Here is a 57,671-nt window from a genome sequence, read left to right as displayed (position 1 = left end):
AATCTCGGCGGATGAGATGATCATTGCCCATACCAATGAGACCGAGTATAAATCCTTCATTTCCAATAAAAAGAATGAGGCTCTCCAGTCGCGCATGATCGTCATGCCGGTGCCTTATAATCTGCGGGTCTCGGAAGAGGAGAAAATCTACGCCAAGCTCATCGGCCAGAGTGATATGAAGCATGTGCATATTGCCCCGCATGCGCTGCGGGCGGCGGCGATCTTCTCAATCCTGACCCGGCTCAAGGAGAGCAAGAAGCAGGGCATGGACCTGATCAAGAAGCTGCGCATGTACGACGGCGAAGAGGTAGAGGGCTACAAGGAAGCCGATCTCAAGGAAATGCAGACCGAGTACCTGGACGAAGGCATGTCCGGCATCGACCCGCGTTACGTCATCAACCGCATCTCCAGCGCCTTGATCAAAGGCGACCTGCAGTGCATGAACGCACTGGATGTGCTGCGGGCGATCAAGGACGGCCTGGACCAGCATCCTTCGATTACGAAGGAGGAACGCGAGCGTTACCTGAACTTCATTTCCATTGCCCGCAAGGAATACGATATTCTCGCCAAAAGCGAAGTGCAGAAGGCGTTTGTGTACTCTTTTGAAGAATCCGCCAAAACCCTGTTCGAGAACTATCTCGACAATATTGAAGCCTTCTGCAACTGGTCCAAAATCCGTGACCCGCTCACGGACGAGGAGATGGAGCCGGATGAGCGGCTGATGCGCTCCATTGAGGAGCAGATCGGCATTTCCGAGAATGCCAAGAAGGCCTTCCGCGAGGAGATCCTGATCCGCATTTCCGCCTACTCCCGCAAGGGCAAGAAGTTCGAGTACAACAACCACGACCGGCTGCGCGAAGCCATCGAGAAGAAGCTGTTCACCGACCTGAAGGATATCGTCAAAATCACCACCTCCTCCAAAACGCCGGATGAGAGCCAGCTGAAACGCATCAACGAAGTCAGCCGCCGCCTGATCGACGAGCATAACTACTGCCCGATCTGCGCCAATGAGCTGCTGAAATATGTCGGAAGCCTGCTGAACCGCTGAAGCTATCAGAGAATAGGGTATGGACTGCCTGCTGGCGGTCCTTTTTTTAAGATATAAGATTCGCTATAAGTTATTCTTCTATTTCTCGCTGAAACGGATACCCTCCTCTTAAGGACGGTATCCGTTTCCACTTGAATATGCGCCAGAATTAAAATATAACAGATGGATTTTCTCCACTTGCTGATGAACAACAGAGCCTTGCTAAAGCAGCAGTTGGAAAAAGAGCACTTAAATAGTATCATATCACTCAAAGTCGCTGAAACCCCGAGCAATAGATGTTATTTTTCCAATTAATGGCCTATAAACCTCCGAAATCGAATAATTAAGACACCTTTTTCCACTTGCTTGTGGGAACAGCTGGTTTCCAGCCCTACAGCCAGCTCAGTGATCCTTCTGAAAGTCGCCGGCGGTTCTGCTAAAACTCAGCGGAACTTTCATATACAGATACTGTTACTGAACAGATGTTGAGCGGACGAGGTATAGTCTTGAAAAAGGGCGGTAAAGCCGTTTCTAATTGAAATATAATTTATATGCTTCACGCTTGTCCGTATGTATACCGGCGCACGGAGAATAGGGGCTGACCGCCCCCTCCTGCACTAAAAGTCAGGGGCGGATCAAACCTCCGGCCCGGTTACTCCTTGGACTCCTTATCCTTGCCGCCAATGGTAAAGCCTAATTGTCCGTTATATTTGCCTACCTGTCCGGTAACGTCTATGCCTGCGCCCTGACCTCCGCCGAGCTGCGCCTTGGCCTGGGCACCGAGCCCATTGTCACCGCCGAGCTGCAATTGGGTCTGGAGCCCTGCACCTTGACTTAAGCCCAGATGGCCGCCGGCCTCTGCACTCAGACCGTGTTCACCTCCGGCTTGTGCCCCCGTATGAAAGTTGGCTCCCTGGCCGCCGCCGAGCTGGGTAGCTGCCTGGGCCGCCAGCCCGTACTTGCCGAAGGCCTGGGCTTCTGCATTAAGCCCAAGACCCTGGCCGCTGTCCAGATGGGTGTTACCTTGTGCCTGGATTCCATAGGAAGTGTTGCCGATATGGCCGCCTGCATGCATACCAGCGCCGGTGTATTTTACATTCCCGCCGGCATTTACACCGATGCCGTGTTTACCGCCTACTTCGCCTCCGGCATCGACATGAATTCCCTGCCCGCTGCCCACATCTGCGTTCATATGCCCTTTTATTAATTCATTTTTTACATTTTGGTTTTCTGTTGCCGGAAGGATTTGACCGGGTTCTGAGCGGACCAGGTGGTAGTAATGCGAGTAAGGGAAGGAAGTGTTACGCGGAGAATAAGGATATGCGGATGGATAAGCCTGACTGCTAGGATATTCGTTATCAAAGGTCATAAGGGTACCTCCATTATTCAATTAATTACAACAGCCTATTCATCGCAGCATTGAAGTGATACGATTCAGAGTAGTTAAAAGTGTGTTGTAATGACAGCAGCGCTGTGCTACATTATGAATGAATTAAATATTATTCACTCAGGCACGGAGGGCTTACGGATGGAAGATAAGAAGGCTGAGATTTTCAGATGCGGCAAAGAGCTGTTCAGCTCTAAAGGCTTCAAGGACACCAATATTTCCGACATCACCAAAATGTGCGGGTTCGCTGTAGGCACGTTCTATAATTATTACGCCTCGAAGGAGAAGCTGTTCATCGATATTTATCTGCAGGAGAACGAGAAGCTGAAGCGGAGCATCCTGCAGTCTTCGGTCAACCTGGACGACGAGCCTGCCAAAGTGCTCAAAGAAATCATGGCGCTTAATTACAGCGGGATCAATACGAATCCAATCCTGAAGGAATGGTACAACAAAGCTCTTTTCAGCAAGCTGGAGAAGGAATTCTATGAGCATGGCGGTATAGAGGGCATTCATGAAATGATGAACAGCGGCACGCTGGAATTAATCCGGCACTGGAAGACCAAGGGGAAGATCAGAGAGGATCTGGAGGACGGCATGATTCTTGCCTTATTCAACTCCGTGCCGTATATCGACATTCACAAGGAAGAGATCGGGGTGAGCTATTTTCCGCAGATCCTGGACTATTTAGTCGAGTTTATCATGAAAGGCTTGACGGATACACAGCATTGACAAAGGTCTCCGGCTTCGTTTGGCCGGTGGCAGAATACACTATTAAATGTTCAGTGGATGTACTGGGCATTTTATTCCGGTTTGAAATGAATGAATTTAATTATGTTCATTCATATTTTAAATATAACGAATTGAGGCGCCATTATGAAGACTATCATTATTTACAGATCAGGCCGCAGCATGAACACACAGAAGATTGCAGCCGCTATGGCTGAAGTGCTGGGTGCAGATTTGGCCAAAGTGGAGGACGTTAAGCCTGAGATGCTGTCCGGATATGACCTGATTGGCTTGGGTTCAGGCATTTACGCCTCCAAAATCCACCGCAGGATGTTCAAATTCATCAAGAGGATGCCGCTCCGGGACAAGAATGTCTTTATTTTTTGCACATCCGGGTCGGGGGAATTCAAGAATAAAGCTTTGGTTGAGGCCAAGCTGGCGGCTAAAGGCTGCAACGTCATCGGTGAGTTCCACTGTCCCGGGGAATTCAGCCCGCTGGGCTTCAATCTGGATAAAAAGGGGCATCCGGATGAGCAGGATTTCGTGGCTGCCCGCAAGTTTGCAGCTGGATTATTAGATAAAGCTTCCTTAATCAGCTAGAGTAATGCAGCAAAACTGGAACAGACCGGCTGGCTGCCGGTTGTTATAATGGAATCAGCTTTGTGTTATGGAAAGGCTGGTGGAGCACCTGAATTACAGCAGGGAGATCGAGCGGAGTATTGATTATATTGAGGAGCATCTGCGGGAGAACCTGACGGCAGAGGAGATTGCCGCACAGGCGGGGTATTCGCTGTATCATTTTTGCCGGATGTTCAGCCAGTGCCGGGAGATGCCGGTCATGGAATATGTGCGCAGCCGGAGGCTGTCCCTGGCAGCAGTAGAGCTGTTTGGCGGGCGGCGGATTACGGATATTGCGCTGGAGTATGGTTTTGAGACTCCCGGCGGCTTCGCCAAAGCCTTCCGCAAGGCCTTCGGCTACAGTCCCTCGCAGTATGCGGCACGGATGGACGGTTATCTCCGGGACAGATCGGTGTACCAAATCGGAGATTATATCTGGGAGCCCGTGATGGTGAGCAAACCGGCGTTTAAGGTGGCTGGTTATGGTATAGAAACGAACGTGGAGGCCGGAAGTTATACGCAGGACGTCGCTTCCTTCTGGTATTACTATGACGGAGACAATCTGGAGGATAAAATGTACGCCAAGCTGAACCCGCCGAAGCACGGGGAGGTTGGCTTATGTATTCCGGCAGACGATGGCGGCAACGCCGTCTACCTGCTGGGGGTTATAGTGGAGGACTTCAGCCTTGTGGCTGAGGATATGCTTACCGCTGTTGTGCCTGCTGCGCAGTATGCGGTATTCACGACACCGCCGGTGGATAATAGCGATGAGGGGAACCCGGATACTTTTGCCCAAGTGGTGAAGTCTACGTGGCAATATATCTTCGAGGAATGGTTCCCGGAAAGCGGTTATGTACATGACGAGGGCAAGCTGAACTTTGAGTACTACGACGAGCGGTGCCATGCGCGGGCGGACACGGTGATGGAGATCTATGTTCCGGTGATTGAGCGGTGGGGAAAATAGGAGCTAAATACGGCGGAGGCAAAGGCTGTGCGGTGAAGGGCGTAACTGCGGGGATTTTGGGCTTCCGGTCGCTGTTAAGGTTGGATTTCTTCATTTAAACCGCTAGGCAGCGGTGGAAATCCAATCTTAGCTTATGCTTCCGAAGCGAGCTTTCCTATGGAAAGCTTTCAGGCGAACGCTATCGCTCCTACAGTTCCCAAATCCCCTCCGTTACTCCCACCGCCCAGCCTTTGCCTGCTTATTAGTCCTGTTGTTCCGGCCGCTTGGTGGTGGCGGCCGCAAGGAAGGCCCGCAGCGCACATTCCAATGTGCAGCGGGCCTGGATTTTGTAAACCGGTAAACCGCAGCTACACCCGCCGACACTTCGTACAGGGCCGGGTGTAGCAAAAACCACCAACCACTTTTACCATGGATTATTAGCCGGAACTGACTGAATGCCAGCAGTTATGTGTTAGCACAGGTCATCACGCGAGCAAATTCCCCGCTGGGATTCCACTTTTACAAGCTGGTTGTACTTCGTACATTAGAAACCCCAATATTTGTTACTGAATCGCATTCTGTTGTATTTCGTGCATTAGATTTCTGCGTTTAGAGTAAAAAACAGCCTATTCTCTAAATTCAATTGTACAAAGTACAATAGATGCTGTTTTTCAGAGGAATTAGCATTATTCTACTGTACAAAGTACAATTGCTAGTATTGTACTTTGCCCTTGAGTGCGCATCGGGCTGAGGTTAACCTGTGATAAGAGCACACGCTACATAAACTTCCGCTGCACCTTTTTGCCGTCATAGGTAAAAAGGGCTTTTTTGTCTTCCACAACAGTCTGCAGATGCACGGTGCGGCCCCACAATGAGTAGATATGCGGGAGGGTGCGTTCCAGGTACTTGAGATCCAGCTCGATGCTCTCGTAGCGGTGGGCGATCAGCAATTCGCCGTTGCGCTCATAGTCGGCATCCTGGACAACGAGGTACGGTGAGCCGCCGTTAACCCGGGCCAGCACAAGCTGGTCACGCACATTTTCCCAGGCTTTGTCGGTGATCTTCCATTCCGGGCCTTTTTTCTCGAAGACATAGAGGTCAAGGTCGTTAACCAATTGCTTCGACAGGTAGCTGCGGATAAAAGAAATGTCGGAATCCAGCTCGCGCACCTCGAACATTTTGTCCCGGTCCCAGCGGCGTTCGATATCCTCGAAGATCTTCAGGCCCAGGTAATAAGGGTTCAGGCTCTGGCGCGAAGGCTGCACCACAGATGAGTTGAGTTTGGCGTATTCCACCGTTTCCTCGGCCGTCAGATCCAGCTCGCGCATGATCCGCTGATGCCAGTAGGAAGCCCAGCCTTCGTTCATGATCTTGGTCTCCATCTGCGGCCAGAAATAGAGCATTTCGTCATGCAGCATGGTCATGATGTCGCGCTGCCAATCCTCCAGGGCGGTGGAATATTGCTGGATGAACCAGACGATGTCCTTTTCCGGCTCCGGAGGGAAGGTACGCTTGCCTGCAGTTTCCGGCGTTGGCGGGGCGACATCACTCTTCTCCAGATCCCACAGCTCACTGTAGGCATTTGCAGGACCGGGACCGCCGGGAGGGGAATCCTTGCGCTCCTTCATTTTGGCTTCGAGCAGGTGGGTCTTGCCCAGCTTGCGCGGCTGGATCAGGCTGGGATCGATATGCTCCTGGATCGCGAGCACGGAATCGATGAAGTTCTCCACCGTATCCGTTCCATAGGTGACGGAATAATCGGCGATCCGGTCGGCGGTGGCCGACATGCTCTCGACCATATCCCGGTTGGACATCGAGAAGCGCATATTGTTCTTGAAGAAGTCGCAGTGCGCCAGCACGTGGGCAACAATCAGCTTGTTCTGCACCAGCGTGTTGCCGTCGAGCAGAAAGGCGTAGCAGGGGTTCGAGTTAATGACGAGCTCGTAAATTTTGCTGAGGCCGAAATCGTATTGCGACTTCATTTTATGAAAAGTCTTACCGAAGCTCCAGTGTCCGAACCGGGTGGGCATCCCGTAGGCACCGAAGGTATAAATGATATCCGCAGGACATATCTCGTAACGCATCGGATAAAAATCGAGGCCGAAGCCGGTAGCAATCTCCGTAATCTCGGCAATCGCCCGTTCCAGCGCTTTAATCTCATCACCGGGCATGCATCCATCTCTCCTTCCAGCTTGTGAACCGTTCTTCTTATGTATATGGGCGGAGGGGAGGGAGTATGATGGGCATGCGCGCTGCATGAAGGGGATAGAAGAGTTATTGTACAAAAAATAGCCTAACCACAGCGAATACGCTAAGAGGTCAGGCTATTTATTCGTTCTGGATATTGTTCAGTAACTGATCAAACTCCTCTTCGCTGTCACTGTAAATGGAAATTCCATCTCTGCGATCCTTTTGAGCTTGTTGAAGTTGGGTGAGAACACCTTCATCTTTGAAGATAATCGAAGTCATTTGCTTCTTTTGTTCATCTGTAAGTATTCTGGTCATTCGAGCCACTCTCGGTCTACTAAAAACGCGAATCTCAACCTTCAATTCTTCATTTGCGGTATGTGACACAATCACGCCATCCTTAGATTGTAGCAACTCCTTAGTGGCTTCTTGTGGGTCTTGAATAGCACGGATCAGTGCGACTTCATCAACAAACTTAATGTTGCCTTCGGTATGTGATGCAAGGATTTGCAGCTTGACGTATTGATTGGGATAAATCCTCCGAACCTCTTCCCATTGCATGGCTGGCACCTCCAATTTGGTTTGTCCTTATATTGTATCAGAATATTTTCCATAAAAAAGCTCTCCAAAACGATCTATATCGTTCATGGAGAGCCTTTTTGCGTAAGCCTTGCCCAGCCTAAATATTCATTATTCTGCTTCGGTGTAGAATATTTTAAGCAGAATATTCTGCGAATAATTTCCAAAGTGCTCCCCGAATATGGTAAGTCCGCCTTTGTTTGTAGAATTCTCATCAATACCAATCTTCAACTTGATGAAGGGGGAATCTTCGATCTTTAAATGGGCCAGTGTAACCGATGATATTTTCTGACCGTCTATTCCCGTATCTTTCTTGGTGACTCTTAAATGCTTCAAAAGGCCGTACTGGCTTAGTTCATTATCCCACCAGGCTGGTGTTAATTTCCCGCGCACATCTGAAAAATTACCTGGAGCCGTCCAGGTGCCTAAAAAAACATCGTTGATATAAAAAGCGATATCACTGGGCCAATTATTGTTGGAACCAGGAAACTCTGAAGAAAGCTCTAAGGATAACTCTAATAATTCTGCAGTGAAATTTTGGTTGAAATCATTCGGAATCATATATTCAACGAAGCCCTCCGCAAACCAAAGTAATGAAGCATCGATCCGGTCATTGGATACGAAAGCCCGTTGATCATCTAACTTTCCGATTACTTTAGTTTGGCTGGCTAATCCACATGTAGGGGTAACTGAAAAGTTAGAATAGTATCCCAGCTTAATTTCATTAGTGATTACATTAAAAGGAAGGTGGAGTTTCTTCGGTAAGTTGATGGCAATATGATCAACAGCAAGAATGAAATTCTTCTTTCTGTTATCGGTAACCCCTAAGTTGTCCTGGAGCTTGATGATCTTGGCGTCCTCCAGTAACCGGATATGGCGTGAAACGATAGCTTTGCTTAAATTTAGCTTTTTGGCGAGCTCACTGACCGTAAGCGGTGTATGTAACAATAGTTTGAGAATGGAAGCTCTTGTGTCAGATGCCAGTGCTTTCAAAACAGAAATACCATTCTCATCGAGTTCTAAGAACATAAGTACCTCCTTACCCGGATCAATCTAGCTTCTATAAAGAACTTGAAAATATACAGACAGGGAAAAGTGACGGAGGAGAATTTTGGCACTGTAGGAGCGATAGCGTCCGCCTTTGTCCCCGGAGTTCTACCGCTAGGAGCGGTTCGAAATCAAGAAATCTGGGGACAACAGTGGCCGGAGGGCCAAACATTCTTTGGAGTCACGGCAATCCCATAACAGAAAAAATACAAGTACAGTCTATATAGCGGCTGCCTAACATTATAACATATTGTTAACTTTTTTGTTTACAATAATAGGTCCGGTTGGGCGGTAATTTATTATTGTATACCACAAAGTTGAAAATCACGAATAACGTTGATACAAGCTTGAAAGAACGCTTTCATCATGATAGTATTTGCTTGCTTGTGAGGAAGAGTTACTGTTGAACTCGCAAAAAAAGTTAACTATTATTGTTGCGGGACTAATAGGATAGGAGATGAAGCTAGATGTCACACCGGATGGAATATCCGCGTCCACAGTTAGTTAGAGACGCATGGCTTAACTTAAATGGGGCGTGGCAATTTGAATTTGACGATAAGAATGTTGGAGCTGCACAGCGATGGTATGATCCAAGTGAAAATTTCAGTCAGACCATTCAAGTTCCCTTTGCTTTTCAAACCCCTGCGAGTGGAATACACGACACCTCTTTTCATGACTATGTCTGGTATAAGCGTAATTTTACACTTGAGCCAGGTTGGTATAAGAAGCGTGTTGTCTTACATTTTGGAGCGGTAGATTATAGAGCCTGGGTGTATGTGAATGGTCATTATATCGGCATGCACGAGGGAGGACACACCCCATTTTCTTTTGATATTACACATGCATTAACCGGGCAGGAGGAACAGGTGACTGTTCACGTTGAGGACCCTTCACAGGATGAGACTATACCCCGGGGCAAACAGTTCTGGTTAGAGAAGCCGGACAGCATCTGGTATACCCGCACGACAGGGATTTGGCAGACCGTGTGGCTGGAGGCGGTAAACCCTGTTCATATTCATCAGGTGAAGTTCCAGCCCGATGTAGATCAAGGGAGCATTGGAATAGAAGTTAAATCTGAGGGATATGGATCAGAGGAATTAGATGTGGATATTCGTATTTCTTTTCAGGGAGTCCCTGTTATTCAGGATCGAGTACGATTGCTGCAGCCCATAACACGTAGAACGGTAGATCTGTTTGGTTTGAAAATCTTCAGGACAAACTTTCATAACGCCGGCTGGACCTGGACTCCGGAAAATCCTAATCTGTTCGATGTTGAAATGAAGCTGTACGATCATGGGGTTGAGGTGGATTGTATACAATCGTATTTCGGCATGCGGAAAGTTCATACAGAGAATGGTATGGTCTATCTGAATAACAAACCTTATTATCAAAAGCTTGTACTCGACCAAGGTTATTGGCAGGAAGGATTGCTTACTGCGCCAACGGATGAACACCTGAAGAAAGATATTGAATTAGCCAAAGAATTAGGGTTCAACGGTTGCCGTAAGCATCAAAAGGTAGAGGATCCGCGGTTTTTATACTGGGCAGATCGAATAGGGTTCCTTGTATGGGGAGAATGCGCGGCCAGCCCCTCTTACAATAATGATGCTGTAGCCCGGTTAACCAAAGAATGGATTGAAATTATTGACCGTGACTTCAATCATCCGTCTATTGTTGCCTGGGTTCCGCTTAACGAAAGCTGGGGAATTCCGATGGTGAAATCGAATAAGCAGCAGCAGTATCACAGCTTAGCCATGTATAGTCTTATTCATTCCTTGGATGATACCCGATTAGTGATCTCGAATGATGGATGGGAAATGACACGAACTGACCTTTGTGCGGTACACAATTATCAGCATGGCAGAACAGATGAGACCGATAAGTATGAAGAATTCAAGCGGATTCTGTCCACGAAGGAAACGATGCTTGCTTCCAAGCCATCCGCCCGCAGTGTATATGCAGATGGTTATGGGCATCGGGGAGAGCCAATCTTGTTAACTGAATTTGGTGGTATAAGCTATAAGGCTGGCGCTGACGATGGTTGGGGATATACCAGTGCACAATCTTCAGAGGATCTTGTTCTAGAATATGAAAGAATTATGAAGGCTGTATACGCTTCTAAGATTATTTATGGTTATTGTTATACGCAGTTGACAGATGTGGAGCAAGAAATTAACGGTCTATTGGCATATGATCGAACACCCAAATGCGATATGTCGTTAATTAAAGAAATTAATAGTCAATGGCATCTGCGGACCATTTAACCGGAACATATTGAATGACAAGGAGCTTAGGAATCCATGACAAATGAAAACCTGCTTCAAAAAATTGGGCTGGTAGTAGATAAGCTGATGAATCTGGGCGGCAGCGACTATGAAAAGGATAAAACCGTGGTTCAGGCCGATACAAGAGTAGGGATTGTGCAACGGGATTTCGGAATTGAAGAATGGGACTGGCCGCAGGGCGTCGGTCTGTATGGTCTGTACAAGCTGCAGAAGGTTTACGGCGATCAACGCTATAAGGAATTTTTTCAGAATTGGTATTCCCGTAATCTGGAGGTTGGACTGCCTTCAAAAAACATTAATACAACAGCTCCTTATCTGGCTCTGGTTCTGCTCCTAGATCAACTTGAGCCTTCCAGCCAACTGGAACAGCTATGCCGGGAACATGCGGATTGGCTCCTTCATGAGTTGCCCAAAACCAAAGAAGGAGGCTTTCAGCATACGGTCACTGCCATTGGCAACCGGGATGGAATTCACTTGCACAATGGACAGTTGTGGATTGATACGCTCTTTATGGCGGTTCTGTTTCTGAACCAGGCCGGGCGCAAGTTTAACCGGCCGGAGTGGCAGCATGAAGCTGAACACCAGATTCTGCTCCATATCAAGTATTTGTTCGACAAACATACCGGCCTGTTTTTCCACGGCTGGAGCTTCGAACGCAATGATAATTTCGGCAGTATCTTCTGGTGCCGCGGCAATTCCTGGTTCACCTATGGCATCGTCGATTACCTGGAAACTTGCCAGGATACGATTAGCCCGGGCATCCGGAAATTTCTGGTGGATACGTATAAAGCTCAGGTCAATGCCTTGGTTTCACTTCAGGCAGCTTCCGGTCTTTGGCATACAGTCCTGCAGGACCGGGCCAGCTATGAAGAGGTATCCGGGTCGGCCGCAATTGCCGCAGGTATCCTAAAAGGCATTAAAGCCGGTATTCTGGATTCCTCATATCAGGCTGCGGCAGGCAAGGCCATTCAGTCGGTATGTCAAAATATTAGCGGAGATGGAACCGTACTGAATGTGTCGGCCGGAACCGGGATGGGAATGGATAAGGATCATTACAAGAACATTACCCTCATGCCGATGGCATACGGACAGTCCCTGGTGCTTATTGCCTTGTATGAAGCTGTAAAATAAACCCTGCGTAAGCTCATTTATTCATCTTTTCTTGGATACAAATAGCCTAATCCTTGAGCATTTACGCCAAAGGATTAGGCTATTTTATCTTCTTTACTCAGTTACTCGTAAACCCGCACCTCAATAATCTCCGCATACTGGCTTCCGTTAGTCGCCCCGATCACAACGCGCAGGCGATCAGTTGTTACAGCTTCGGCAAGTGTGTGCACATGCTTGCGCTTGTGATTGTCACTTCCTGCGGCGACTGCCGTCCAGTTGCCGTCCATGTAAGCTTCAATACGATAATCCTTGACGAGCGTTGGCAGGATTTCGTAAGGCGTGATGTGATGATGCAGGTTGATCAGGTCCTCATTCACATCGTCATTGAAGGTGACTTGCACCTGGCGGAGGGTAACCGGGGCGGTCCAGGCCAGCTCCAGCCATTCCTCGCGGCCGGATTCCAGCTGCTCAGAGGACCAGAGATGTGGGCCTCCGTAAGGACGGAGGTATCCGTCCACCGCTTTGTCAGCGGCAAAGGCTAGGGTTGGCCCAGACAGGCGGATACACGGTGCGGTGTGGTCGAATTTCTTTTTGTCCCAGAGGACTACAGGCTGTGCGGGCTGATTCTGGAAATCCAAGGATACTACCGGTGTGTTGCTATGCCCATAGGCGAGTATCCCCGAAGTCGGCTGATCTGCCATATGCAGGGTGATTACCGCATTAGCCTTGATGATCAGAAAAGCATTGCGCGGCGTCTCCGGCTGCCAGCGCAGGTCAAGCTTCACCCATTGCTGCGTCCCGGAGTTGACAGAAGCCGATACGGATTGCAGGTGCGCATACGGAACATAATTCTCGGGCCGGCCGGTCTCCCATAGCTGAACGGTCAGCTCTGCTGCTTCGCTCGCATCAATCAGCAGCTCAATTCCGTCAAGCAGAGGATCGACCGGAAGGGTGATGCCGATGTCAGTCGTAAGAGGGACACTGAATGCCGGATGCTCTACTGCGAACCGGCTCCGTTCGCTGGAGGCACTGACGGCTGCCTGGAGCGCCAGATCGGATTCGTCTTCATTGCGCAGGCCGAGAACGGATGCATCCTGGCGCAGCATGGTCTGCTGCAGGTCTTGCAGGTGGTTCGCATGCAGTTCACGCGGCGTAATTCCCCTGGCCGCGCAAAGTGCAGCGCCGGTGCCTGCAGCTTCGCCGATGACCGCGCAGGTAGCCATAACGCGTGTCGTCCCGAACGCGACATGCGAGGCGCTGATGTCGCGGCCGGCCATCAGCAGATTGTTCACATTCACTGAATACAGTGAACGGAACGGAATGTGGTAGCTGCCGTCGGAATACATATGCTTCGAGCCTGATTCGGTAGCATACACACCCTGCGGCGGGTGCAGATCGATCGACCAGCCGCCGAAGCCAATGCGGTCCGCGAATTCACGCTGCGCAAGGATATCGTTCTGGTTCAAGATATAATCGCCTACGAAGCGGCGGTATTCCCGTTTGCCCGGAAGCGAACCGACCCATTCCAGCGTCATATTCCCGGCATCGAATTTACCGGAATTCTTAATATAGTCCCAAATCCCGTAAATGATGGACCATAGCTCGTCGCGGATGGCCTCGTTATCATGAACGGTATCCTGTTCGCCGCCAAACTCAATCCACCAGTATGCGCAGCCATTGTCGCCGCTGCGGATGATGCGGTTCTCGGTGATTGACGTTTGTGTAATATCGATGGCCATAGCCGGAGCTATATATTTGACCGGATGACCGGCATCCTTGGTATAGAAGAGCAGGGTGCTGCCAAGAGTGATATCATCTGCAACCAGCGGTGCCCATTCTTCGCCCAATTCATCGCGCGCTTCGCGGCCCATCCGGAATTCTGCACCAGCCAGGAAGCCGACCAGCCCGTCTCCGGTACAATCCAGATAGACCGGGCTCTCAAAACGGATGCTCCGCTCTGATCCCATCATCCATCCGGTAACCGACCGGATCTGCCGCCCGCCGTCCGCTTCCTCACCGGCCTCGGCTTCATGCACATCCGTGTTCAGAAACAGCTGGATATTCGGTTCAGCCTGTACGGCCTCAAGCACAACCATATCCCATAAATATGGATTACCGTCCTTGTTGCGGTACTGGTTCTCTACAAACAGCTCCCCCATTATCCCCGTCTCCCGGGCATACCGGTGAATGCCGTGTGAGGTGGCGCCGCACACCCATACCCGCACCTCACTGCTGGAGTTGCCGCCAAGCACTGGACGGTTGTTGACCAGTGCGACCGTCTGCCCCAGACGTGCGGCTGCAATCGCCGCACATACTCCTGCCAGACCGCCGCCTACAACGGTTACATCCGTTTTGACCGTTTCTTTCCGCATGGTTGAATCTCTCCTCTGAGTTATGATAATATATCCGTAATTTCATAATAAATCACCTGTATATCAAATAACATGCATATAATTTCTTTTGATATATACTTTATTTCATTTCATTTACTGGTTGGAGGGAGAGCAGTGCATGCGAATTAATTGGTCAGTTCATCCAGTAGCCTATACGTATTGGGAGAAGAAGGAACAGTTCCTGCTGGAGTATGACACGTATCCTGTGTGGACGATATTTGCGGTGGAACAAGGGCAATTCGCCTACCGGTTCGGAGATCATGAGGGAGAAGCCGGATGGGGGGATATGATCGTATGTCCGCCGGGTACGGCCTTTTACCGGAGAACGGTGACAACTTTAACCTTTCATTTCATCCAGTTCGAATGGGAGGAGAAGCCGGGGCTTGAAGAAGCAGCCGCAACGCTAGGCGGAAGGTGGACGGTCAGGGATATGGAGCGTCTGCTGTCGACTTACCGTTATATGAGGAACATCGGAAGAAGCATTCAGGAGGAGCCGGGCTTTGGACGAATGAAGCATATGCTGGAGGATTTGTGGAGACTCCTTGATATCGAGCGCAGCTTTGCGGCGGAGGAAATGCAATCCGAAGGGGAGAGTTCCGATCAGGACATGCAGAAGGCCAGGCAATGGTTGCTTGAGCATGCCTGCACCCCTATGACGATGCAGGAGCTGGCGGCCGCGCTTAGTATCACACCGGTGCAGTTAACACGTCGGTTCCGGGCAGCTTATCAGGCGACACCTTCAGAATTTGTGACCGGAATCAGGCTCCAAAAAGCCTGCCTGCTGCTTGAAGATTCCACACAGTCCATTGAAATCATCGCCCAGCAGTGCGGTTATGAGAATGGCTTCTACCTGAGTCGCGTGTTCAGCGCGAAGCTTGGTTTAACCCCATCCAGATACCGCAAGCTGCACCGGTTATAAGAATTCACCAAACAAACGCGACAAACGCGCCTCTCCGAATAAGGAGGGCGCGCTGCCGGTAGTTCATATTAAGGTTGTCCTAATCAGACAGCAGTAGAGCACAACTATACAACTCGAGCCGTATTCTATTGCTGCTTCGCATACCATTCAGAGAACTGCTTCTGGTATTCGGCGATGTATTTGTCGATACCGGCTGCTTTTAACCGCTCAAGTGCCTTTGGGAAAGCAGAATCATAATCACTGAAGCCGCTGCCGATCGGGGCCAGGTATTCGGTGAATACGCCGTTCAGCTTGGTTTCTTCATTCTTGACCGGAGTATTGTCGAAGTTGAAGCCTGCGCCCTTGGAGATAATTGCTCCGTCATCCCATGCTTTGTAATCGGCAATGAAATCATCCGGTACGGTGTTGTCAAAGCGCATGAAGTTTTTGTTCATCAGCAGCCAATCGGGAATCAGTGAATCGGTACTGATTTTGGTCAGACGGCCGTTAGCGTCCAGCGTATAATCGGTGCCTTCAATACCATAGGCGAACAGGTCGTACAGCTCCTGGTTTTTTTGCAGCATGTTGAAGAACATGACATAACGTTCCGGGTCCTTGGCTGCGGCAGAGACGAAGAAGGCGGTGCTGTAGGTGCCTCTGCTGATTTTTGGACGGCCGGTGCCCAGGAAATAATTGACCAGCTTGGCTTCAGGCACTGCCTGTGAGATGGTAGCTGCGCCTTCAAACGGTCGTGCTGCGGTTCCCGCCCAGAACATCGCTTTGCCGGAGTTCCAGTCTGACTGCAGCTGAGGCACATTCGTTGCGGCATATTTCGGAATGATCCCTTTCTCATACCAGCTGTGCATCAGCCCGGCATAGGTTTTGAATTCAGGAGATTCGAACCAGCTGATAATCTGATCATCCTTGGCCGATTCATCCAGGGCGATGAAATCATTTTGCCAGTACAGATTCTTGTCGGTGAAGTCATATTGCAGCATTCTGCGGGCATCCGTGTTGGCATATCCGATCAGCTCGGGGTGAAGCGCATGGACTTTATCATAGAACTGCTCAAGCTCGGCAAGCGAGGTGACCTGGGTCATTCCTGCCTCCTCCAGCAGATCCTGCCGGACCAGTACACTGTAAAATTCAGCGGAATTCGGCTTGTTGCCTACAGGAACCGCATATTGTTTCCCGTCCAGCTGGAAGGCCCGGAAGGAAGCCTCGTCCACCGCCGCACTCAAATCCGCTGCTGCTGCAGAGATATAGGGAGTGAGGTCGGTGTAGAGTCCTTTGGCGACAGATTTCACCATATAGTTGGCATCCGTATAGGTCGCGAAATCTTCGCCGGTCGACAGCATCAGGTCCGTTTTGCCGCCGCCGTATTCCGTCCAGGGCAGGAACTGAAATTCAACCTCGGCATTGATTTCTTTTTTGATCACATCATAGAACTCCGTCTTGGCCAGCTCCTTCATCCGGTTCGACTCGTCCCCGTATAGTACGATCTTCAGCTTGGCCGGCGCCAGAGCCGTGCCTTCAGTCCCGCTGCCCGCCGCCGTTGCCGGTGCTGTGCCTCCATTGCTGTTGTCCGTATTACCAGGGTTAGCGCTTTCATTATTGCCCTGCGAACAACCGCTTACCAGGAATACAGTTGCCAGGAGCAAACTTAACCAGCCTTTTTTCTTTGTCATGATGAACACCCTCCTGAATTAGAATTAATCTGTGAGGCTTATATTGCCAAGGCGGTGCTCCCGTAAGCTTATTGTACAACATGTCGGAGCATGGGAGCACACACCTGATGCAACCAATATTAGGTCAATGTGTCCGGAGGATCAGCCTTTCACCGAACCCACGATAATACCTTTAACGAAGAATCCCTGGAGAAAAGGATACAGAATCGCGATCGGCAAAACGGTCAGACAGGTCATCGCCATCTTCGCGGTCTCCAGCGGCGGGGCAATAATAGCGCCTCCCACCTGTGCGGCATTGCCGGAGGCCAGGAACTGAATGTTCGCCATCATGTTGTACATCAGGTATTGGATCGTATAGAGATCCTGATTGTTAACCAGCATCAGCGGCAGATAGAAGTCATTCCAGAACTGGAGCGCATAAAAGAGTGAAATCGTCACCAGCCCGACCCGGCCGAGCGGAATCATAATACTGAAGAAAATCCGCAGATGACCGGCACCGTCAATTTGCGCCGACTCGACAATCTCATGCGGGATACTGCGGAAGTAATTGGCCATCAGGAACATAAGGAACACACTCAGCACATAGGGAATGAACAGGCCGAGCAGCGTATCGCCAAGGTGATAGTATTTGGTGCTCAGCAGATACCAGGGCAGTGTGCCGCCGCTGAACAGCATCGTGAAGTAGGCAAAGAAGGCAAAAAAGTTCTTCAGCCGGAAATTCCGGACGGAGATGACGTAGGCATAAGCAGTTGTCACCAGTACAGCGGTCAGCGTGCCCAGTACTGTTACGACCAGCGACATGGAGTAGGCCCGCAGAATCTGCTCTGCTTTGGAGCCAAACAGGAATTGATAGGTTTCGAACGTGAACCCCCGGGGCCAGAAGGAATAGCCCTCCGCAGCAATTCTCGACTCTGTAGATAGAGAACCGGATACCGCCAGCACGAACGGCACCAGGCAAATGACCGAGAATACCGCAATACAGACATAGAAGAAAATAACCAGCCCTTTGTTTTCAGTAGTTTGCATCGTATCGGTCTCCTAGAATAGTTTGCTGTCTTTGTCATACCAGCCGGCCAGCTTGTTGGCTACCAGCACCAGGATGAATCCAAAGACGGATTGATAGAGCGTAATGGCGGAAGCGAAGCCGAACTCACCGGAACGGATGGCCGTGCGGTACACATAGACATCGATAATATCGGTAGTGGGCAGCAGCAGCGGATTGAGGAATGTTACGCCCATGATCATACTCAGATCGCCCTTCAGCATGCCTCCGATTCCGAGCAGCGTCATCAGGATGATTGAAGGAATCAGCATGGGTATCGTGATTTTGGTGATAATCTGCCAGCGGGAGGCACCGTCGATCCGGGCCGCTTCATAATAGGAGGTGTCCACTCCCTGCAGCACCGCATAGTAGATGATCGCGCCGTAGCCGGCACTTTTCCAGATATTCGCGAGCACCAGGATCACTACGAACAGCCACGGGCTCGAATACCAGTCCATTTGCGACAGGCCAAGCGATTGCAGCAGCTGGTTGAGAATCCCCTTGTCATAGTCGAGCAGGGAGAACAGGATGGCCCCGATAATGATCCAGGAGATGAAATACGGGAAGAACATGACACTCTGGGTGATTTTGATAAACCACTTGCTGCGCAGCTCGTTCAATATAATGGCGATAGCCACCGAGAAAAAAGTGCCGGTCAGCATGTACAGCGCATTCAGCATAACTGTGTTGCGGGTCGCCCTCAGGGCATCCTCCATACTGGAGAAGAAAAACTCGAAGTTGGAGAAGCCCGCCCACGGGCTGCCGAAAATTCCGTCGTTAAAGTTGTAGTTCTTAAAGACGAGAATCAGTCCGCTCATCGGCAGGTACGCAAATAAAATCAGAATAATGATGCCCGGCAGGGCCAGCAGATACAGCGAGCTGTCCTTCCTTAGGGATTTGCGGAAGCGCCTGGCGCTGGCAGTCCGTGTTCCCGGAATAAGCGGCTCCATTGTGCCGGGTGTTGCCTCTTGCGTCATATACAGTCCACTCCTTTATGCTAGCGTTATCATTTCATCCCGTGATTCAGGAGAACGCTTTACAAGGCAAATCATAATCCGGCGCAGAATGTAAACGCTATCATAATAAACGGGAAAAAGTTAAAATATGCGGAATGAATGAGCTTAAAAAAACAGGAAAAGCAGAAGTTTTGTGAATTGGGATGGTTAAATGCCTGATAAAAGCGGGGGAATGGCGTTGTGAATGGGAAGGGAGTTTTGGATTTGGGGGACAAGTACAACTTTAGAGCAAAAGAAGTGAGTTCGTTCAATGCAGCAATTTATGTATTCAGCGTTCCAACTGAAAATTCGGAGATAGTTGTATTCTGTACAATTAAAACCAGCGAAAAGGTAGGCTTGCAACGTATAACTGTATTCTGTACAACTAAATCTGCCCGAACGGGTGAAAACTATCGACAAGCACCAGTTTAATTGTACGAAATACAACTAAACGAAGAATTGGCGGGAAATCAGATGATTTAGTTGTACAAAGTGCAATTAAGTATATCGCATACCGGTAGCGGGTTACTTTAAACCACAAACGGCAAACCACAAACCGCAAACCGCAAACCGCAAACCGCAAACCTTACTAGGCAATTTGCCAAAGTGGTTTTCACCAGTTTATATCTGACGTTATAGTAGAGGCGAAGCTGTGGAGAATGAAATGGTGGATTGAAAAGTTAAGTGATAGACTTGAGGAAGAAAGCATGGGGCGGACGTGAAAATCCTGCATAAAATACAACATTTTCCTCAAAATCTCGGCTGTAAACCAAAATTGTTGTATAAAAGGCAGCATTTCTCCTCCTCCGGACGGTTTAGCAGGACAATTCTTGTATTTTATACAACAATCTGCCCCAACACCCGGGTATATAGGTCGCCGAGTTGTAATATGTACAACATTTAAGTCTTTACAGACCAATGCAGTGTAAAATTCGCTTAAGAGAGTTAGTTAGGATAAGCCGACAGATTTGGGTGAAATCCACAACCGTTCATAGGGAAATAATCCTTTTCCGCATAGAAAAAGATAAATAATTTCAATTGTTTTAAATTGAAGGGAGATAAAATAATGAGAGGTCGTGTGCATACAGAGTATCGGCGTTTAGGGGTTTTTGCTGTAGAGACTGAGGACCATGATTTCTCCATAATAGAGGTTCGGAGCGGGCTCCCATCCTTAGGTGACGAACTGGTTGGCGAGCTTAATTCACTTGGTGAAAAGCAGCTATACAATGATACAACTCTAGAAAAAATGGATGTGTCTATTAAATCTATACATTTAATCCGTGATGATGTGAAGAGAGCTATTATAGATGCTGTAAGAGGGAAGTAGGAAGAAGACTCACATAACTGAAGTGTTTGTAATAGAAAATTTGATCAAGAACGCAGCTTTGGATCTGGCTAAGAATGATTTGGAGTTTGGATAAGAAGATTATGTTGCAAACGGAGAATTTCCAATAGGTGATGAATATATGAAGAAAAAAACTAGGGAAATCAAGGTTCAAGATAAAAATTACGTTTATGTGATTAACCAAAAGTACCACCAAGGCGTAAGCAAAATCAATCTTTCTGTATCATTAAAAGGACAGAAGAATGCGGCATGCTCTTTCCAATTTTGTACATGGGATGACCCAATCTCAGGAAGTCCTCTGCTAGTTGGTGTTCACTTAAAGAAGACGGCCTCGGATGATATTGAAGATTTCAACTTAAATTACCCGGGAATAGTGAAGCAGTTTATAGTGTATGGTCTGGAAAATGGGTGGAGGGGATCAAACAGAATTGAGTTCAGTGATGGGTTAGAAATACTCGAGGATATGGGGTATGACGTGTTATGGCTTAAAGCTGGACCTAGTCCGCAATAATTAATGAGTACTCTTACGCAGGAGGGCTTTAGGATCGTCGGATATGCAGAGGTAACACAAATTTTCAATGAACTGTTGATAAAATCAGATTGATTCGGTGAGCAATTATCATAAAGAGGTGAGGATGATTAAAAAATCGGAAATTGAATTTAAAATGCGTCTAAGGGATGGTTACCCGGGACCCATACGTTTTGCGGATTTTATAGTTGACGGACAATCCTTATATGATAGTTATGCTAAGCATTATGACTTTGTATCATGTTTAGGGTGGGGCAGTGAGGATTTTCAGCAAAAACACATTTCAAGGTTGATATTATTGAGTCAGCCAGATTTCCCCAATGGAAAGAATTCAATATATATATGCCCTGCATGTGCTGATCTGGGGTGTGGGGCAGTATATTCATTTATTGAAATGAATAAAGACATTGTAACTTGGACTTTCATTGATGGCAGAGAACAGTTAATGAATAACTCAAAAACGTTTCACTTTGATAAACAAGATTATATTAAACAAATTAATAGTACATATGGATTAGGCGGGTTTAAATTCCCTTGGGTAGAGTAGACCTTATTCACAAGGAGTAAAAAACTTAGCTCAACAACCAGCGGCAGCCCAGGACCTCATCCGTCCTTGGCTGCCGCTGGTTGCATTTTCCCCTATCCGTCCCTGTATGTTCCCCTCCAGCCCCCACTACTCCTGCGACTGCAGAATGTGATTCATTCTCCATTTGGACGGTGTGACGCCATAACGCTTCTTGAACTGGGTTGTAAAATAAGTGCTGCTGTTATATCCGACCCGGCCGGCAATCTCGCGGATATCGAGCGTAAGATCCGTGACCAGCAGCAGTTCTGCCTGCTCCAGCCGCAGCTGGTTGACGAAGTCCGGGAAGCTGCTGTCCACCTCTTCGGCAATCAGCCTGCTGAGGTAGGCAGGGCTGACAGACAGCTTCTCGGCCAGCGCATTAAGCGACAGGGCGGGGTCGTTATAATGCTCCCTAATATAAGCGGCAGCCTCGGCGGCAATGCTGCGAGTCTGCACCGCACTCATGCTGGCAATCCGGCCCACGGCTGCGCTGCAGCTGTGTTCAATCCACTCGCGCAGCTTGTCATAGCTCTGAATCTGCCACACCTGCTGATAATCATCCAGAAAGCCGGAATGGCGGTTGCCCCCGCTGCTCAGATCTGCCGTACGGTTCAGCTCAAAGGCAAGCCTTGATACAGCAACGGTAGCAGACTCTGCACGGTAGCTGCAGGCTACCGCCAGCAGTCTTTCCACAGCCTGCGGGATGTGGCTGGCCAGCTCCGGCTGTTTTACCGCCTGCAGTACCGGCTCAAGCGCACTTTCTGGAACCGGGCTGCTGTTCAGATGGACGGTATCGTCGGCGAATATGATATTCTGCTGTGCATGGAATTTAAGATATTGCATGCAGTCTGCCGCTTCAGCGTATTTGGACTTCAGCAGGCCCAGATCACTTTCCAGCCCGCTGATGCCGAACGCGCAGCGGCCGCCGGACTTAAGGCATAGTGCAGCGAGTTCCTCCCATTTACTGCGGTAATGGGCATAATCCCCGAAGCTTCCGCTATAGAGCTCACTCAGAATAAGGACGGCCGACCCTTGATGGGGGCGGAAGATTTGAACCTCGGCCAGCTCCGAGAATGCAGTTTGAATCCGGTGAATGACTTCCTGGACAGGTTCCGGAGCATCCCCGGTCTGTCCCGGTTCCAGCACGGCCAGTACACAGACACAATAAGCACCTTCCGTTGCGCCGATGCCCATCATCGGGAGGCCGCCGGAAGGGTCCGCCGCACCGCGCGGGGAGAGCAGCCAGCGCATCAGGGCACTGCCGTCGCTCTCCTTCTTGAGCTGTGCCAGCTTCACACCTATAGATTCCAGCTCCAGATTCACGGTATCCAGGTCACTGCCTGCCTTCAAGGCTTCTTCATTGCCGGAGATATTAGAGATACTGCCAAACAGCCTGCCGATCGGCTTATAGATCTGCCGGGAAATCAGGTTGGCCGTTACCGCGGCAGCCAATATAAGGGCAAGGCAGAGACCCATCATCAGGTTACGTGCATTGGCAAGCTCACGGATGCTGTCTGTATAGTACATCTCGGATACAAACCACAGCTTATCCTGCGCGGAATATACATAAGTAATCAGCTGCTTGTCTCCGTTGCCCTTATAGACGAAGGAGCCTCTCTCAGAGGTGGAGGCAGCGACCTGCTTCAGCATCTCCGGATGTAAGGTGCTGCCGGAGAGTGTGCTGTGCATGAGAATTTCGCCATTCCGGTCAATGACGGCATAACGTGTAGTCCCGCCTTCTTTTTGAGTGAACAGATTGTTCTGGAGCTTGGCGAGATTGACGGTCAGCGCAACTGCGCCGTAATATTCGCTGTCTGCAAAGGCCCGGTCGTTATAGAAGACAGTCAGCAGGGTGACCGGCGTACCGTTGTTCTGGGTGGTCTTCCACACAAAGGGAGATTCAATAATACGGCTGCTCCGCATCCTCCGGGCCAGCTCCAGCTTGGCTTCCGGGCTGAGCGGCATGTTCTCATAGATGACAGCAGGTTCCTTCTCCCCGAAGATATAGGCGTTCTCCAGATACTGGTTAACGACCAGCGCACCGCGAATCTGGCTTAAGACACTGTAGAGCTGGTCACTCCAGTCCGTCTCTCCGCTCCGCATCAGGGCACTGATGTTCGGGTTGGCATAGAAGTCCATCGTATAGTTCTGAACAATTTCCTTATAGTTCGTGAATACGGTTTCAGTATTTAGCAGCACATTCTGGTTAGCCTTGTCGACATTATCAATCGATATGTTCCGGTACCAGTAGAAGATCACCATAGCCAGTACCAGAATGCAGCAGACAGAGATCAGGGTCAGGCTCATAAAAAAGCGGGTATACAGTTTCTTTCTCTTTCCCAAGATGATCGCCCCTTTATGTAAATCCTACTACACCTATTCTAGTGGGACAAGCTATTCATTGACAAGAAGGGAGATAGACCCAAATAGCATGAAAGTATAAAAAACGGGAAAAAGAGCATAGAAAGAGCAAGAAAGTTAAACATTTACGAACTATAATTGGTTATGCTTACATTTTGCTCGTTTGAAGGAGGATTTCTGTATTGAGAACTTTCCGCAATCCGGTGCTGCCGGGCTTTTACCCTGACCCTTCCGCTATCCGCGTAGGTGAGGACTATTATCTTGTCACGTCCAGTTTTGAATTTTTCCCCGGTGTTCCTATCTTCCACAGCAAGGACCTGGTGAACTGGCGCCAGCTTGGCCATGTGCTCGACCGTCCGTCCCAGCTTAATCTGGACCACACGATTCCGTCGATGGGCATTTGGGCCCCTACCATCCGTTATCATCAAGGTCTCTTCTATATGATTACAACCTACGTGGACAATAATAAGGATCAGCATAATTTCTATGTGACTGCCGCCGATCCGGCCGGAGACTGGTCAGATCCGGTCTGGCTGGAGGATGCACCGGGTATCGATTCCTCCCTGTTCTTCGATGAAGACGGCAAGGTATATTACACCGGCAACCGTGTTCCTCCCGAAGGCCAGGATTATCCGAAGCATATGGACATTTGGCTGCAGGAGATTGACCTGGAGCAAGGCAAGCTGATAGGTCCGAAGCTCAGCATCTGGCAAGGTGCCCTTAAGGTGGGGCATGCGCAGGAGGGACCCCATGTCTACAAAATCGGCGGCTGGTATTATGTGCTGATTGCCGAAGGCGGCACTGGCCATACCCACGCTATCACGATTGCCAGAAGCCGGAACGTGACCGGCCCTTATGAAGGCCATAAAGCGAATCCTATTCTGACCCACCGCCATCTCGGCAGAGAATATCCAATCGTGAATGTCGGCCATGGAGAACTGGTGGAGACGCAGCACGGAGACTGGTGGATGTTCTGTCTTGCTTCCCGGACCTGCGGCGGCTATTACCGCAACCTCGGGCGTGAAACGTTCCTGACCCCGGTGAAATGGGAGAATGAATGGCCTGTAGTGAATCCGGGCAAAGGCGTGCTGGAGCTGGAAGCGGCAGCGCCTGATCTGCCGGAAACGAAGTGGCCGCAGCTGCCTGTACGTGATGATTTTGAGTCCGCAGAGCTCAGCCTGATCTGGAACTTCCTGCGGACACCGCGCGGGGAATTCTGGAGCCTCACCGAACGCCCGGGACATCTGCGGCTGCGGCTCAAGCCGGAGCAGCTGACAGAGATCAGCAATCCGTCTTTCATTGGAAGACGCCAGCAGCACTTAAGCTTCAGAGCGGCAGCTGAAATGGTCTTCAAGCCGGGGGCACCAGGCGAAACCGCCGGACTTGTCCTGATCCAGAATGCGGACAACCACTTCCGCTATGAATTGAAGCTGGAGGACGGGAAGCAGGTGCTGCAGCTGATTGTGCGCAGCAGAGGGGACGAGCGGCTGCTGGCATCCTCGCCTTATCCGCAGGACAAGGTGCAGCTTAAGGCAGAGGCCAGAGGACAGGACTACAGCTTCTATTATAGAGCCGACGAATTCGGCTCATGGACGGCATTACATGAACGGGCTGACGGAAGAGTGCTCAGCACGGACTTGGCCGGCGGATTCACAGGGGCGTACATTGGCATGTATGCCAGTTCTCAGGGGGCGCCAAGCACCAATTATGCCGATTTCGACTGGTTCAGCTATGAAGAAATTGAATAGCCGGGAAGGAAGAAGCCTATGAACAGCCTACAGGATTCCAATCATTATCCTGTACCTGAACTGCCGCGAATTCCGGAGCGGACGTTCAGGATTACAGATTATGGCGCAGCAGGCGGAGAGCTGCTGCGCACTGCTGCCATACAGGATACGCTTGATGCCTGCGCTGCTGCAGGAGGCGGAACGGTCATAATCCCGCCGGGAATATGGCGTACGGGACCGCTGACGCTGCACAGCCGGATTAATCTGCATGCCGAGCGCGGGGCACTCGTATGTTTCGAGCCGGACTTCGCGCTGTATCCGCTGCTCTTCTCCCATTATGAGGGGAATGCCGGCTGGCGCTGTCAGGCTCCGCTGGATGGGGAAGGTCTGAGTGATGTAGCCATTACCGGCGAGGGGATATTCGATGGAAGCGGCGAGGCCTGGCGCCCGGTGAAACGCTTCAAGATGACGGAACTCCAGTGGCAGAGCCTGATTGCCTCCGGGGGAGTAGTGGATGAGGAGAATGAGATTTGGTGGCCTTCTGGAGAAGCATTGGAGGGAGAGGCCTACTACCGGCGGCTGCTGGAGGAAGGGCAGACTGAAATGGAAGCTTATCTGCCTGCCCGGGCCTATCTGCGTCCTGCACTGCTAAGCCTGCGGAACTGCCGGCGGGTACTGCTGGAGGGAGCCACCTTCCAGAATTCTCCTGCCTGGTGTCTTCATCCTATGGGCTGTGAGCAGGTTACCGTCAGGCACATTCAGGTGCGTAATCCATGGTACTCACAGAATGGGGACGGGCTGGATCTGGAGTCCTGCACACATGCCCTGGTGGAGCATTGCCGGTTCGATGTAGGGGATGATGCCATCTGCCTGAAGTCGGGCAAAGACGAGGAAGGACGCAGAGCAGGGATGCCCTGCCAGTATATTACCATCCGGCATTGTACGGTATATCACGGACATGGCGGAGTGGTGATCGGCAGTGAAATGTCGGGTGGAGTGCATGCGGTCAGAGTCAGCGATTGCCTGTTCATCGGCACGGACATCGGGCTGCGCTTCAAAAGCGCCAGGGGAAGAGGCGGCGTAGTACAGGATATCCGGATGGAGAATATCCGGATGACAGGCATTATCCATGAGGCGGTTTCTTTCCATATGTTCTATGCGGGAGTTGAGGGCTCTGAAGGCCATGATGAGCAGTCCTTCCCCGTTACGGAGGAGACTCCGCAGTTCCGGAATATCACACTCCGGAATATCACCTGCCATGGTGCGGCAACTGCGCTGCTGGTGAACGGATTGCCCGAGATGCCGCTTGCAGAGCTGACGGTGGAGAATTTCAGCGCCGTAAGCAAGCGGGGAATGGTTCTGCGGTACGCCAGCAATCTGAAGCTGGACCGGATCCGGCTGAGGACAGAGGAAGCACAGCCCGTGAAGATGCATAAATGCAGCCATGTAGAGCTCATCCGGTCCGGAGAGCTCCTGATCACAGAGAGCTCAGGCTGATGTCCGGGAGAGGAGCGCTATTCTTCAATTATTCCTTCAGACTTGGACGACGCCCGCGACCTGGATGCCTTGCGGTATTGGAGCGGAGTCAGCCCGGTTGATCTTTTGAAAGTCTTATTGAAGTGGGACAGATGCTCGAAGCCGACAGTGGAGGCGATCTCCTGAATCTTGGCGGAGGTTCCGGCCAGCAGGCGCTGGGCTTCACGGACTCTGACATGGACAATGTATTCACGGAAATGAAACCCGGTCAGGCGGTGAAACACGCGGCTCAGGTAAGAAGGACTGATGAAGAAGTGTCCGGCAGTCTCTTCCAGCGTAAGCGCTTCGCGGTGATGGCTCCGGATGTACGTGGCGACATCGGTTACCAGATGATGCAGCGGGTGCTTCGTTCCCCCGGCCTGTGTCGTACTCTCCGAGCGCTGGAGCAGAATCATCAGCTCGGTGAACATCGCCACGATGGAGGCTTCATACAAAGGCCGCTGGATACGTGCTTCCTCCAGGATACGGCTTAGCAGCGTCTCCGCCTCATTCTGTTCGCGCAGGGTCAGTCTGAACAGACGGTAGCGGTGATTCTGAAACCACAAGGCCTCACCTTGCAGCACTAGGGGCAGCAGCTCAGGATCGTAATTGATCAGAATCCGTTCGAATTCGGCCATTTCAGAGCTTGCGGTAGCATGCAGCTCCCGGCCGGGAATCAGAATCAGCTCGCCCTTGTGAACCGTAACGACCCGGTCATCGACAAAGTATACGCGCTCACCTTCTGTCAGATAGTACAGCTCGGTGAGTTCATGGCTGTGGGGGCGCGGCATCGCCGTGATGCCTTTGCGCTTCATATGCTGAATGCTGAACCGTCCTTCTTCTATATGATATTTCGGATTAGGGCTAGTCACGCTGGTCATAAATCTCCTCTTCTCATCTGAACCGTTACGGTTATTATAGAATAAATAGAGGTCGCCATGAAAGGAGCCGCACATGTTAATTACAGTATCGAAGAGTCCCGGGGAAGGATTCAGCAGTCTGCAGGAGGCGCTGGATTCCATTCCGCCGCAGCAGAAGCAGGCCGTAACCATCCGGATCAAGCCCGGCATTTATGAGGAAAAGATTACAATCGTCCGCGAAGCCCCGCCCATTCTGCTGCTGGGGGAGGACCCGCATTCCACCGTAATCTCCTGGAATGATAATGCCCACACTCTGGGAGCGGACGGTGAACCGCTCGGTACCTTCCGCAGCGGCACCCTGAATGTGTTCGCGGAAGGCTTCACAGCCGAGAATCTGACCATCCGGAACGCTTCCGGTCCGGGAACCGGACAGGCGGTGGCGGCTTTCGTTGATGCCGGACAGGCGGTGTTCCGGCGCGTTCGTCTGCTGGGTGACCAGGATACACTCTATACGGGGCAGGGCAAGCAATATTACAACGACTGCTACATTGAAGGCGATGTCGATTATATTTTCGGAGCCGCCACGGCGTTGTTTGAGGGCTGCCATCTGCACAATAAGCGGTCCAGAGGTTACATTACAGCCGCTTCAACACCGGAGGAAGCTGCATTCGGCTATGTGTTCCTGAATTGCCTGATTACCGGCGGCGAAGGGGTCAGTGAGGTGTATCTCGGACGGCCCTGGCGGCCTTATGCACATGTAGCCTTCATCCGTACGGTTATGGACGAATCGGTTACCGGCGAAGGCTGGCATAATTGGGGGCAGCCGGACAGGGAGCAGACCAGCCGTTATGAAGAATACGGCAGCAGCGGGCCAGGGGCCTGTCCCGAGAGCCGCGCTGCATGGTCGCGCCAGTTAACTGCTGAGGAAGCTGCGGAGTACCGGGTTCTGACCGTACTGGACGGCTGGCATCCTGAAGGATATTAAGAACCAGGAGGAACCCCCGATGGAATCATTGGAACAATATATGAAGCAAATGACGGCTTCCGCAGCGCAGGACGCTGCCTTCCGTGGGGATATCCCTTACGGAGAGTGGCGGGCAAAGCTAACTGCAGGCTTTACCGGGCGGCTTGGCGGATTTCCGGAGGAACGGGCGGCACTTGCACCTGTGCGGCTTGAGCGGGTAGCCTGTAACGGATATATACGTGAGCGTGTAGAGATCACTACTTATGAAGGACTTAGAATGGCTATGTATCTTCTGATTCCCGGGCAGCCGATATCCTCCCCCTGTCCGGCTGTTCTGGCTATCCATGGGCATGGCTACGGCAGCCGTGAGATTACCGGCCTCAATCCGGACGGCTCGCAGCGGCAGGGTGACCCGGGGCTGCATAAGGATTTTGCCGTCTCGCTGGTGAAGCAGGGCTTCGTGGTCGCTGCTCCCGAGGTGCTCGGATTCGGCGACAGACGGCTGGCAGAGGATCTGGAGAGCGGTGAGCCCGCGCGTAATTCCTGCTTCCGCCTATCCTCCGCGCTGCTGATGGCGGGGCAGACGATGGCAGGCTACCGGATCTATGAAAGCATGCGGGCGCTCGATTATTTGCAGTTGCGGGAAGAGGTTAACGGTGAACGATTAGGCATTATGGGTATTTCCGGCGGCGGGCTGGTCGCCGGCTTCACGGCTGCACTGGATCAGCGGATCAGCTGTGCTGTCGTCAGCGGGTATGCCAATACGTTTGCGGACAGCATCCTTACCCGAAATCATTGTCTGGATAACTACATTCCGGGCATTCTGCTCGAAGCGGAAATGCCGGATCTGCTTGGGTTAATTGCCCCGCGCGGCCTGTTCCTGGAGTCGGGAGATGCCGATCCTTTGTTTGGTCCGGCTGGCGCGAAGCAAGCCCTGGACCGGCTGGAGGCGATCTTTAACGCAGCGGGGCATGGCGGACAGGTAGAGGCGGATTTTTTTGCCGGAGGGCATGAAATACACGGGGAACCGGCGTACGCCTGGCTGCGGAAGCAGCTTGCCGGTGCCTGAGCTCAGACTTAGGCTTGGAACATAAGCGACAGGAGGAATAATGATGTCTATCACAGAAACAACTATGTCAGGTTTGTCCCGCAGAATCGCGGATACCTTCATCAGTCAATGCAATGAACACGGGGAACACGAGTATGTCCTGGAGCGCTGGGCCTATGTGCCCGGTATGCTGCTGATGGCAGTGGCCCGCGCCGGTGTGCAGCATGGGGAGTCCGAATATCTCTCCTTCATGCAGCGGCATATGAATAGCTTCATCGGGGAGGACGGCTCGATCCGCTCCTATTCGCTGGAGGAATATAACCTGGATCAGATCAACCAGGGCAAGAATCTCTTCTACCTGTACAGGCAGACCGGGGAAGCGCGTTACGCTGAAGCGGCTCATCTGCTGGCGGCGCAGCTCATTGGGCAACCCCGTACTTCAGAGGGGGGATTCTGGCATAAGAAGGTGTATCCTTTCCAAATGTGGCTGGACGGACTATATATGGCTTCGCCGTTTCTTGCCGAATACGGCGCCGTATTCCAGCGTCCCGAGCTGATAGATGAAGCTGCCCATCAGCTGCTATTGATCGAGCGCCGGACCCGTGATCCGCGGACCGGCCTGCTCTATCACGGCTGGGATGAATCCAAAGAGCAGGAATGGGCGGACTCGTCCACCGGACTCTCTTCCCACTTCTGGAGCCGGGCGATGGGCTGGTACGCCATGGCCGCCGTGGACTGCCTGGAGCATTTCCCGGTCACCCATCCGCAGCGGGGAACGATCATCGGGATTTTCCAGCGGATGTGCGGTGCACTGCTTGAGGTGCAGGACCAGGAGACCGGCCTGTGGTATCAGGTGCTTGATCAGGCAGGGCGCAAAGGCAATTACCTCGAGGCCACCGGCTCCTGCATGTTCGTCTATGCGATGGCCAAAGCCCTGCGGCTGCGTTACCTGGAGCCTTCCTTCAAGGAAGCGATGCTGAAAGGCTACGAGGGCATCCTCGCGCATCTGGTTACCGAAGATGAACAAGGTGTTCATCTGCATCAGATCTGCCACGGGGCAGGTCTCAGCAAGGACCGGAATGGTTCCTATGATTACTACATTTCCGAAGCGGTTGTCTCTGACGCGCCGATGGGTGTTGCGCCGTTATTGCTGGCTGCCCTTGAGGTGGAGAAGTACCTTGACGGGCAATAGGCTGCTGCTGCCGGAGCAGACGAATACTTGAATACCGGTGATTGAGCGTTAACATCGTTATAATCGCAGCCGATCCGGGTCCGCTTTTTGTGATAGTATAGGATATTGGATACTTCTAACAAGGATAGCGGAGGAAATTATGGATCAGGAATTACACAGAATAGCCAAGTGGATTGGCGGTCAGGCTGCGAGGGTCATCGTGGGGATTTCAGGTCATGGGGCATCGGGAAAGACGACGTTTGCTCATCATCTGATTAGTCTTTTGGGGCAAGAGAATGTGAATGTTCTGAATACTGACCCCTACATTATCGGATCTGATCTTAGGCGGTACGCAAGGATTGACTACGAATATAACAATGAACAATATCGTGATAAAATGACCGCCTGTCACCCTGCCGCCCATAACGTGGCTGCTTTGGAACGAGACATCCGTATGCTGCGGGACGGCTTGGACCTGTATACCATCGGCACGCATTATAGCAAGAGTACGCTGTTATCTTCTGACAACAAGATTAATATTGTAGAAGGCATGAGCGTGGCTTTTACGGACCCAAGTCTGTATGATCTCAAAGTCTACTTATATACGGATGGGGAGACCGAGCTTAGGCGAAGGGGAATCCGTGATGTGGCTGAGCGGGGGACGGATATTCAGTATTTAATGAAGTCCCATGAGCAGCGCAGAATTCAGTATGATTTATTCATGCATCCGTATCATGAGAAGTTCGATATTGTAATCAGGAATCAAGATTAAGCTTAGTTTCGGCGAAAAGAAAGTCATACACAGCTACGGCCCCAGCCTTCCGGTGAAATGGAGAGTTGGGGCCGTTTGTGCTTCATGGAACTGACACAATAAAATCTGATAAATTTATGCAAATTATTGACCGGAATCATGCTATAATTTTAACGGATTAATAGGTCTTAAGTAATAGATGAGGGAATGTAACTTATAATTTGTGCGCTTTTATAACTACATAGTCGGGGGTATTAGCTTGTTCATTCAAAAAAGGGTAAGGAAAAAAGTAATCGCAGGAGTACTAGCTGTATGTCTATCCATACTGCCGGCTGGCGCAGCTTTTGCGGGTAATGTATCGGATCTCAGCGGAAATTGGGCGAAGGAGCACATCAGTAAGTGGATGGATCAAGGTCTGATCTCCGGCTACCCGGATGGTGAATTTAAGCCGGATCATCCGGTCACGCGGGCTGAATTAACGGTTTTGATTAATAGGGCTTTTGGTTTCACTGAGACTAAGAAAGTTAATTTCAGCGATATCTCAAGCAGTAAGTGGTATTATTCAAGTATTTTGCAGGCCAATGCCGCGGGTTACGTTCAGGGCTATGCGGATGGGACCTTTAAGCCGGACCAGAAGATTAACCGTCAAGAAATGGCTGTTATCATCAGCAAGTTGCTCAAGCTGACAGCATCGGCTGCGGCTCCTGAGTTTAAGGATATTGCCGGAAGTCCGGGTTGGAGCAAAAGTGCTATCCGGGCTGTAAGCGAGCAGGGGATAATGACAGGCTCCGGCGATGGGAATTTTCGCCCGCTTGCTTATGCAACCCGTGCGGAAACGGTAGTCATCCTGGATAGAGCTTTATCCTTGCTCGATGAAGATTCCGGGGAATATGTAATCATCTATGATTCGCCGGGTACATACGGTCCGATGTCGGGAATGTCCGAAGTAGACAGTGATGTAGTAATTAATGTGCCAGGTATCACACTCCGTAATATGAACATTACTGGGGATCTGCTGCTGGGAGAAGGCATAGCTGAAGGCGATGTGCATCTCCTGAATGTAACGGTAGGAGGCAACACCGCGATTGAAGGCGGCGGGGCGAATAGTATTCATCTTGCGGATTCTACACTGGGTTCTGTGCGTATTGACAAGAAGGATGGCAGTGTAAGACTGGTTGCTGAAGGAAAGACCCAAATCAATGATCTTCAGATCAAGTCCGCTGCAGCCGTTGAAACACTCACCGGAGCTGCAATCAGCACCCTCACGTTATCCCGTGAAATTCCATCGGATGCCCGTATCCTTTTGACAGGTAACTTCAAGGCTGTGAATATTCTTGCATCACGTCTTAACATTGACATCAGCGGGGGCACTGTGGAGGCAGTCAATGTTGATAAAACAGCGGGCAGTAATAAATTGAGCAATAGCAGCAGTATTAAGTCCATGACCATGAATGCCGGTATACAAATTTCAGGTAAAGGCAACATCGGGAATGCAGTCGTCAACGCTTCGGGCATTACAATAGAGAATGCGCCAGAGAAAATTACCGTGGGCAGCGACGTTCCGGCAGATGTGAAAATCAATATAGCCGGTTCTGATAAAACGGCTGCTGCGTCTTCTGCAACTCCAACAGCGGCCGTATTAGTTGGCGGCGGGGGTGGAGGCGGAGGCAGTGCGGCAGAAACGCCGGCGCCAACAGCAGTACCAACGCCTGAACCAACGGCGATACCAACGGCGGAACCAACCGAAGAGCCAACGCCGGTACCAACGGTGAAGCCAACGCCGGTACCAACAGCGAAACCAACGCCGGTACCAACAGCAAAGCCAACGCCGGTACCAACAGCAAAGCCAACGCCGATAGCGACAGCGGCAGCAACGCCGGTTTCATCACCAACACCAACAGCAGCTACTTCGCCGTCACCCTCGCCATCGGCAATACCGACAGCGGCAGCTACACCGACGCCATCACCAACACCAACAGCGGTGACCTCACCGTCACCGTCGCCATTACCATCATTCCCGGGGCCGATACCTACACCTGGGTCAACGGTGGCACCCACACCGCCCATTGTAAATCATGGGGTTGTAAAAGGGATCATTGAGCGTGCAGACGGGAAGGCTGCCGATTCCGGTACCTTGTATTTGGAACGGGACAGCGATCATATGATTTACAGTACTGCACTAACGAATGGTGAATTCTCTATAGATTTGCCGGACGGGCCCTACAAGATTTACTCCATGCGTTCCACAACTACACAGGAGATTATTTCACTCTACTATATGTTTTACGTTATGAATGGCAAGGCAGATAGAGAGGTGCATATTCTCATTCCTGAGCAGCAGGCGGGCACGATGCAGTATTCGGACGGGACCGCAGTTGAGAATGGAGAAATTATTGTAAAGCGCTTAGACAGCGGACCGCTTGCCTGGTATAGTGCCGAAATCCATGACGGTAAGTTTAACTTATATTTGCCGGACGGTCATTACAATGTAGAGGTCTTAATCTATGGCGAAACTAACAAACAATTAACCATTAATCATTCATTTGAGGTCATTGACGGGAAAAGCAATTTGAATATAACATTGCCACCCAAAATTGAAGGAAGCATTAGCTTCGTGGATGGTTCCCCTATGTACGATGGCTGGCTGGAAATAAGTAATATGGGTGCAGTGAATACCGGGCTTTATAAGTTTGATGTGGTTGACGGTAAGTTTAATCTTTATTTGCCTGATGGCGACTATAGCATACAGACGCTGAACACTAAGGATTCAGAAAGTATACCCTTACGTACACAGATAAAGATTGTTAATGGTGAACCTGCCGCCGGACTGATTAATATCAAAGTACCTTTAGCAATATCAGGCAAGATCTATAATGAGGACGGAACTCCATATGCTAATGGTATATTAGTGATCACAGAGGTTGGCACTGCTTCACCGCTTCTGTATGCAGCAACGATTAAGAATGGCTTGTATAATTTCTATCTGCCTGATGGCTCATACCGGGTACTTATTTTAGCGGAAAAAATGTACTCCATCTACGATGCCAAATTCCCGTATTATAGTTTCTCGGTGCTGGACGGGAAGTCTGATCCGCCTGAGCTTGTAATTCATTTACCCGCTAATAATGTTACCGGCACTCTGAAATATGATGATGGGACCCCGCTGCCGGACGGCTATATTGAATTAGGCAGTGGTCTTGGCGGTAAGGATTATCTCAAAACAGTTGAGCTGAAAAACGGGGCTTTCGGTGCTGATTTTCCGGATGGGGAATACGATGTATTCATCTATTGGGATGCCGAGCATCTTAATAGAATCGAAATAAATTGTAAATTTAAAGTTGAAGAGGGCCTGCTTGTGGATCCTCTGGACGTTACTTTGGCTAAGGAATAATAAACGAATACAGCAGTCTATGACAAAAAACAGAGCAGCGCTTCCCGTCACAGGAGATCCGCTGCTCTGTTGCGTGTAGCATTAATTCAGTATACAAACCTCCGCTGTGCCCAATAGCTGAATACGAAGATCGAGATTTCCGTCAGAATCTTGGCTGCAACCAGCGGGATAATCAGCTTCTCATTATAGAAGTAGAGCAGCCCGTAATTGAACATCAGCACAAGGACTACGAGTGAGAAATACTTCGGCAGCGACTGGAGCCGCGATTTTTTACCGCCGGCAAATACATACTTCCGGTTTACCGAGTAGTTGAAGATTGAACTGCATAATCTTGCGGCCGCGACTGCCAGGAACAGGTTGTGGGTCAGGCTCTGGAACAGGAACAGCAGTACAAAGTCCAGCAGGCCTGAGATCAGCGAGGAGGTGCTGAACATCAGAATCGGCAGATAGATCCGGAAGGAGTCGATCAGCGGCCGGAAGTGGGAGGATTTATTATCCTCCAGATAAACGGTATCGATATACTCCTCAGTAATGGTATAGCCCTCTTTGTGGGCGGTCAGCAGCATGTTCATCTCATATTCGAACCGTTCGCCGGGAATCCGGCACAGCCAGTCCAGCATCTGGAACGGGAAGCCGCGCAGGCCCGTCTGGGTATCATAGATTTTGGTGCCGGTCGTGAGTGCGAAGACTGACCGTGTCACCGAGTTTCCGAAGCGGCTGCGCAGCGGAATGGTTCCGCTGAACCGGCGGCTCCCGAGCACAATCCCCGGCTTGCTCTGAAGCAGCAGCGTCTCGGCAATCCGCTTGATGTCATGGGGCAGATGCTGTCCGTCACTATCAGCGCAGATCACATTACCGTGCAGGCCGGCTTCCTGAATATGACGGAAGCCTGTTTTGAGGGCGGCACCTTTGCCGAGATTGGTCTTATGGGTCAGGAGGGTGCAGCCGAATGCCGCAGCCCGCTCGAAGATTGCGCGGTAAGCCGGGCCGCTGCCATCATCGACCAGTACGATGGGACCCAGCGGGTATTCCTTAAGCTGTATAATTAAATCCAGCAGCCGTTCATCTGGCTCATAGGCGGGTATTAGTATAGTCATCCGGGTTCACTCCTTAATATAAAGTATGTCGCTGACGCCGCGTTCCTGGTTTTTGCCCAGCGGATTATTCACTACCCGGCCCATAAAGTACATGGTGGAGGAACCGCCGCCGTCCAGATTGTAGGCTTCTGCAGCTCCGAGGCCTTCCATCACATCAGCAAGCTCGGCAAGGGTCATTCCGCGGCTATAGCCTTCCTTGCGTCCGTCAACTACAACGAACACGTAGTGGTTCGGGGCGATCATGCCAATGGCGGTCCGGGGATTCGCATCCTGAATCGAACGGTTGCCGAAATTGTTATCGATTTTGACACTGCTGAAATCACTGACGATCTTGCCGTCCTGAATCAGAATCGGTCCGAAGGACAAGGTGTTCGTAACCCCTTCAGCCAGCAGCTCAGACGAAGAGATTTCCTCCTCGTCATAGGTCTGCATCGTTCCGTCTCCGAACAGAGCCATCGCATCCCGCACCGGATCATCCCGGTACACGGTTCCATTGCGGATAATCACGCCGTCTTCACGGAAGCCGTAGTAATCGCCGTTAATGGCGAAGATTGCATTATTGGCGGAGGCAATCACCGAGGTGTCCTCCGTAATATTCGTACCGAAGCTGTTATCGGCAAAAGCGGACCGCAGGCTGCCGGCATCCTTCAGGACCACATCTGCGACAAAATAAGTGATCTGGTCTGACCCGCTTCCCGTCTGGACCTGATCAATCTTTACCTGGATATCGTCACTGCTGTAGCTCCAGTCATCCGATGTTGCATTCACGTCAGCTGTTGCTGCTGCTGCTGCTGTTGTGCCTGTGCTGCCGGTACCAGCGGTTCCGGCGGTATCGTCTGCGACGACGACCTCAACATGCTCAATCAGATAACGGTCTGCCAGACGATATACCACTGCGCCAATGCCCAGGAGGATTACGAGGATAATAATCAATAATTTTCGTTTGCCGGAACGGGTTGCAGTGTTGCCTGTATTGCTTGTGTTGCGTGACTTCATATCGAAGCACCACCTCTTCAATTAAGTTCTTAAGGCTCATGATAAGTGCCATTCCTTAAATGAATCTTAACTGGCTGTATCCGCGGGGAATGTGCAAGTAACCAAGGGTTAATTTGTTGATGATGTGTTGATCTGTTGAGCTGTATTTGGATAAATGTTGTACGTAGTGCAACCTTGATTCATGAAATCCCGGGGGTCCGGGAGGATTGTTGTACGAAATGCAAGAATTTTTCCGTTAACCCGTCCGGCTGATGGGAAATGCTGCATTCCATACAACAATTCCGGATTACGGCCGCTTTTATGAGCAAAATGTTGTATTACGGGCATGATTTTATAAAAAAGTAATGTAGTAGAATCGCGCCCGCAGCATTGGTATACTTTAACAAAAGCTCCATCCGATCATGATTTCAGGGAGGTCATCAGCCGTGAAAGTAACGCCTGTCTCAAAACTGCTGTGCGAGCTGAGAATAACGGTTATGCTGTTCAGAAGGCTGGCCAGGGCAGCTCTTCCGCTTCTACTGCTGCTGGTTCTGGTTACTGGCTGCTCGTTATTAGATGGTGGCGGCTCATCCGCCAGCAGTCACAAGATCGACCAGGAGGAGGATGTCATATCCTCTAACGGCGGCGTAATCAGCAATTTGGACAAGCTGGACAGTTTCATGGAACGGGGAAGCGGAAGCCAGCGGGTAGTTCATTACACGATAGAGGGTGATCCCGTCTTTACGGAATTAAGGTATGAGGGCGGACGGCTGGAGCTGAGCTATGATACCACTGAGGATGCCTTTGGTTCCCGTGAAGTGAAGACTTACAGCTGTAATGAGCTTGTACGGACGGAGGAGAAGCATCAGTTGAAGTACTCCCTGAAGGGCTGTGAGGGGGCTATGGGGGATGGAGATTTACTCACCGTCAGCTTCGATCTGGGCTCGCAGGATAAATTTGAATTTATCCTCAAATACGGGTTTAATCTCAGGAATGAGATCAATACGGTGAATCAGAACCTGGTAAAAGATATGCTGAACGGTACTGTCATCGAAATCAGCGATTATGGCTTGCCGGTTGAAGACCGACAGAGCATTTACCGGAAGCTGGTGCTGTCCAATTATCTTGGGGAGAAGCAGCTTAGTACAAGCTGCAACCTCAAGCCGTATGAGAGCTATGATCTGACGGTGCTGATCAATAGTGCCGAGCGGCATTATGCCTGGAGCGAATGTGATACCGGGAGGGATGGCAAGACCATGACGGAGGCCGCAGATTACATTATCGGGCTTGTAGAATCCGGCGATACTTTCTTACAGCTGCCTGCTGCTACAGGCGGCGTCAAATAGGATTACAGGAGGTTCATTATGCTGCAGCGGGTGCTGCTGATTGAGGACGATGAGGCAATCAGCGAAATGGTAGGTTCATATTTGACTAAAGAGGGCTACGAGGTGGAGACGGCATTTGACGGGGAGGCGGCGGTGAAGAAGTTTCTGGGCGGTCCGTCATATGATCTGGTACTGCTGGATCTGATGCTGCCGAAGCGCAGCGGCACGGATGTGCTGCAGATGATCCGCAGCGGGAGCCTTGTGCCGGTGCTGATTATGTCAGCGAAGGACAGTGATGTAGATAAGGCGCTGGGGCTTGGCTTCGGCGCAGATGATTATATCACCAAGCCGTTCTCGATGATTGAGCTGGCAGCGCGGGTGAAGGCGGCGATCCGCCGGGCCGGGTACGCAGCGCAAGGGAGCCAGGCTGCCGCCGGCAGTCAGGCGTCTGCCGGGGAGGAGCCGCAGCCGGCATCGAAGGTGATTACACTGCGCGGTCTAACGGTCGATCTGGATAACTTCTCGGCGCAGAAGAACGGGGAAGAAGTGAAGCTGACCGCCAAGGAATTCCATATCCTGAAGCTGTTTGTCAGCAGCCCCGGGCGGGTATTCACCAAGGCGCAGATTTACAGTCTGGTCTGGGAGGATGACTACTTCGGGGATGAGAATGTAATTAATGTACATATGCGCAGACTGCGCGAGAAGATTGAGGACGATCCTTCCCATCCGGAATATATCAAAACGCTGTGGGGCATCGGCTATAAGCTCGGAGATATGCAGCAATGACAGCCTTGTTCATTATCATCATTGCGCTGCTTCTGCTGGTCCTTATCCTGCAAGTAATGCATTCGCGGCAGCATGCACGCCAGTTGAAATATATTCATACCAAGCTGGAGAGTATTGTGGAGCGCGGCTCACATGAACGGCTGCTTCTGATGAGCAGCAGTCCGGAGCTGCAAATCCTGCTGACCGATCTGAACCGCCTGCTGGATGTCAATCATAAGGGAGCTGTAGAACGGGCCAGGCTGGAGAAGTCTATGCGCAGTATGCTGGCTAACATCTCCCATGACCTGAAGACCCCGCTGACGGTGGTGCTGGGGTATATTGAGACCCTGCTGCATGATAAAGACATGCCTATGGAGGAGCAGGAACGTATTCTGCGCACCATTCATGCCAAAGCGGGGGAAGTCATTACGCTGATGAACCGTTTCTTTGATCTGGCCAAGCTGGAGTCAGGGGACCGGGATATCCCGCTGTCACGTGTGGAGCTGGGCGAGGTCTGCCGCAGGAATATTCTTGCTTTCTACGATATTCTCAGTGCCAAAGGTGCTGAGGTGCAGATCGAGATACCGGATGAGCCGCTCTATATGATGGGCAACGATGATGCGCTGGACCGGGTGTTGTCCAATCTGTTGTCGAATGCTATTGCCTACGGTGATGCCGGAGGGGCCCTGGGGCTGAAGCTGTACAGCGATGCCGGTCAGGTGTGTATAGAAGTGTGGGACCGGGGCAAAGGCATTGCCGAAGGCCATGAGGACAAGGTGTTCGAGCGGCTCTATACCCTGGAGGATTCGCGCAACCGCGACTACCAGGGCAGCGGCCTGGGGCTGACCATCACCAAGCGGCTCACCGAGCAGATGAACGGCCGTATTTCCTTAAGCAGCAAGCCGTATGTCCGGACGGCATTTACGCTTTCTTTTCAGCGGCTGACCTTCTGAAATAATTCCGGTTCTGGCGGGGCGGTCCGCGTATCCTTACGCTGCTTAAGAATTTCGTAAGATTCAAGTAATAAAAAAGCAAACTCCGCCCTGTAGAATAAATACCAGGAAGACAAAGAAGAAGTCAAAGGGGATAACGGACATGACAACGATACTCCGGACATGGGATTTAACCAAGGTCTATGAGGAGAAGGAAATCGTACGCAGCGTGAATATGGAGATTAAGCAGGGTGAAATTTACGGGTTCCTGGGACCCAACGGCGCCGGCAAAACGACGGTGATGAAAATGATTACGAATCTGGTGAAGCCGACGGCGGGCGAGATTGAATTTTTCGGCGACAAAATGACCCACCGCTCTTATGAAATGCTGAAGCGCATGGGCAGCATCATTGAATATCCGGTCTTCTACGACAAGCTGAGTGCCCGCGAGAACCTGGCGCTGCATGGTGAATACATGGGATATTATGATGTCAAAGCGATGGAGGAAGCGCTGGAGCTGGTGAAGCTGAGTGCAGTGGACAAGAAACCGGTGAAGCAATTCTCCCTGGGGATGAAGCAGCGGCTGGGCATTGCCAGAGCGGTGATGACCAAGCCGGAGCTGCTCATTCTGGATGAACCGATCAACGGGCTGGACCCGCTCGGCATCAAGGAGCTGCGCGAGGTGTTCCGCATGCTGAGCCGGGAATACGGCATGACCCTGCTAATCTCCAGTCATATTCTGGGCGAGATCGAACAGATTGCCGACACGATCGGCGTGATCCGCGAAGGCGTGCTGGTGGAGCAATTGGCGATGGATACGATCCGTAACCAGCATACGCAGTACATTGAACTGATTACAGGCGAGTGCACCAAGACCGTCTATATCCTGGAGCATAAGCTGGGCTTAACCAATTACAAGGTGCTCGATCCGCGCACCATCCGGATCTATGATGATATTCCGCAGCTGGAGCTGAGCAAGGCCCTGGCAGAAGCAGATGTGGAGCTGGAGAGTATGAGCAAGAAGCATCATTCGCTGGAAGATCATTTTGTAGAACTGATGGGAGGTGCTGGCATTGCTTAAGCTGATTCGATTGGAGCTGCGCAAGAACAAATTCAATTTTCTCAAAAGTGTGCTGATAGCAGATTTGGCCATTCTGGGTTTCATGGTTCTTATCGCCTTTACATCGCTTAACGAAGGGGAATTCAGCACGTATCCTGATTTGTTTGATGGTGTGTTCGTTATTGTAAAAGCAACCTATATCATCTTCGCCTCCGTATTGCTAAGCAAGCTGGTAATCGACGAGTACAAGAATAATACGATCACTGTGCTGTTCATGTATCCGGTTCCCCGCAAAATGCTGCTGGCTGCGAAGCTGATTATCGTCTTTCTGTTCACCTTCCTGAGCATCTTCCTGTCTGATATTGCAATCAGCAGTATCCTCACCGGCATTGATTATTTCATGTCTGACGTGATTCAGGGTACTGTATCACAGGATCTGATCACCGCAAACCTGCTGCAGGCCGGAACGGATGCGCTCTATGCGGCAGGCATTGCCCTGATTCCGTTATACTTCGGGATGCGCCGCAAATCAGTACCGGCTACCATTGTCTCCGCCGTCCTGATTGTCATGCTGATCTCATCCGGCTTCGGAAACGGGAGCTTCCGGATGGGCAATCTGATCTGGATTTCACTCTCTCTGGCACTGGTCGGTGGGGGAATCGCGTATCTGTCGATCCGGAATATCGAGCATCAGGATGTTGCCTGACGGGCAAGGCTGAGCCGCTGTGATTGTATGAGATGAATGCCGTCCCTTCAGGGGCGGCATTGTTTCTGTTTAGTTGAACAAGCGCTCTAATCCGGCGTTTTTGTGGCGACCAATAGCGGTTTTTTTGTTATAATAGTAAATAATTCAGAGATTTCTACATAATCAGAGTTTTTCCGCAATCTATGGTCCTATAATATAGCAGGATTGAAGCAGCAGAGGAGGTGGGCCATGCATAAAGATTGGGCTTCTATCCTGGGCCGGGCACTTTCTGAAGAAAGTGCTTATAGAGCGTTGTTCGATCATCATCCGGATCTCATTATCGTGCTGGACAGACAGGGGCGTTATGCCGACAGCAACCGGACCTTAAGTGCAGAGGACGCAGCCAGGCTGATCGAATGCCGGATGCATCCTCCCGGTGAGGGCTATTTCGCATCTGCTCTGGCCGGTATTACATCCAGCTTCGGGTTAATGGTGGAAGCGGAAGAAGAAAGCGGAGCACAAGCAGGGAATTCCGGTGACAATGCTGTTTCTGTAAGGTATGTACCGCTTCATACAGATGAAGGCATTGCCGGTGTATTTGCCATCGTTCATGATACCGGGAACCGGCCGCTCTCTCTGCTGCTGCAAAGCTGGGAAAGCATGAGCAGACAGGAATCTGCCAGTGCTGAACGCATTGGACTTGAGGGCGCGGACTTCCCTCCCCTGACGGACGAGGAATTGCTGACAGAGGAGGAACTGCCGGTTTCAGAGTTTATTTTTGAGATGGCGGAGGATAGACGGCTTAGTCTGATTCTCAATTCCGTCTCGGCGGGAATCTTCGGACTGGACACGCTGGGCCGGACGATCTTCATCAACCGTGAAGGGGCCGAAATGCTGGGCTATGAGCCATCAGAGCTGGCCGGACTGCCGATGATGGAAATGATTCACTATATCCGCGGGAGTGCAGCCCGGCATTCACCGCTGGAATGTCCCATCCGGCTCACCATTCAAGATGGCGTTACCCGCAGCAAGGCGGATGAAATCTTCTGGCGCAAGGACGGGACCAGCTTCTTCGTGAACTACCGGATTGCCCCGCTGCTGGATAAAGGCATGATCTGCGGTGTGGTCGTCTCCTTCAGTGATATTACGAACGAACGGGAGATTCTCCGGGCCAAGGAATCGGCTGAGCAGGCTGCACAGGCCAAGTCTGATTTCCTGGCGATGATGAGCCATGAGATCCGCACCCCGATGAACGGCATGATCGGGATGGCTGATCTGCTGCTGGAAACCAACCTGGAGGAAGAGCAGCGCAGCTATGCCGAGATTCTGCGCAGCAGCAGCTACAGTCTGCTGCAGATCCTCAATGATATTCTCGATTTCAGCAAGATGGAAGCCGGCAAAATGCCGCTGCAATCGGAGAGATTTGATCTGCGTGAGATGCTGGAGGGCATCATTGATCTGTTCACTCCCAAGGCGGAGGAGAAGAAGCTCGCCCTGCGCTGGTGGGCGGATACCAGCGTGCCGGATATTGTCACGACCGATCCCAGCCGCTTGCGGCAGATTATCGTCAATCTGGTCGGCAACGCGCTGAAATTCACCGATCAGGGCAGCGTGACTCTGTCGGTGAAGAATATTCCGCTGCCGGCCTCGCCGGAATACCTGCTGGAGTTCTCTGTCCGTGATACCGGTGTAGGTATTGCTGACAGCAAGCTGAACCTGCTGTTCCAGTCCTTCTCCCAGCTTCATCCGTTCATTAACCGTAAATATGGCGGCACCGGACTAGGCCTGGCGATCTGCAAGCAGCTGGTAGAGCTGATGGGCGGAACGATCTTCGTGGAGAGCGAAGAGAACCGGGGGTCGATCTTCCGGTTCATGCTTCCTTTTGTGAAGGAAGAGGTTGAGGCGGAAGCGGGAGTTGAACAGGCTTAACCTAACAAACAGCAAGCCTCCGGGAGGAGACTTGCTGTTTCTGTTTGCGGCCGCTTTCTATATAGATTGAACTTGTATTTTTTCTATTATGGGATTGCCGTGACTCCAAAGAATGTTTGGCCCTCCGGCCGCTGTTGTCTACAGATTTCTTGATTTGTACCGTTATTCACGGTGGAAATCCGCAGACAAAGGCGGACGCTATCGCTCCTACAGTTCCAAAATTCTCCTCCGCCACTTTTCCCTATCCGTATATTTTTAAGTTCAATCTATATAGCAATCTTATAAGTATTTCCTTCACCAGCTGATCCTGTCACTTCTGTGAGACTGCTTGCTAGCCTGATGTTCCAGGATACAGCGGGTTCAGCTGCCCCTCAATATGATCCGCAATCAGCGTGTAGAATTCAGGGAATCTCGGGTCCCCTGGACTCCTGATTTCTTCAAAGGTACGGATATATAGCCCCTGAGAGGCTACTGAAGTGATAATATCGCCCACAGTCCAGCCCCGCGTCACCACTTGTGCTAATCCGGACCGTTCCTCTTCGGGAAGCAGCTTGGCAAAGGCAACCTCACCTTCCTTGAGTGTATCGTCAAAATAATTACCCGTAGGATGCTGAAGATTCCGGGTTGTCATCCATGCCCTGGCGAACGGGTGAAAATCCGTCAGCATGAGCCGGCCGTTTGCCGTTAACCTTCTGCTGACCACAGAAAAAATAGCATTTAAATCCGTAAAGTAATGCAAAATCCCGAACTCCATCAGGACAACGTCGAAGCTTCCCAGAGCTTCCTCACCGGGGATATTTAAGACATCTGCACAGATGTAGTTCAGCTTAACACCCGCCGCTGCCGCTACTTCTCTGGCATACAGCCGGTTCTCTTCGGATATATCCACGACAGTCACCTCAGCACCCAGCAAAGCCAGACAAGTCGCCTTCATCCCGTGAGAGCCGAGCAGGTTCAGCACCTTCAATCCTGCCGGGTTGCCTATGTACTTCAGCCAATGCCGCAACGGGTGCCTAGGATCCTGCTTCAATCGCGCGGCAAGCTCCTCAGGTGATCCATGGTGCTGTATCCAGGCCTGATATGCTTTCGTTTCCCAGGCTATCTTATTCGTTCGTGCCATCTGCTCCTGCATATTACGCCTCCTTGATCTTGATAAAATTGGAAAATGCCGCTTTCTGATTTTACTATACTTTGTTTGCTATGCAACAATAAAAAAAACGAACCCCTATCTGCATAAGCTGCAGAGATCGGATTCGTCTAAGGTAAAGCCTGATCATTCTAGTGCATATACATGAGACCAACTGTAGCAGGTCCGCAGTGGCTGCCGATCACGCAGCCGGCGTGAATGACTGCAATTTCATCCACACCTGTCTGCTCGCGCAATGCCTTCTCCAGATACCGGGCATCCTCTTCTGCCAGGGTATGGGCAACAATGAGCAGCTCCTTGTCCATATCGGCTGCATTCGCAAGTGCGTGCTGAAGCATCTGTTCTACAGCTTTTTCCTTCTTGCCGCGGATTCTGGCAACGGGTACAATCGCCCCGTCCACCAGCCGCAGTACAGGCCGGATCTTCAGCAGGCTGCCGATAAAGTTCTGCATGCCTGAGCAGCGTCCGCCCATATATAAGTAATCCAGCGTATCGACGACAAACTCGGATTTCACCCGCTCACGGGAGGTTTCGATCATAGCTGCGATGTCGGCCGCACTGTGGCCTTTTGCTGCGGCGCGGGCGGCTTTCATGACCAGCAATGCGATCCCGCCGCATAACGTCTGGGAATCCACAACATGTACCCGGCCTTCAGGGAACTCGCCTGCGGCCAGCAGGGCATTCTGATATGTAGAGGATAAAGAAGAAGAAAGACTGATATAGACGATATCTCCGCCAGCGCTCACGACCGGCTGAAAAGCGGCAATGAAATCAGCCGGGGAAGGGGCTGCCGTCTTGGGCAATGCACCATTTGCGGCGACACGGCGGTACACTTCTTCGGGTGTAATCTCTACACCATCCTTGAAGGTGCCGTCTTCAAATACTACATATAACGGGACAATGCCGATATCATACGTTTCCTTCCAGCCTTGCGGCAAATCGGAAGTGCTGTCTGAAAAGATTTTTACGATAGACATGAATATCTCCTTCACCAATCTTGGATGACAGTACACTATACTAAGACCCTATAATCTGTTTATTATACCAAGCCTGCGTGGAATCTCAAAATAAAAAATGCTAGCTTGTGAGGCTGGCAGGTATGCCGCTTCTTCAGCTGCCTTCAGCCTGAGTCCCTTCATATGCAAAAAAGGCCTCACCATCCTTGCGGACAGTGAAGCCGTTTCCGGTATAGCCTGAACAATTATTTTTTCATTACAGGAATCCATATTTCGCAGACATAATCCCCGGCCGTAGTATCGCCTGGCGGATACAGCTCGAATTCGGGTCCGCCTGTATGCTCGTAGCCCGTTCCCGGGAACCATTCCTGGAAAATGCGCTGCCAGACCCCTTGAATCGCATCAGGCATAGCTCCTACAGATTTGAATACCGCCCAGGTCGCAGCCGGAACCACTGCAGTCTCATACGCCTGCGGGTCAGTGGACGCGTCTGCTTCAACACCGATCCAGTAGGACAGCATTTCCGTCTCCATATTCATATTCATACAGATGCCGAGCCATTCTTCACGTAAGCCGAACTCAACCAGCTTATCTGATGTGCCGTCTTCATTGCATTCATTCCAGAACTGCGGAATTCTGCGGAAATTCTCCCCGTCCTTGCAGGTAACCTCCATTGATTTGCCGATAACGGTAAAAGCTTCTTTATTCACGATTTTGTAATCCATTTCCTGATCTCCCTTCAATGACAGATGGAAAGAGAGGCGGGGGAATGCTTTAAGCTGTACCCCGGGTTCCCGCGCGGCGGAGGGGGTGAGCCCATGCGCTTTGCGGAACGCTTTGGCGAATGACTCCGGGGAGTCATATCCGTATTTCAGTGCGACATCCAGCACCCGGATGTTTGAAATGGCCAGCTCTTGAGCGGCCAGAGTCAATCTGCGTTTGCGGATATAGTCTGCTACGGTGACGCCGGTCAGCATGCTGAACATGCGCTGGAAGTGGAAAGGGGAGACATACGCCACTGCGGCAATCTCTTCGATGCGCAGCGGTCCGGTCATTCTGCTCTCCATATAATCCAGCGCATTCTTCATTCGGATCAGCCATTCCAAGTTTGCCATCTCCCTTTAAGTTCATAGTATCACGCGGCCTACGGGCCGGTCCTGTTATTCTCTGCTCATCTGAGACAGGGTACAGTCAACGGCCTACAGTCTATGATCCTATGATGTCATATTTCAAGGGGTTTGTCAGCTTCCGGCAAAAGCTAGCCTAACCGGCAGACTCTCGCTTCATACGGACGCAGCGTACTGCGGTCCATGGGCGCCGGCTCCTCCGGGTAGTTCCCGATAATCGTTTCGGTTACGGCGTTCAGCTCGTCAGGCAGCTCTACAGTCTGCGGCGTGTCACAGAAGTTGAGCAGCACCAGCCATTTCTCACCGTCCAGTGTCCGGGTGTACGCGTAGATATATTCATGCTCCGGCAAAAGCAGCTCATATTCACCATACACCATGATCAGATGCTGCTTACGCAGGCTAATCAGCTGCTGATAATAGTAGAATACCGAGTCAGGATCGGCCAGCGCCTGTTCCACATTGATCTCTGTGTAGCGCGGATTGAGCTTGAGCCAAGGTGAACCAGCGGTGAAACCGGCATTCGTTGAGGCGTCCCATTGCATGGGGGTACGGGCGTTATCGCGGCCTTTGGTGTGAATCGACTGAAGAACCGTGTCATGATCTGCGCCGCCTTCCGTAACCTTTTCCCGGTACATATTGAGAATCTCTATATCCTTGTAGTCCTCCAGCACAGGGAATTTCACGTTGGTCATGCCGATTTCCTCACCCTGGTAGATATAAGGTGTACCTTTGAGCGTGTGCAGCAGGGTAGCCAGCATTTTGGCCGAAATCACACGGTATTTGCCGTCATCCCCGAACCGGGAGACCATCCGCGGCTGATCGTGGTTATTGAGATAGAGGCTGTTCCAGCCTTTGTCCGCCAAGCCTACCTGCCATTTGTGCAAAATATCGCGCAGCCCCTTCAGTGTCCACGGAACCACATTCCACTTGCCGCCCGGGCCGGAGTCGACATCCATATGCTCGAACTGGAACACCATTTGCAGCTCATGCCGGTCTTCGTCAGTATAGAGAATGGCGTCTTCGACAGTTGCCCCCGGCGTTTCGCCGACGGTCATTACATCATACTTGGAGAGGACTTCACGGTTCATTTCCTGGAGATACTCATGAACCCGCGGTCCATTCATATAATATTCTCCGCCACCGGCCAGCTCACCGGGAGCCAGGCCCTCATGGTGTGCGGGAGGGAGCCCTTCTACTTTGGAGATCATGTTGATGACATCCATCCGCAGCCCGTCTACACCTTTGTCCAGCCAAAAAGCAATCATTTTGTAGAGGGCTTCCCGCAGCTCCGGATTCTCCCAGTTGAGATCCGGCTGTTTGCGCGAGAACAGATGCAGATAGTATTCGCCCGTCGCCTCATCCTTCTCCCAGGCCGGTCCGCTGAAGATGGAGCTCCAGTTGTTCGGCAGCGTGCCATCCGGTCCGCCGGGACGCCAGATATAATAATCGCGGTAGGGGTTATCCTTGGAGGAGCGGGATTCCGCGAACCAGGCATGCTCGTCCGAGGAGTGGTTAATCACGAGATCCATCATCAGCTTGATGCCGCGTGCATGCAGTCCGGCCAACAGCTCCTCCCAGTCCTGCAGCGTACCGAATTCATCCATAATATCCTCGTAGTTGCTGATATCATAACCATTGTCATCGTTCGGTGATTTGTAGACCGGCGACAGCCAGACGACATCAACGCCCAGCTTCTGGAGATAATCCAGCCGGGAGATGATTCCCTGCAGGTCCCCGATTCCGTCTCCATTGCTGTCCTGGAAGCTGCGGGGATAGATCTGATAGACTACGGCTTCTTTCCAAAAGGCTCTATTCATTTGGGTGGGCTCCTTTGAGATTTTATTTAGAATTTGACCTAGAGATACTCCAATGCTGATGTTGGCCGTTACTGCGGTGATTTTCGGACTTCCGGCCGCTGTTGTCCCCAGATTTCCTGATTAAACCGCTGATCGCGGTAGAAATCCGGTGACAAAGGCGGACGCTACCGCTCCTACAGTTCCGAAATTCCCCTCCGTTACTTTCATCTTTTTTATTGTCTTCACAAGTTCAACTTATAAAAAAAGCCCCGAAGAAGCTTAATGCCTCCGGGGCGGGGGAGACAGAGACTACACAGTTACCGAAGAACCGTCAGCAGTCACACTGCTCAGCCCGTTCACCGTATACTCCTTGCCATGAATCGTGAGGGATGCCGGAACATCGGTTTCATTACTAACCGTAACCTGTACATCGGTAACTGTGACCTTCAGACGGGAGCCGCGGAACATAATTTTGAATGAATAAGAGGTCCAGTGTCCCGGGTTGGAAGGGTTCAGGGTCAGCCGGTCGCCCAGCACCCGGAGTCCGCCGAAGCCATGTACGATTGACATCCATGTACCCGCCATGCTGGTCGTATGGCAGCCGTCTTCCGTATCATTATTGTAATTATCGAGATCCAGCCGTGAAGTGCGCAGATACATCTCATACGCCTTCTCTTTGTAGCCCAGCTCGCAGGCCAGAATGGCATGGATACAAGGGGAGAGGGAGGACTCGTGCACGGTGATCGGCTCATAGAAGTCGAAGTTGCGCTTTTTGGTATCCAGATCATAGCGGTCGCCCAGGAAGTAGAGCCCTTGCAGCACATCCGCCTGTTTGATGAAGCAGGAGCGCAGAATGCGGTCCCAGGACCATTTCTGGTTGAGCGGCAGGTTTTCCGGCAGCACATCCTTCACCTGGATAATCTCCTTGTCGAGGAAGCCGTCCTGTTGCAGGAAGATGCCGCGTTCTTCGTCGGCCGGGTAGTACATTTTGGCGATAATCTCGTTCCACTGCGCCGTTTCGCTCTCCAGCAGCTCCAGCTTGTCGGCCAGCTCTGCATAACGCGTGCCTTCATTCTCTTGCAGGTACGCCAACGCTTCCAGGGTATATTCCATGGTCCAGGCGGCAATCCGGTTCGTATACCAGTTATTGTTGACATTGTTCTCGTATTCATTCGGGCCGGTTACACCGAGCATTACATATTTGTCCTTATGCGGCACATAGTGCACGCGTTCTTCCCAGAAGCGGGAGATCTCCACCAGCACCTCAAGCCCGTATTGGCCGAGATAAGCCTTGTCGCCGGTATAGTTCACATAATTATAAATCGCATAAGCAATTGCGCCGTTGCGGTGGATTTCTTCAAACGTAATCTCCCACTCGTTATGACACTCCTCACCGTTCATCGTCACCATCGGGTAGAGTGCGCCTTTTTTGTAACCGAGCTTCTGGGCATTCTCTTTGGCTTTCTCCAGATGCTTGTAACGGTAGATCAGCAGATTGCGGGCAATCGAGGAGTCGGCGGTACTCAGATAGAAAGGCACACAATAAGCTTCCGTATCCCAGTAGGTGCTGCCGCCGTATTTTTCACCAGTGAAGCCCTTCGGTCCGATATTGAGACGGTCATCTTCGCCCGTGTACGTCTGATTCAGCTGGAAAATATTAAACCGGATTGCCTGCTGCGCCGACACGTCACCCTCAATAATAATGTCGCTTTCCTTCCACTTATCGCCCCAAGCCGCAGCCTGTTCGGTCAAAAGCGCTACAAATCCGGCTTCACGCGCACTCTGCAAGGCGGTCCGTGCGGCGTCCACCAGCTGTCCCAGCCCGTAATTGCGGGAGGTGACATTGGCGGCATACTTATAAATAACCACCTGATCGCCGGACTGTACCGGAACTGTTACTTTGCTGCCTACATATTTCTCCTGCTCGATAGATTCTGCTTCTGCGGCTGTTGGTTCGCCGTTGACCAGAATGTCATAGACATAGGCTGAGGTTACGTGAAAATCAAGCTTTTTGGTCTTCAGGGTGAGGTGTCCGCCCGCCGGTTCCGCTTTCTTCTCGACCTCGTTCCAGAACTTCTCGTCGTAGTTGGAATCCTTGTTCTTGATATCGCCATCCAGATAAGGAGTCACGGTAATCTCACCGGAGAAATTGAGCGGCTGGATGGAGTAGCGGATCGCGCCAATCTCATGGCGGACCATGCTGACGATGCGGATGCTCTCCACTTTCACTTCTTTGCCGTCTGCGGTCGTGGCTGTGAAGCTGCGGGAGAGAGTGCCTTCCTTCATATTAAGTACACGGCGGAATTCGCTGACTGTGCAGGCTGCCAAATCGAGCGGAATGCCGTCAACTTCAACGTTGATGCCGATCCAGTTGGTGCTGTTGAGGACTTTGGCAAAATACTCCGGATAGCCGTTTTTCCACCAGCCGACCCGTGTCTTGTCAGGGTAGTATACACCAGCCATGTAGCTGCCTTGCAGGCTGTGCCCGCTGTATTGTTCTTCGAAGTTGGCTCTGCCGCCCATGTACCCGTTTCCGATGCTAAATACGCTTTCGGAAATTTCCTGGGTCTGCGGATCAAAGGATTCTTCGATGATGGACCATTCATCAATTTTGAGGTATTGTTTCATTGTTATTGGCTCCTTTTAGGTGGGGGAATGAGGTATATAAAATGAACTAAACCTGTTGTACTAAAATTACGGTGCCTCCGTCGCCACTGCGCGGAATGTTTGGACTTCCGGCCGCTGTTATAATCAGATTTCTCTATTAGTAAGCGATATTCAGCTGATGAAATCTGATTATAAAGGCGGACGCTAACGCTCCTACAGTTCCAAACTTCCGCTCCGCGGCTTCATCCCCATAATTTTAATGACCATTTTCAGTTCTTTTATAAAGAGTAGGGCAGAAGACAAGGGATCATATTACGCAGCAGCTGTTAATATTCGTCAAATGGCAGCAAAAGATTCCCGGAGTGCGTCAACGCTGATCTGCTGCAGCGAAGGGACCACCAGATTCGCTGCGCCCAGCGTCTCGGGCGAACCGATGCCGACGCTGCGCATGCCGGCACGGGTGGCGGCCAGGATGCCGGCTTCGGCATCCTCGAAGACTACGCAGTGTTCAGGAGTGATGTTGACTGCCTGTGCTCCCAGCAGGAAGACCTCCGGATCAGGTTTGGCTGCGCTGGTGTGCGTGCCGTCAATGATCGCATCGAAGTAGGGGGTCAAGCCGGTATTGTTCAGGATGGTCATCGCATTTTTGCTGGCGGAGCCCAGGGCTACCTTGATGCCATGTTCCCGGCATTCCTTCAGGAAGTCCAGCGCGCCGGGCAGAATCTCTGAGCTGTCCATCTTGGCGATGTATTCGACATAGCGGTTGTTCTTCTGCTCGGCCAGCCGGGCCTTCTCCTCTTCTCCAAGCGTGATACCGCCGATCTCCAGCAGGATATTCAGGGAAGCGGCCCGGCTGACGCCTTTGAGCCGCTCATTATCGTGTTCGGTGAAGACGAATCCGAGCTCCTCCGCCAGCTCTCTCCAGGCAATATAGTGGTATCTGGCGGTGTCGACGAGTACACCGTCCAGATCGAACAGGCAAGCTTTGATTTCTGACATAATGAACCTCCTAAAATGTAAGTGGATATAATCTATTTGAGAATCGCACCATATGGCGCGTCACAATAAATGGGTGGGAATGCTGCACTACGTACAACAATCATCGGTGGAGCGCCTCCGTCTGGCAGAATTGTTGTACTACGTACAACAATCCAGAAGAAAAGTTGGTTAAATTGCGGAAATGTTGCACCAGATACAACAATTCGTCAGCGAAACGCTCCAGTTGGGCGGAAATGTTGCACTACGTACAACAATCCTCGGCCGAGCGCATCCGTCTGGCAGAATTGTTGTACCACGTACAACAATCCAAAAGAAAAGTTGGTTAAATTGCGGAAATGTTGCACCAGATACAACAATTCGTCAGCGAAACGCCCGTGGTGGACGGAAATGTTGCACTACATACAACAATCCTCGGCTGAGCGCATCCGTCTGGCAGAATTGTTGTACTACGTACAACAATCCAAGAGAAAAGTTGGTTAAATTGCGGAAATGTTGCATAAAGTACAACAATCCGTCAGCGAAACGCTCCAGTTGGACGGAAATGTTGCACTAAGTACAACAATCCGTCTGCAAAACGCTCCAGTTGGGCAGAAATGTTGCATAAAGTACAACAATTTGTCTGCGAAACGCCCTCAGCGCTCCCGGCGTTGGCTAAAGCCTGGGCAGGGCGGAAAATCTTATCCAAATGTGGTGCTATTTTATTTAGCGCAAACGTTTGTACAAAGCTCCAAAAAATAAATGAAGCGTAATTAGCTTCATTTATCTGCTTGTAAAATCACTGCTGCGTGTGAAATCATTGCTGTTTGTGAAATCATTGCTGCTTGTAAAATCACTGCTGCGTGTGCATCACTGCTGCTTGTAAAATCACTGCTTACCCGGAGTATACATCGATGACTCCCGTACGATTAAACGGTGGGGAATGACAAAACGGTTAGTATATCCGTCATGATTATCCGGCTTCTGAATACTCTGAATCAGCACCTGTGAGGCCGTATAGCCCAGATGATAGATTCCGATATCAATACTGCTGATTGGCGGGCTGGACAATTCCGAGAGCGGAATATTGTTAAAGCTGACAATCGCCAGATCCTCAGGAACCTTGTATTTCAGCTCATTCAGTCCGCGCAATACCCCGAAAGAGACCATATCATCCACCGCAACAAGTGCCGTCGGACGGTTCGGGAGATTCATGAAGAAGGACATCGCCCGGTAGCCGCTGTCCTGCAGAAACTCGCCTTCGACAATCCATTCCGCCTTCATTTCAAGGCCTTTATTCTGCATTGCCTTACGGTAGCCTTCCAGACGGTCGCGCGAAACGATAAGATTCGGCGGGCCGCTGACGAAGCCAATGCGTTCATGACCCATGGAAATAAGGTGGTTCGTTGCATCATAAGCAGCCATGATATTATCATTGTCGACTGACAATATATCCTCATAGCGGTCGCTTCGTCCAACCAGCACGAAGGGATAGCCGCCTGATTCCAGAAAATCGATCACCGCATCATCTTTACGGGAATACAGCAGAATAACGCCGTCCACGCGGCGTCCTTTGAGCAAGCGTGAGACGGCTTCAAGCTCTTCCTTCTCATTTGCCCCAGAGCTGATCAGCACATCATAGCCTGAACGGCTGGACTGAGTGACGATCCCGCGGATTAATTCCATAAAAAACAAATTGGAGAACAGCTCTTCAGCCGGTTTCGGAAGAATGATGCAAATGCTGTTGGTTGTCTTGGAAACGAGACTTTTGGCCATCATGTTCGGGGTGTAGCCCATTTCCTCCATAATCACTTTAACCTTACGGGAAGTTTCTAGGCTGATTCTGGGATGGCCTGACAACACCCGGGAGACCGTGGAGGGAGAAACTCCCGCTTTCTTGGCCACGTCCTTAATGGTAACTGTCATAGAAACCTCCTTATGGAACCGTTTGCTTTACACAGTAATATTAATCGAAGTGCTGATGATTGTAAATAGATAAACCCGGTGTGTTGCACAATACTGGCATAGAAAGTGATGAAATGAACATTTTTTCTGCGCAGGCCACAAGCTTTCCACAGGATTCACTGGATGTTTATGAATGAAGTGGTTTCCGTGGGAGGAGGCAGTTTGGAGGCCTCCCGGACATTGCACAAAAACTGTGCAAACGTTGTTAGATTGGTATGGGTGAAGATGTATCTAATTTATTTTTAATATTCCTTTATAAAATAAGGATTAATTTAAACTTTCTCAGCTTTTTTATTATTAACTGAAGCATATGAATGAATATGGTGTGTGCAAATTAATGCAATTAATGACTTAATTATAGTGCAACTATAAGCAAATATTTGAGAATATTCTGGAAAATTACTAGTTGACAATAACTTTACTGGCGGATTAGTATGAAATCGAAATGAAGCAAGCGTTTACAAAGTCCGGTTTTATGCAGAATATTTATGTCGCTGCCCTGAGTAAATGGATAAGGGTTTGTGCACAAATGATTGCAAACGTTTGCACACGGGAAGGGCGAATTGAGGGCGTGAGGGCGTGATGGCTGAGGGCGTGAGGGCGTGATGGCGTGATGGTGTGATTTTGGAATTTGACAAGGAGGATCGGGGTCGGTTGGGCCTGACAAGCTATCTTTACAGCAGACATCCTGCAACCGGAGGGGTGGGAATTCTGCCGTTCATGTGGTTGAAGTTCATAACATTCATGGGGGGATTGACGGAATGAAATTTGCTTTACGGATAAAAAAGACTTTTGCAATCTTGATGGTTATCGCTCTTGTATGCTCGGGCTTTGGCATTAACCTGCCCAGAGTCAGCGCGGAAACGACAAAGGTTGTGCTGGTTGGTGACCTGCAGAGTAAGTTCACAGGGCTGGAGCCTGCTGAGACGGCGGACTGGAACGAGAAATCGACCGTAACCCAAATGACTTACAGGGGGGAGGGTCTGTACACCTTCACCGGCATGCTGCCGCAGGGGACCTATCAATATAAAGTGGCTCTTAACGATGCCTGGACCGAGAACTACGGGTATGGCAGCTACACTAATCCCGCCGGGACAGATGCTGACGGCAACATTCAGATTACATTAAGTGAGGATACAAGTGTAACCTTTTATTATAATGACATTACCAAAGCGATTGCAGATTCCACGTATTATTCACCGGTGCCTGCGGACCGTTTACCCCGGGTGACCGGCAGTCTGCAGACTGCGCTTGGAGATGAGCAGAATGACTCCCCTGCAGAGGCCCGTACGCTGCTAACCGATCCTGACTTCGACGGGGTCTATGAGGAGACGGCCACACTTCCTGCTGGCAATTATACCTACCAGATTTATCTTCCGGGCGCTGACCCATCGGGTGGAGTCTCCTATCCGGATACGGCGCAGGAGCTTAGGCTTCCCTCCGCATTACCTGTAACATTCAAATATAAAACGCAGGACAATACTGTGTCTGCCCATTATACGGTTCCTTCTGAACCGGGTACGGCTGTGCCTGTTCCTGCAGGACAGATAAGAGTTCATTACCACCGTGCTGCCGGTGATTATGCCGGTCAGGCGTTATGGACATGGGGCGATGTTGTATCGCCGTCCGTGAATTGGCCTAAGGATGCCGTTCCTTTCCCTGATGGACAAACCGATGCCTACGGCGCTTATGTCGATCTGCCTGTGAAGGATGGGGCGAAGACGATCTCGTTCCTCGTGGTAAACCGGACTACCGGGGTTAAGGAAATGGAAGACGGGGACAAAACCTTTAACATCAGTACTCCGCAGACCAATGAGGTCTGGATCACGGAAGGCTCGAATAAAGTAACCCCTTATGAACCGGTAGCTCTTCCGGCGAATACAGTGCGGATTCATTACATGCGTTCCGACAACAATCAGAGCCAGTACGGCCTGTGGCTGTGGGATGATGTGGTGACGCCGTCTAATGTGTGGCCCAAAGAGGCAACTCCTTTTGTACCGGAGAACAGGGATTCCTTCGGAGCCTATGCGGATATTCCGCTGAAGGAGAATGCCAAGACTATCAGTTTCATCGTTATGAAGCCTGCAAACGGAGACAAAGACGGTCCGGCGGGCAATGAGAACAAAAGCTTCGCTTTTCTGGACCGTTACAACCAGCTGTGGGTGAAGGAAAATGACCCGAATGTTTATACTTCACCTTTTGGCGAGACACCGGTTGGGCTGTTATCCGCAGATATATTGTCCGCAAGCAAACTATGGCTCGGGTTTACGTTAACGGACGGGCTCACGGCGGATGCTTTACAAACAGCCATATCCATAAAGGACTCGGAAGGAGCCTCTATTCCTGTTACAGGTGTGGCGGTTACAGGCGCAACTTCGGTTGAAGTGACTACCGGTACATTTGATCTGAAGAAAATCCCGCTGAGTGTCACGTATGCAGGTAAAACTGTATCCGCTTCCACCGGCTGGAGAATGATGGATGAGCTATACAATTACACAGGTGACGATCTCGGGGCCACGTACCATAAGGCCGGCAAGTCGGCAACGCTGAAGCTTTGGGCACCGAAAGCGAGCTCAGTAACTGCGGTGGTCTACGATAAAGCTGACGCTAATCTCACCGTAGGCCGCGCCGGACTGACTCTGGGTGACAAAGGAGTCTGGACGGCGGAGCTGACTCCTGCTGATCTGACCGGTGCACCCGGCGCAGAGGATGTCAGAGACTTCTATTACCAGTATGAAGTGACCAATGAGGGAGTAACTAAGCAGGTGCTTGATCCCTATGCCAAATCCATGGCTGTATTCACCGTGAATACGGCGGGAGAGGCAGGTGCAGGCGGTGATACGGTGGGCAAGGCAGCCATTGTGGATTTAAGCGCTACGGATCCCGAGGGCTTCCAGGCTGCAGACATTGCCGGCTATGAGGATCGTGAAGATGCCATTATCTATGAGGCACATATCAGGGATTTCACCTCCGATCCGGCAATCCAGTCGAGTCTCGGCGGGGAACGCTGGGGGTCTTATGCGGCTTTTGAGTCGAAGCTGGATTATATCAAATCACTGGGTGTCACCCACATTCAGCTGCTTCCGGTGATGGCCTGGTATTACGGGGACGAGACCGGGATGGAAGACAGGGAGCTGGACTATTCAGCTCAAGGCAATGAGTATAACTGGGGTTATGA

General features: G+C 51.0%; 43 protein-coding genes (2 of these 43 only partly in view). 24 read left to right on the top strand and 19 right to left on the bottom strand.

Annotation, left to right across the window (positions count from 1 at the left end; genetic code table 11):
- Nucleotides 1-1,048: the 3' portion of a PrkA family serine protein kinase gene (locus MHI42_RS10540; protein WP_039304496.1), read on the top strand. Its footprint begins 848 nt before the window's first position; only the last 1,048 of its 1,896 coding nucleotides appear in the window; the start codon falls outside the window, past its left edge; the stop codon is at nucleotides 1,046-1,048.
- Nucleotides 1,049-1,679: 631 nt separating this feature from the next.
- On the opposite strand, the gene MHI42_RS10535 is transcribed toward MHI42_RS10540, so the two are convergent.
- Nucleotides 1,680-2,396, bottom strand: coding sequence for a hypothetical protein (locus MHI42_RS10535; protein ID WP_342423734.1), 717 nt, complete (start codon nucleotides 2,394-2,396; stop codon nucleotides 1,680-1,682).
- A 159-nt stretch (nucleotides 2,397-2,555) separates the two neighbouring features.
- On the opposite strand from MHI42_RS10535, the gene MHI42_RS10530 reads away from it, so the two are divergent.
- From MHI42_RS10530 to MHI42_RS10520, 3 genes are all read left to right on the top strand, one after another.
- Nucleotides 2,556-3,143: a TetR/AcrR family transcriptional regulator gene (locus tag MHI42_RS10530; RefSeq protein WP_171718937.1), complete on the top strand. Its 588-nt coding sequence runs from the start codon at nucleotides 2,556-2,558 to the stop codon at nucleotides 3,141-3,143.
- Between the two features lie 144 nt (nucleotides 3,144-3,287).
- The gene (locus MHI42_RS10525; protein WP_342423733.1) at nucleotides 3,288-3,740 is read left to right on the top strand and encodes a flavodoxin domain-containing protein; all 453 of its coding nucleotides are present in this window, start codon (nucleotides 3,288-3,290) and stop codon (nucleotides 3,738-3,740) included.
- Between the two features lie 67 nt (nucleotides 3,741-3,807).
- Entirely contained in the window at nucleotides 3,808-4,722 is a 915-nt protein-coding gene (locus MHI42_RS10520; protein ID WP_342423732.1) for an AraC family transcriptional regulator, read from the top strand.
- Between the two features lie 755 nt (nucleotides 4,723-5,477).
- On the opposite strand, the gene MHI42_RS10515 is transcribed toward MHI42_RS10520, so the two are convergent.
- From MHI42_RS10515 to MHI42_RS10505, 3 genes are all read right to left on the bottom strand, one after another.
- Entirely contained in the window at nucleotides 5,478-6,872 is a 1,395-nt protein-coding gene (locus MHI42_RS10515) for a SpoVR family protein (RefSeq protein ID WP_171718939.1), read from the bottom strand.
- A gap of 157 nt (nucleotides 6,873-7,029) precedes the next feature.
- Complete coding sequence (locus MHI42_RS10510) at nucleotides 7,030-7,449, bottom strand: hypothetical protein (protein WP_342423731.1); 420 nt, start codon at nucleotides 7,447-7,449, stop codon at nucleotides 7,030-7,032.
- A 129-nt stretch (nucleotides 7,450-7,578) separates the two neighbouring features.
- Nucleotides 7,579-8,496 (bottom strand): helix-turn-helix domain-containing protein, encoded by a 918-nt coding sequence (locus MHI42_RS10505; RefSeq protein WP_342423730.1) that lies wholly within the window; start codon nucleotides 8,494-8,496, stop codon nucleotides 7,579-7,581.
- A 485-nt stretch (nucleotides 8,497-8,981) separates the two neighbouring features.
- On the opposite strand from MHI42_RS10505, the gene MHI42_RS10500 reads away from it, so the two are divergent.
- Entirely contained in the window at nucleotides 8,982-10,778 is a 1,797-nt protein-coding gene (locus MHI42_RS10500; RefSeq protein ID WP_342423729.1) for a sugar-binding domain-containing protein, read from the top strand.
- A gap of 36 nt (nucleotides 10,779-10,814) precedes the next feature.
- The gene (locus tag MHI42_RS10495) at nucleotides 10,815-11,930 is read left to right on the top strand and encodes a glycoside hydrolase family 88 protein (protein WP_342423728.1); all 1,116 of its coding nucleotides are present in this window, start codon (nucleotides 10,815-10,817) and stop codon (nucleotides 11,928-11,930) included.
- A gap of 101 nt (nucleotides 11,931-12,031) precedes the next feature.
- Here the strand turns inward: MHI42_RS10495 and MHI42_RS10490 are convergent, their stop codons facing one another.
- Nucleotides 12,032-14,281 (bottom strand): FAD-dependent oxidoreductase, encoded by a 2,250-nt coding sequence (locus MHI42_RS10490; RefSeq protein ID WP_342423727.1) that lies wholly within the window; start codon nucleotides 14,279-14,281, stop codon nucleotides 12,032-12,034.
- 139 nt (nucleotides 14,282-14,420) lie between these two features.
- Here MHI42_RS10490 and MHI42_RS10485 point away from each other — a divergent pair, with 139 nt between their 5' ends.
- On the top strand, nucleotides 14,421-15,221 hold the full coding sequence (locus tag MHI42_RS10485; protein WP_342423726.1) for an AraC family transcriptional regulator: 801 nt from the start codon (nucleotides 14,421-14,423) through the stop codon (nucleotides 15,219-15,221).
- Between the two features lie 125 nt (nucleotides 15,222-15,346).
- Here MHI42_RS10485 and MHI42_RS10480 read toward each other — a convergent pair whose 3' ends face one another.
- The 3 genes from MHI42_RS10480 to MHI42_RS10470 form a co-directional block, all read right to left on the bottom strand.
- Nucleotides 15,347-16,888: a DUF3502 domain-containing protein gene (locus MHI42_RS10480; protein ID WP_342423725.1), complete on the bottom strand. Its 1,542-nt coding sequence runs from the start codon at nucleotides 16,886-16,888 to the stop codon at nucleotides 15,347-15,349.
- Nucleotides 16,889-17,029: 141 nt separating this feature from the next.
- The gene (locus tag MHI42_RS10475) at nucleotides 17,030-17,914 is read right to left on the bottom strand and encodes a carbohydrate ABC transporter permease (RefSeq protein ID WP_039304534.1); all 885 of its coding nucleotides are present in this window, start codon (nucleotides 17,912-17,914) and stop codon (nucleotides 17,030-17,032) included.
- Nucleotides 17,915-17,926: 12 nt separating this feature from the next.
- Nucleotides 17,927-18,907: an ABC transporter permease subunit gene (locus tag MHI42_RS10470; protein WP_171718946.1), complete on the bottom strand. Its 981-nt coding sequence runs from the start codon at nucleotides 18,905-18,907 to the stop codon at nucleotides 17,927-17,929.
- Between the two features lie 1,084 nt (nucleotides 18,908-19,991).
- Between MHI42_RS10470 and MHI42_RS10465 the strand changes: the two genes are divergently transcribed.
- From MHI42_RS10465 to MHI42_RS10455, 3 genes are all read left to right on the top strand, one after another.
- Complete coding sequence (locus MHI42_RS10465; RefSeq protein ID WP_342423724.1) at nucleotides 19,992-20,252, top strand: hypothetical protein; 261 nt, start codon at nucleotides 19,992-19,994, stop codon at nucleotides 20,250-20,252.
- A 139-nt stretch (nucleotides 20,253-20,391) separates the two neighbouring features.
- Nucleotides 20,392-20,781, top strand: a complete 390-nt coding sequence (locus MHI42_RS10460) for a hypothetical protein (protein ID WP_342423723.1) — start codon at nucleotides 20,392-20,394, stop codon at nucleotides 20,779-20,781.
- A 124-nt stretch (nucleotides 20,782-20,905) separates the two neighbouring features.
- Nucleotides 20,906-21,346, top strand: a complete 441-nt coding sequence (locus tag MHI42_RS10455) for a hypothetical protein (RefSeq protein WP_342423722.1) — start codon at nucleotides 20,906-20,908, stop codon at nucleotides 21,344-21,346.
- 126 nt (nucleotides 21,347-21,472) lie between these two features.
- Here MHI42_RS10455 and MHI42_RS10450 read toward each other — a convergent pair whose 3' ends face one another.
- Nucleotides 21,473-23,707 carry an AraC family transcriptional regulator gene (locus tag MHI42_RS10450; RefSeq protein WP_342423721.1) on the bottom strand — a complete coding sequence of 745 codons (2,235 nt, stop codon included), beginning with the start codon at nucleotides 23,705-23,707 and terminating at the stop codon, nucleotides 21,473-21,475.
- 200 nt (nucleotides 23,708-23,907) lie between these two features.
- On the opposite strand from MHI42_RS10450, the gene MHI42_RS10445 reads away from it, so the two are divergent.
- Nucleotides 23,908-25,473: a glycoside hydrolase family 43 protein gene (locus MHI42_RS10445; RefSeq protein WP_342423720.1), complete on the top strand. Its 1,566-nt coding sequence runs from the start codon at nucleotides 23,908-23,910 to the stop codon at nucleotides 25,471-25,473.
- An 18-nt stretch (nucleotides 25,474-25,491) separates the two neighbouring features.
- Nucleotides 25,492-26,949, top strand: coding sequence for a glycoside hydrolase family 28 protein (locus MHI42_RS10440; protein WP_342423719.1), 1,458 nt, complete (start codon nucleotides 25,492-25,494; stop codon nucleotides 26,947-26,949).
- Between the two features lie 17 nt (nucleotides 26,950-26,966).
- Here the strand turns inward: MHI42_RS10440 and MHI42_RS10435 are convergent, their stop codons facing one another.
- Nucleotides 26,967-27,848: an AraC family transcriptional regulator gene (locus tag MHI42_RS10435; RefSeq protein ID WP_342423718.1), complete on the bottom strand. Its 882-nt coding sequence runs from the start codon at nucleotides 27,846-27,848 to the stop codon at nucleotides 26,967-26,969.
- A gap of 73 nt (nucleotides 27,849-27,921) precedes the next feature.
- Between MHI42_RS10435 and MHI42_RS10430 the strand changes: the two genes are divergently transcribed.
- From MHI42_RS10430 to MHI42_RS10410, 5 genes are all read left to right on the top strand, one after another.
- Complete coding sequence (locus MHI42_RS10430) at nucleotides 27,922-28,812, top strand: pectinesterase family protein (RefSeq protein WP_342423717.1); 891 nt, start codon at nucleotides 27,922-27,924, stop codon at nucleotides 28,810-28,812.
- A 19-nt stretch (nucleotides 28,813-28,831) separates the two neighbouring features.
- Nucleotides 28,832-29,860: an alpha/beta hydrolase family protein gene (locus tag MHI42_RS10425; protein ID WP_342423716.1), complete on the top strand. Its 1,029-nt coding sequence runs from the start codon at nucleotides 28,832-28,834 to the stop codon at nucleotides 29,858-29,860.
- Between the two features lie 40 nt (nucleotides 29,861-29,900).
- Nucleotides 29,901-31,031 carry a glycoside hydrolase family 88 protein gene (locus tag MHI42_RS10420; protein ID WP_342423715.1) on the top strand — a complete coding sequence of 377 codons (1,131 nt, stop codon included), beginning with the start codon at nucleotides 29,901-29,903 and terminating at the stop codon, nucleotides 31,029-31,031.
- A gap of 139 nt (nucleotides 31,032-31,170) precedes the next feature.
- Complete coding sequence (locus MHI42_RS10415) at nucleotides 31,171-31,782, top strand: phosphoribulokinase (RefSeq protein WP_171718956.1); 612 nt, start codon at nucleotides 31,171-31,173, stop codon at nucleotides 31,780-31,782.
- 238 nt (nucleotides 31,783-32,020) lie between these two features.
- Nucleotides 32,021-35,152 carry an S-layer homology domain-containing protein gene (locus MHI42_RS10410; RefSeq protein WP_342423714.1) on the top strand — a complete coding sequence of 1,044 codons (3,132 nt, stop codon included), beginning with the start codon at nucleotides 32,021-32,023 and terminating at the stop codon, nucleotides 35,150-35,152.
- 86 nt (nucleotides 35,153-35,238) lie between these two features.
- Here the strand turns inward: MHI42_RS10410 and MHI42_RS10405 are convergent, their stop codons facing one another.
- Nucleotides 35,239-36,249, bottom strand: a complete 1,011-nt coding sequence (locus tag MHI42_RS10405; protein WP_342423713.1) for a bifunctional glycosyltransferase family 2/GtrA family protein — start codon at nucleotides 36,247-36,249, stop codon at nucleotides 35,239-35,241.
- A gap of 6 nt (nucleotides 36,250-36,255) precedes the next feature.
- Nucleotides 36,256-37,245: a phosphodiester glycosidase family protein gene (locus MHI42_RS10400; RefSeq protein ID WP_342423712.1), complete on the bottom strand. Its 990-nt coding sequence runs from the start codon at nucleotides 37,243-37,245 to the stop codon at nucleotides 36,256-36,258.
- A gap of 425 nt (nucleotides 37,246-37,670) precedes the next feature.
- On the opposite strand from MHI42_RS10400, the gene MHI42_RS10395 reads away from it, so the two are divergent.
- The 6 genes from MHI42_RS10395 to MHI42_RS10370 all read left to right on the top strand — a co-directional run bounded on the left by MHI42_RS10395 (nucleotide 37,671) and on the right by MHI42_RS10370 (nucleotide 43,920).
- On the top strand, nucleotides 37,671-38,570 hold the full coding sequence (locus MHI42_RS10395; protein ID WP_342423711.1) for a DUF4362 domain-containing protein: 900 nt from the start codon (nucleotides 37,671-37,673) through the stop codon (nucleotides 38,568-38,570).
- A gap of 21 nt (nucleotides 38,571-38,591) precedes the next feature.
- Nucleotides 38,592-39,335: a response regulator transcription factor gene (locus MHI42_RS10390; RefSeq protein WP_342424715.1), complete on the top strand. Its 744-nt coding sequence runs from the start codon at nucleotides 38,592-38,594 to the stop codon at nucleotides 39,333-39,335.
- Entirely contained in the window at nucleotides 39,332-40,267 is a 936-nt protein-coding gene (locus MHI42_RS10385; protein WP_342423710.1) for a sensor histidine kinase, read from the top strand. The genes MHI42_RS10390 and MHI42_RS10385 overlap by 4 nt, the downstream gene beginning before the upstream one ends.
- Before the next feature lie 142 nt (nucleotides 40,268-40,409).
- Nucleotides 40,410-41,327, top strand: a complete 918-nt coding sequence (locus MHI42_RS10380; RefSeq protein WP_342423709.1) for an ABC transporter ATP-binding protein — start codon at nucleotides 40,410-40,412, stop codon at nucleotides 41,325-41,327.
- Entirely contained in the window at nucleotides 41,320-42,012 is a 693-nt protein-coding gene (locus tag MHI42_RS10375; protein ID WP_342423708.1) for an ABC transporter permease, read from the top strand. The genes MHI42_RS10380 and MHI42_RS10375 overlap by 8 nt, the downstream gene beginning before the upstream one ends.
- A gap of 228 nt (nucleotides 42,013-42,240) precedes the next feature.
- Entirely contained in the window at nucleotides 42,241-43,920 is a 1,680-nt protein-coding gene (locus tag MHI42_RS10370) for an ATP-binding protein (RefSeq protein WP_342423707.1), read from the top strand.
- 331 nt (nucleotides 43,921-44,251) lie between these two features.
- Here MHI42_RS10370 and MHI42_RS10365 read toward each other — a convergent pair whose 3' ends face one another.
- From MHI42_RS10365 to MHI42_RS10335, 7 genes are all read right to left on the bottom strand, one after another.
- Nucleotides 44,252-45,052: a methyltransferase domain-containing protein gene (locus tag MHI42_RS10365; RefSeq protein ID WP_342423706.1), complete on the bottom strand. Its 801-nt coding sequence runs from the start codon at nucleotides 45,050-45,052 to the stop codon at nucleotides 44,252-44,254.
- 146 nt (nucleotides 45,053-45,198) lie between these two features.
- Complete coding sequence (locus MHI42_RS10360) at nucleotides 45,199-46,044, bottom strand: DegV family protein (RefSeq protein ID WP_171718965.1); 846 nt, start codon at nucleotides 46,042-46,044, stop codon at nucleotides 45,199-45,201.
- A gap of 224 nt (nucleotides 46,045-46,268) precedes the next feature.
- The gene (locus tag MHI42_RS10355) at nucleotides 46,269-47,129 is read right to left on the bottom strand and encodes an AraC family transcriptional regulator (protein ID WP_340988223.1); all 861 of its coding nucleotides are present in this window, start codon (nucleotides 47,127-47,129) and stop codon (nucleotides 46,269-46,271) included.
- 152 nt (nucleotides 47,130-47,281) lie between these two features.
- Nucleotides 47,282-48,967 carry an alpha-glucosidase gene (locus tag MHI42_RS10350; RefSeq protein ID WP_342423705.1) on the bottom strand — a complete coding sequence of 562 codons (1,686 nt, stop codon included), beginning with the start codon at nucleotides 48,965-48,967 and terminating at the stop codon, nucleotides 47,282-47,284.
- A gap of 288 nt (nucleotides 48,968-49,255) precedes the next feature.
- A complete protein-coding gene (locus tag MHI42_RS10345; protein WP_342423704.1) occupies nucleotides 49,256-51,574 on the bottom strand; it encodes a glycoside hydrolase family 65 protein in 2,319 nt (772 codons plus the stop codon).
- A gap of 315 nt (nucleotides 51,575-51,889) precedes the next feature.
- Complete coding sequence (gene pgmB / locus MHI42_RS10340) at nucleotides 51,890-52,552, bottom strand: beta-phosphoglucomutase (protein ID WP_342423703.1); 663 nt, start codon at nucleotides 52,550-52,552, stop codon at nucleotides 51,890-51,892.
- A gap of 864 nt (nucleotides 52,553-53,416) precedes the next feature.
- Nucleotides 53,417-54,454, bottom strand: a complete 1,038-nt coding sequence (locus MHI42_RS10335) for a LacI family DNA-binding transcriptional regulator (protein ID WP_039307469.1) — start codon at nucleotides 54,452-54,454, stop codon at nucleotides 53,417-53,419.
- Between the two features lie 800 nt (nucleotides 54,455-55,254).
- Here MHI42_RS10335 and MHI42_RS10330 point away from each other — a divergent pair.
- A protein-coding gene (locus MHI42_RS10330) for a pullulanase (RefSeq protein WP_342423702.1) crosses the window boundary here: on the top strand, nucleotides 55,255-57,671 show its beginning. 5,266 nt of this gene lie beyond the right edge of the window; only the first 2,417 of its 7,683 coding nucleotides appear in the window; the start codon lies at nucleotides 55,255-55,257; the stop codon falls past the right edge of the window.

The sequence above is a fragment of the Paenibacillus sp. FSL E2-0178 genome, from assembly GCF_038593005.1.
GTDB classification, from domain to species: Bacteria; Bacillota; Bacilli; order Paenibacillales; family Paenibacillaceae; genus Paenibacillus_AQ; species Paenibacillus_AQ phytohabitans.
This window is presented reverse-complemented; position numbering and strand designations above follow the sequence as displayed.

Excerpts from the sequence above, each read along its gene's own strand:
- MHI42_RS10535 (WP_342423734.1), bottom strand. The coding sequence starts at position 2,396 with ATGACCTTTGATAACGAATATCCTAGCAGTCAGGCTTATCCATCCGCA.
- MHI42_RS10530 (WP_171718937.1), top strand. The coding sequence starts at position 2,556 with ATGGAAGATAAGAAGGCTGAGATTTTCAGATGCGGCAAAGAGCTGTTC.
- MHI42_RS10525 (WP_342423733.1), top strand. The coding sequence starts at position 3,288 with ATGAAGACTATCATTATTTACAGATCAGGCCGCAGCATGAACACACAG.
- MHI42_RS10520 (WP_342423732.1), top strand. The coding sequence starts at position 3,808 with ATGGAAAGGCTGGTGGAGCACCTGAATTACAGCAGGGAGATCGAGCGG.
- MHI42_RS10515 (WP_171718939.1), bottom strand. The coding sequence starts at position 6,872 with ATGCCCGGTGATGAGATTAAAGCGCTGGAACGGGCGATTGCCGAGATT.
- MHI42_RS10510 (WP_342423731.1), bottom strand. The coding sequence starts at position 7,449 with ATGCAATGGGAAGAGGTTCGGAGGATTTATCCCAATCAATACGTCAAG.
- MHI42_RS10505 (WP_342423730.1), bottom strand. The coding sequence starts at position 8,496 with ATGTTCTTAGAACTCGATGAGAATGGTATTTCTGTTTTGAAAGCACTG.
- MHI42_RS10500 (WP_342423729.1), top strand. The coding sequence starts at position 8,982 with ATGTCACACCGGATGGAATATCCGCGTCCACAGTTAGTTAGAGACGCA.
- MHI42_RS10495 (WP_342423728.1), top strand. The coding sequence starts at position 10,815 with ATGACAAATGAAAACCTGCTTCAAAAAATTGGGCTGGTAGTAGATAAG.
- MHI42_RS10490 (WP_342423727.1), bottom strand. The coding sequence starts at position 14,281 with ATGCGGAAAGAAACGGTCAAAACGGATGTAACCGTTGTAGGCGGCGGT.
- MHI42_RS10485 (WP_342423726.1), top strand. The coding sequence starts at position 14,421 with ATGCGAATTAATTGGTCAGTTCATCCAGTAGCCTATACGTATTGGGAG.
- MHI42_RS10480 (WP_342423725.1), bottom strand. The coding sequence starts at position 16,888 with ATGACAAAGAAAAAAGGCTGGTTAAGTTTGCTCCTGGCAACTGTATTC.
- MHI42_RS10475 (WP_039304534.1), bottom strand. The coding sequence starts at position 17,914 with ATGCAAACTACTGAAAACAAAGGGCTGGTTATTTTCTTCTATGTCTGT.
- MHI42_RS10470 (WP_171718946.1), bottom strand. The coding sequence starts at position 18,907 with ATGACGCAAGAGGCAACACCCGGCACAATGGAGCCGCTTATTCCGGGA.
- MHI42_RS10465 (WP_342423724.1), top strand. The coding sequence starts at position 19,992 with ATGAGAGGTCGTGTGCATACAGAGTATCGGCGTTTAGGGGTTTTTGCT.
- MHI42_RS10460 (WP_342423723.1), top strand. The coding sequence starts at position 20,392 with ATGAAGAAAAAAACTAGGGAAATCAAGGTTCAAGATAAAAATTACGTT.
- MHI42_RS10455 (WP_342423722.1), top strand. The coding sequence starts at position 20,906 with ATGATTAAAAAATCGGAAATTGAATTTAAAATGCGTCTAAGGGATGGT.
- MHI42_RS10440 (WP_342423719.1), top strand. The coding sequence starts at position 25,492 with ATGAACAGCCTACAGGATTCCAATCATTATCCTGTACCTGAACTGCCG.
- MHI42_RS10435 (WP_342423718.1), bottom strand. The coding sequence starts at position 27,848 with ATGACCAGCGTGACTAGCCCTAATCCGAAATATCATATAGAAGAAGGA.
- MHI42_RS10430 (WP_342423717.1), top strand. The coding sequence starts at position 27,922 with ATGTTAATTACAGTATCGAAGAGTCCCGGGGAAGGATTCAGCAGTCTG.
- MHI42_RS10425 (WP_342423716.1), top strand. The coding sequence starts at position 28,832 with ATGGAATCATTGGAACAATATATGAAGCAAATGACGGCTTCCGCAGCG.
- MHI42_RS10420 (WP_342423715.1), top strand. The coding sequence starts at position 29,901 with ATGATGTCTATCACAGAAACAACTATGTCAGGTTTGTCCCGCAGAATC.
- MHI42_RS10415 (WP_171718956.1), top strand. The coding sequence starts at position 31,171 with ATGGATCAGGAATTACACAGAATAGCCAAGTGGATTGGCGGTCAGGCT.
- MHI42_RS10405 (WP_342423713.1), bottom strand. The coding sequence starts at position 36,249 with ATGACTATACTAATACCCGCCTATGAGCCAGATGAACGGCTGCTGGAT.
- MHI42_RS10400 (WP_342423712.1), bottom strand. The coding sequence starts at position 37,245 with ATGAAGTCACGCAACACAAGCAATACAGGCAACACTGCAACCCGTTCC.
- MHI42_RS10385 (WP_342423710.1), top strand. The coding sequence starts at position 39,332 with ATGACAGCCTTGTTCATTATCATCATTGCGCTGCTTCTGCTGGTCCTT.
- MHI42_RS10380 (WP_342423709.1), top strand. The coding sequence starts at position 40,410 with ATGACAACGATACTCCGGACATGGGATTTAACCAAGGTCTATGAGGAG.
- MHI42_RS10370 (WP_342423707.1), top strand. The coding sequence starts at position 42,241 with ATGCATAAAGATTGGGCTTCTATCCTGGGCCGGGCACTTTCTGAAGAA.
- MHI42_RS10365 (WP_342423706.1), bottom strand. The coding sequence starts at position 45,052 with ATGCAGGAGCAGATGGCACGAACGAATAAGATAGCCTGGGAAACGAAA.
- MHI42_RS10360 (WP_171718965.1), bottom strand. The coding sequence starts at position 46,044 with ATGTCTATCGTAAAAATCTTTTCAGACAGCACTTCCGATTTGCCGCAA.
- MHI42_RS10350 (WP_342423705.1), bottom strand. The coding sequence starts at position 48,967 with ATGAATAGAGCCTTTTGGAAAGAAGCCGTAGTCTATCAGATCTATCCC.
- MHI42_RS10345 (WP_342423704.1), bottom strand. The coding sequence starts at position 51,574 with ATGAAACAATACCTCAAAATTGATGAATGGTCCATCATCGAAGAATCC.
- pgmB (WP_342423703.1), bottom strand. The coding sequence starts at position 52,552 with ATGTCAGAAATCAAAGCTTGCCTGTTCGATCTGGACGGTGTACTCGTC.
- MHI42_RS10335 (WP_039307469.1), bottom strand. The coding sequence starts at position 54,454 with ATGACAGTTACCATTAAGGACGTGGCCAAGAAAGCGGGAGTTTCTCCC.